The organism is Ammonicoccus luteus (assembly GCF_050880385.1).
Taxonomy (GTDB): Bacteria; Actinomycetota; Actinomycetes; order Propionibacteriales; family Propionibacteriaceae; genus Enemella.
Genome location: NZ_JBNZCI010000010.1, coordinates 1 through 55,374, shown reverse-complemented (window position 1 = coordinate 55,374; position 55,374 = coordinate 1). Strand labels below are relative to the sequence as shown.

53 protein-coding genes, 2 tRNA genes and 1 pseudogene (1 of these 56 only partly in view) are annotated in these 55,374 nt (G+C 68.9%); 22 read left to right on the top strand and 34 right to left on the bottom strand.

The features are described 5' to 3' along the window. A protein-coding gene (locus tag ACQ260_RS16860; protein WP_432560632.1) for a DNA polymerase beta superfamily protein crosses the window boundary here: on the top strand, nucleotides 1–752 show its 3' portion. Its footprint begins 127 nt before the window's first position; 752 of the gene's 879 nt are visible here — the last part of the coding sequence; the start codon falls outside the window, past its left edge; it ends in the stop codon at nucleotides 750–752. Nucleotides 753–844: 92 nt separating this feature from the next. Here ACQ260_RS16860 and ACQ260_RS16855 read toward each other — a convergent pair whose 3' ends face one another. Continuing rightward, a complete protein-coding gene (locus ACQ260_RS16855; protein WP_432560631.1) occupies nucleotides 845–1,723 on the bottom strand; it encodes a sigma-70 family RNA polymerase sigma factor in 879 nt (292 codons plus the stop codon). Then, on the bottom strand, nucleotides 1,720–2,799 hold the full coding sequence (locus tag ACQ260_RS16850; protein WP_432560630.1) for an NAD(P)/FAD-dependent oxidoreductase: 1,080 nt from the start codon (nucleotides 2,797–2,799) through the stop codon (nucleotides 1,720–1,722). Before ACQ260_RS16850 ends, ACQ260_RS16855 begins: the two co-directional genes overlap by 4 nt. Nucleotides 2,800–2,910: 111 nt before the next feature. Between ACQ260_RS16850 and ACQ260_RS16845 the strand changes: the two genes are divergently transcribed. Beyond that, entirely contained in the window at nucleotides 2,911–3,513 is a 603-nt protein-coding gene (locus ACQ260_RS16845; protein WP_432560629.1) for a phosphoribosylanthranilate isomerase, read from the top strand. A 12-nt stretch (nucleotides 3,514–3,525) separates the two neighbouring features. Here ACQ260_RS16845 and ACQ260_RS16840 read toward each other — a convergent pair whose 3' ends face one another. Both ACQ260_RS16840 and ACQ260_RS16835 read right to left on the bottom strand, forming a co-directional pair. Continuing rightward, entirely contained in the window at nucleotides 3,526–4,194 is a 669-nt protein-coding gene (locus ACQ260_RS16840; protein WP_432560628.1) for a maleylpyruvate isomerase family mycothiol-dependent enzyme, read from the bottom strand. 114 nt (nucleotides 4,195–4,308) lie between these two features. Beyond that, nucleotides 4,309–5,319 (bottom strand): alpha/beta fold hydrolase, encoded by a 1,011-nt coding sequence (locus ACQ260_RS16835; protein WP_432560627.1) that lies wholly within the window; start codon nucleotides 5,317–5,319, stop codon nucleotides 4,309–4,311. A 56-nt stretch (nucleotides 5,320–5,375) separates the two neighbouring features. On the opposite strand from ACQ260_RS16835, the gene ACQ260_RS16830 reads away from it, so the two are divergent. Continuing rightward, entirely contained in the window at nucleotides 5,376–5,954 is a 579-nt protein-coding gene (locus ACQ260_RS16830) for a TetR/AcrR family transcriptional regulator (protein ID WP_432560626.1), read from the top strand. A 9-nt stretch (nucleotides 5,955–5,963) separates the two neighbouring features. Here ACQ260_RS16830 and ACQ260_RS16825 read toward each other — a convergent pair whose 3' ends face one another. Both ACQ260_RS16825 and ACQ260_RS16820 read right to left on the bottom strand, forming a co-directional pair. Continuing rightward, a complete protein-coding gene (locus tag ACQ260_RS16825) occupies nucleotides 5,964–6,266 on the bottom strand; it encodes a DUF4342 domain-containing protein (RefSeq protein WP_432560625.1) in 303 nt (100 codons plus the stop codon). Nucleotides 6,267–6,309: 43 nt separating this feature from the next. Next, nucleotides 6,310–6,888 carry a histidine phosphatase family protein gene (locus tag ACQ260_RS16820; RefSeq protein WP_432560624.1) on the bottom strand — a complete coding sequence of 193 codons (579 nt, stop codon included), beginning with the start codon at nucleotides 6,886–6,888 and terminating at the stop codon, nucleotides 6,310–6,312. 66 nt (nucleotides 6,889–6,954) lie between these two features. On the opposite strand from ACQ260_RS16820, the gene ACQ260_RS16815 reads away from it, so the two are divergent. Continuing rightward, nucleotides 6,955–7,380 (top strand): VOC family protein, encoded by a 426-nt coding sequence (locus ACQ260_RS16815; RefSeq protein ID WP_432560623.1) that lies wholly within the window; start codon nucleotides 6,955–6,957, stop codon nucleotides 7,378–7,380. Nucleotides 7,381–7,387: 7 nt separating this feature from the next. Here the strand turns inward: ACQ260_RS16815 and ACQ260_RS16810 are convergent, their stop codons facing one another. The 5 genes from ACQ260_RS16810 to ACQ260_RS16790 form a co-directional block, all read right to left on the bottom strand. After that, complete coding sequence (locus tag ACQ260_RS16810; protein WP_432560622.1) at nucleotides 7,388–7,933, bottom strand: YceI family protein; 546 nt, start codon at nucleotides 7,931–7,933, stop codon at nucleotides 7,388–7,390. A gap of 105 nt (nucleotides 7,934–8,038) precedes the next feature. After that, entirely contained in the window at nucleotides 8,039–8,698 is a 660-nt protein-coding gene (locus ACQ260_RS16805) for a response regulator (protein ID WP_432560621.1), read from the bottom strand. After that, entirely contained in the window at nucleotides 8,695–9,672 is a 978-nt protein-coding gene (locus ACQ260_RS16800; protein ID WP_432560620.1) for a sensor histidine kinase, read from the bottom strand. The genes ACQ260_RS16805 and ACQ260_RS16800 overlap by 4 nt, the downstream gene beginning before the upstream one ends. A gap of 39 nt (nucleotides 9,673–9,711) precedes the next feature. After that, entirely contained in the window at nucleotides 9,712–12,402 is a 2,691-nt protein-coding gene (locus ACQ260_RS16795; RefSeq protein WP_432560619.1) for an HAD-IC family P-type ATPase, read from the bottom strand. A 178-nt stretch (nucleotides 12,403–12,580) separates the two neighbouring features. After that, nucleotides 12,581–13,474, bottom strand: coding sequence for a universal stress protein (locus ACQ260_RS16790; protein ID WP_432560618.1), 894 nt, complete (start codon nucleotides 13,472–13,474; stop codon nucleotides 12,581–12,583). Between the two features lie 210 nt (nucleotides 13,475–13,684). On the opposite strand from ACQ260_RS16790, the gene ACQ260_RS16785 reads away from it, so the two are divergent. The 4 genes from ACQ260_RS16785 (at nucleotide 13,685) to ACQ260_RS16770 (ending at nucleotide 18,495) form a co-directional block, all read left to right on the top strand. Then, nucleotides 13,685–14,764, top strand: a complete 1,080-nt coding sequence (locus ACQ260_RS16785) for a baeRF3 domain-containing protein (protein WP_432560617.1) — start codon at nucleotides 13,685–13,687, stop codon at nucleotides 14,762–14,764. Between the two features lie 168 nt (nucleotides 14,765–14,932). Then, nucleotides 14,933–15,529, top strand: a complete 597-nt coding sequence (locus ACQ260_RS16780; protein ID WP_432560616.1) for an ArsR/SmtB family transcription factor — start codon at nucleotides 14,933–14,935, stop codon at nucleotides 15,527–15,529. A 221-nt stretch (nucleotides 15,530–15,750) separates the two neighbouring features. After that, the gene (locus ACQ260_RS16775; RefSeq protein WP_432560615.1) at nucleotides 15,751–17,232 is read left to right on the top strand and encodes a serine hydrolase domain-containing protein; all 1,482 of its coding nucleotides are present in this window, start codon (nucleotides 15,751–15,753) and stop codon (nucleotides 17,230–17,232) included. A 222-nt stretch (nucleotides 17,233–17,454) separates the two neighbouring features. Beyond that, entirely contained in the window at nucleotides 17,455–18,495 is a 1,041-nt protein-coding gene (locus ACQ260_RS16770) for an HNH endonuclease family protein (RefSeq protein ID WP_432560614.1), read from the top strand. 39 nt (nucleotides 18,496–18,534) lie between these two features. Here ACQ260_RS16770 and ACQ260_RS16765 read toward each other — a convergent pair whose 3' ends face one another. The 5 genes from ACQ260_RS16765 to ACQ260_RS16745 form a co-directional block, all read right to left on the bottom strand. Continuing rightward, entirely contained in the window at nucleotides 18,535–20,079 is a 1,545-nt protein-coding gene (locus ACQ260_RS16765) for a gluconokinase (protein WP_432560613.1), read from the bottom strand. Further along, a complete protein-coding gene (locus ACQ260_RS16760; RefSeq protein WP_432560612.1) occupies nucleotides 20,079–21,440 on the bottom strand; it encodes a mannitol dehydrogenase family protein in 1,362 nt (453 codons plus the stop codon). Before ACQ260_RS16760 ends, ACQ260_RS16765 begins: the two co-directional genes overlap by 1 nt. Further along, a complete protein-coding gene (gene uxaC / locus ACQ260_RS16755; protein WP_432560611.1) occupies nucleotides 21,437–22,873 on the bottom strand; it encodes a glucuronate isomerase in 1,437 nt (478 codons plus the stop codon). The genes ACQ260_RS16760 and uxaC overlap by 4 nt, the downstream gene beginning before the upstream one ends. 89 nt (nucleotides 22,874–22,962) lie before the next feature. Beyond that, nucleotides 22,963–24,252 (bottom strand): lactate racemase domain-containing protein, encoded by a 1,290-nt coding sequence (locus ACQ260_RS16750; RefSeq protein ID WP_432560610.1) that lies wholly within the window; start codon nucleotides 24,250–24,252, stop codon nucleotides 22,963–22,965. A 108-nt stretch (nucleotides 24,253–24,360) separates the two neighbouring features. Beyond that, nucleotides 24,361–25,386 carry a LacI family DNA-binding transcriptional regulator gene (locus ACQ260_RS16745; RefSeq protein WP_432560609.1) on the bottom strand — a complete coding sequence of 342 codons (1,026 nt, stop codon included), beginning with the start codon at nucleotides 25,384–25,386 and terminating at the stop codon, nucleotides 24,361–24,363. Nucleotides 25,387–25,511: 125 nt separating this feature from the next. Here ACQ260_RS16745 and larE point away from each other — a divergent pair, with 125 nt between their 5' ends. Genes larE through ACQ260_RS16730 form a run of 3 tightly spaced genes read left to right on the top strand, consistent with a single transcriptional unit; the run spans nucleotide 25,512 to nucleotide 28,711 of the window. Beyond that, nucleotides 25,512–26,360 (top strand): ATP-dependent sacrificial sulfur transferase LarE, encoded by an 849-nt coding sequence (gene larE / locus ACQ260_RS16740; protein WP_432560608.1) that lies wholly within the window; start codon nucleotides 25,512–25,514, stop codon nucleotides 26,358–26,360. Further along, nucleotides 26,353–27,060 (top strand): nickel pincer cofactor biosynthesis protein LarB, encoded by a 708-nt coding sequence (gene larB / locus ACQ260_RS16735; RefSeq protein WP_432560607.1) that lies wholly within the window; start codon nucleotides 26,353–26,355, stop codon nucleotides 27,058–27,060. The genes larE and larB overlap by 8 nt, the downstream gene beginning before the upstream one ends. Continuing rightward, on the top strand, nucleotides 27,011–28,711 hold the full coding sequence (locus ACQ260_RS16730) for a dihydroxyacetone kinase family protein (RefSeq protein ID WP_432560606.1): 1,701 nt from the start codon (nucleotides 27,011–27,013) through the stop codon (nucleotides 28,709–28,711). Before larB ends, ACQ260_RS16730 begins: the two co-directional genes overlap by 50 nt. A gap of 310 nt (nucleotides 28,712–29,021) precedes the next feature. On the opposite strand, the gene ACQ260_RS16725 is transcribed toward ACQ260_RS16730, so the two are convergent. The 7 genes from ACQ260_RS16725 to ACQ260_RS16695 all read right to left on the bottom strand — a co-directional run bounded on the left by ACQ260_RS16725 (nucleotide 29,022) and on the right by ACQ260_RS16695 (nucleotide 33,285). Then, a complete protein-coding gene (locus tag ACQ260_RS16725; RefSeq protein WP_432560605.1) occupies nucleotides 29,022–29,318 on the bottom strand; it encodes a hypothetical protein in 297 nt (98 codons plus the stop codon). Nucleotides 29,319–29,746: 428 nt separating this feature from the next. Continuing rightward, on the bottom strand, nucleotides 29,747–29,899 hold the full coding sequence (locus tag ACQ260_RS16720; protein WP_432560604.1) for a hypothetical protein: 153 nt from the start codon (nucleotides 29,897–29,899) through the stop codon (nucleotides 29,747–29,749). Nucleotides 29,900–29,979: 80 nt separating this feature from the next. Continuing rightward, nucleotides 29,980–31,254, bottom strand: a complete 1,275-nt coding sequence (gene larC, locus ACQ260_RS16715; RefSeq protein WP_432560603.1) for a nickel pincer cofactor biosynthesis protein LarC — start codon at nucleotides 31,252–31,254, stop codon at nucleotides 29,980–29,982. A gap of 44 nt (nucleotides 31,255–31,298) precedes the next feature. Then, a complete protein-coding gene (locus tag ACQ260_RS16710) occupies nucleotides 31,299–31,700 on the bottom strand; it encodes a VOC family protein (protein WP_432560602.1) in 402 nt (133 codons plus the stop codon). Nucleotides 31,701–31,724: 24 nt separating this feature from the next. Beyond that, nucleotides 31,725–32,057 (bottom strand): GNAT family N-acetyltransferase, encoded by a 333-nt coding sequence (locus tag ACQ260_RS16705; protein WP_432560601.1) that lies wholly within the window; start codon nucleotides 32,055–32,057, stop codon nucleotides 31,725–31,727. Continuing rightward, entirely contained in the window at nucleotides 32,054–32,518 is a 465-nt protein-coding gene (locus ACQ260_RS16700) for a carboxymuconolactone decarboxylase family protein (RefSeq protein ID WP_432560600.1), read from the bottom strand. Before ACQ260_RS16700 ends, ACQ260_RS16705 begins: the two co-directional genes overlap by 4 nt. Then, nucleotides 32,515–33,285: a pirin family protein gene (locus ACQ260_RS16695; protein WP_432560599.1), complete on the bottom strand. Its 771-nt coding sequence runs from the start codon at nucleotides 33,283–33,285 to the stop codon at nucleotides 32,515–32,517. Before ACQ260_RS16695 ends, ACQ260_RS16700 begins: the two co-directional genes overlap by 4 nt. A gap of 81 nt (nucleotides 33,286–33,366) precedes the next feature. On the opposite strand from ACQ260_RS16695, the gene ACQ260_RS16690 reads away from it, so the two are divergent. From ACQ260_RS16690 to ACQ260_RS16680, 3 genes are all read left to right on the top strand, one after another. Then, on the top strand, nucleotides 33,367–33,837 hold the full coding sequence (locus ACQ260_RS16690) for a MarR family winged helix-turn-helix transcriptional regulator (RefSeq protein WP_432560598.1): 471 nt from the start codon (nucleotides 33,367–33,369) through the stop codon (nucleotides 33,835–33,837). Between the two features lie 202 nt (nucleotides 33,838–34,039). Then, entirely contained in the window at nucleotides 34,040–35,263 is a 1,224-nt protein-coding gene (locus ACQ260_RS16685) for an amidohydrolase (protein ID WP_432560597.1), read from the top strand. Between the two features lie 3 nt (nucleotides 35,264–35,266). After that, nucleotides 35,267–36,883 carry an MFS transporter gene (locus ACQ260_RS16680; RefSeq protein ID WP_432560596.1) on the top strand — a complete coding sequence of 539 codons (1,617 nt, stop codon included), beginning with the start codon at nucleotides 35,267–35,269 and terminating at the stop codon, nucleotides 36,881–36,883. Between the two features lie 309 nt (nucleotides 36,884–37,192). Here ACQ260_RS16680 and ACQ260_RS16675 read toward each other — a convergent pair whose 3' ends face one another. Continuing rightward, nucleotides 37,193–38,089: a LysR family transcriptional regulator gene (locus ACQ260_RS16675; RefSeq protein ID WP_432560595.1), complete on the bottom strand. Its 897-nt coding sequence runs from the start codon at nucleotides 38,087–38,089 to the stop codon at nucleotides 37,193–37,195. Nucleotides 38,090–38,263: 174 nt separating this feature from the next. Between ACQ260_RS16675 and ACQ260_RS16670 the strand changes: the two genes are divergently transcribed. From ACQ260_RS16670 to ACQ260_RS16655, 4 genes are all read left to right on the top strand, one after another. Beyond that, on the top strand, nucleotides 38,264–39,535 hold the full coding sequence (locus tag ACQ260_RS16670) for an aromatic ring-hydroxylating dioxygenase subunit alpha (RefSeq protein WP_432560594.1): 1,272 nt from the start codon (nucleotides 38,264–38,266) through the stop codon (nucleotides 39,533–39,535). Nucleotides 39,536–39,538: 3 nt separating this feature from the next. After that, nucleotides 39,539–40,054, top strand: a complete 516-nt coding sequence (andAd, locus tag ACQ260_RS16665) for an anthranilate 1,2-dioxygenase small subunit AndAd (RefSeq protein WP_432560593.1) — start codon at nucleotides 39,539–39,541, stop codon at nucleotides 40,052–40,054. Nucleotides 40,055–40,062: 8 nt separating this feature from the next. Further along, nucleotides 40,063–40,377 carry a non-heme iron oxygenase ferredoxin subunit gene (locus tag ACQ260_RS16660; RefSeq protein WP_432560592.1) on the top strand — a complete coding sequence of 105 codons (315 nt, stop codon included), beginning with the start codon at nucleotides 40,063–40,065 and terminating at the stop codon, nucleotides 40,375–40,377. A gap of 96 nt (nucleotides 40,378–40,473) precedes the next feature. After that, a complete protein-coding gene (locus ACQ260_RS16655) occupies nucleotides 40,474–41,685 on the top strand; it encodes an NAD(P)/FAD-dependent oxidoreductase (RefSeq protein WP_432560591.1) in 1,212 nt (403 codons plus the stop codon). Between the two features lie 20 nt (nucleotides 41,686–41,705). On the opposite strand, the gene ACQ260_RS16650 is transcribed toward ACQ260_RS16655, so the two are convergent. From ACQ260_RS16650 to ACQ260_RS16625, 6 genes are all read right to left on the bottom strand, one after another. Beyond that, nucleotides 41,706–42,734 carry a patatin-like phospholipase family protein gene (locus ACQ260_RS16650; protein WP_432560590.1) on the bottom strand — a complete coding sequence of 343 codons (1,029 nt, stop codon included), beginning with the start codon at nucleotides 42,732–42,734 and terminating at the stop codon, nucleotides 41,706–41,708. Nucleotides 42,735–42,934: 200 nt separating this feature from the next. Then, the gene (locus ACQ260_RS16645; protein ID WP_432560589.1) at nucleotides 42,935–43,987 is read right to left on the bottom strand and encodes a phosphotransferase family protein; all 1,053 of its coding nucleotides are present in this window, start codon (nucleotides 43,985–43,987) and stop codon (nucleotides 42,935–42,937) included. Beyond that, nucleotides 43,984–45,012, bottom strand: coding sequence for a protein kinase family protein (locus tag ACQ260_RS16640; RefSeq protein WP_432560588.1), 1,029 nt, complete (start codon nucleotides 45,010–45,012; stop codon nucleotides 43,984–43,986). The genes ACQ260_RS16645 and ACQ260_RS16640 overlap by 4 nt, the downstream gene beginning before the upstream one ends. Continuing rightward, on the bottom strand, nucleotides 45,009–46,772 hold the full coding sequence (locus tag ACQ260_RS16635) for an ABC transporter ATP-binding protein (RefSeq protein WP_432560587.1): 1,764 nt from the start codon (nucleotides 46,770–46,772) through the stop codon (nucleotides 45,009–45,011). The genes ACQ260_RS16640 and ACQ260_RS16635 overlap by 4 nt, the downstream gene beginning before the upstream one ends. Beyond that, entirely contained in the window at nucleotides 46,769–49,210 is a 2,442-nt protein-coding gene (locus ACQ260_RS16630) for a glycosyltransferase family 4 protein (protein ID WP_432560586.1), read from the bottom strand. The genes ACQ260_RS16635 and ACQ260_RS16630 overlap by 4 nt, the downstream gene beginning before the upstream one ends. After that, complete coding sequence (locus tag ACQ260_RS16625) at nucleotides 49,200–50,444, bottom strand: glycosyltransferase family protein (protein ID WP_432560585.1); 1,245 nt, start codon at nucleotides 50,442–50,444, stop codon at nucleotides 49,200–49,202. The genes ACQ260_RS16630 and ACQ260_RS16625 overlap by 11 nt, the downstream gene beginning before the upstream one ends. A 161-nt stretch (nucleotides 50,445–50,605) precedes the next feature. Between ACQ260_RS16625 and ACQ260_RS16620 the strand changes: the two genes are divergently transcribed. Continuing rightward, a tRNA-Lys gene (locus tag ACQ260_RS16620) sits at nucleotides 50,606–50,682 on the top strand. Between the two features lie 104 nt (nucleotides 50,683–50,786). Here the strand turns inward: ACQ260_RS16620 and ACQ260_RS16615 are convergent. Then, nucleotides 50,787–51,560: pseudogene (locus ACQ260_RS16615) on the bottom strand (lysylphosphatidylglycerol synthase transmembrane domain-containing protein); the annotation flags it as partial. 43 nt (nucleotides 51,561–51,603) lie between these two features. Further along, complete coding sequence (locus tag ACQ260_RS16610) at nucleotides 51,604–51,969, bottom strand: VOC family protein (RefSeq protein ID WP_432560584.1); 366 nt, start codon at nucleotides 51,967–51,969, stop codon at nucleotides 51,604–51,606. A 48-nt stretch (nucleotides 51,970–52,017) separates the two neighbouring features. Here ACQ260_RS16610 and ACQ260_RS16605 point away from each other — a divergent pair, with 48 nt between their 5' ends. Next, complete coding sequence (locus ACQ260_RS16605) at nucleotides 52,018–52,674, top strand: SAM-dependent methyltransferase (RefSeq protein WP_432560583.1); 657 nt, start codon at nucleotides 52,018–52,020, stop codon at nucleotides 52,672–52,674. A gap of 83 nt (nucleotides 52,675–52,757) precedes the next feature. Here ACQ260_RS16605 and ACQ260_RS16600 read toward each other — a convergent pair whose 3' ends face one another. After that, a complete protein-coding gene (locus ACQ260_RS16600) occupies nucleotides 52,758–53,111 on the bottom strand; it encodes a metallopeptidase family protein (RefSeq protein ID WP_432560582.1) in 354 nt (117 codons plus the stop codon). A 416-nt stretch (nucleotides 53,112–53,527) separates the two neighbouring features. On the opposite strand from ACQ260_RS16600, the gene ACQ260_RS16595 reads away from it, so the two are divergent. Then, entirely contained in the window at nucleotides 53,528–54,838 is a 1,311-nt protein-coding gene (locus ACQ260_RS16595; protein WP_432560581.1) for an SH3 domain-containing protein, read from the top strand. Nucleotides 54,839–54,955: 117 nt separating this feature from the next. Beyond that, a tRNA-Glu gene (locus ACQ260_RS16590) sits at nucleotides 54,956–55,031 on the top strand. 54 nt (nucleotides 55,032–55,085) lie between these two features. On the opposite strand, the gene ACQ260_RS16585 is transcribed toward ACQ260_RS16590, so the two are convergent. Then, the gene (locus tag ACQ260_RS16585; RefSeq protein ID WP_432560580.1) at nucleotides 55,086–55,325 is read right to left on the bottom strand and encodes a site-specific integrase; all 240 of its coding nucleotides are present in this window, start codon (nucleotides 55,323–55,325) and stop codon (nucleotides 55,086–55,088) included. Nucleotides 55,326–55,374 lie beyond the last annotated feature (49 nt).

Below are 55,374 nucleotides of genomic sequence, written 5' to 3'. Positions count from 1 at the left end.
ACGGGACAGCCATCGGTGGCCAGGACGACCGCGACGAAATGGGGCTGTGCCTGGAACCGCGCGAGTTCGTGACCGGGTTGGCGACCGTGCCGAACGGCGTCGACGGCGAGCACGGGCGGATCGAGTTCGAGCAGTACCAACGGCACACCGCCTGGGACCGGCCCGGCGGGCTGGCCAACCGTTCGGGTGCCGGCGATCTCGACGTGGTGATCTATTCCGCGCGGAAGTGGTGCCGGCTGGCACTCGCGGGCAACCCGACGGTGCTGCTCGCGCTGTTCGTCCCGGACGAGGAGGTGGTGTTCCGCAACGCTGCGGGCGCCGAGCTCGTGGACAACGCGCATCGGTTCGTGTCGGGGCTGGCGGCGGAACGATTCCTGGGCTATCTGCGGTCACAGAAGTCGGCGATGACCAGCGAGTCCGGCAAGCACACGAACCGGCCGGAATTGGTGGCGCTCCATGGATATGACACCAAGTTCGCAATGCATGCGCTGCGGCTCGGGATCCAAGGCATCGAACTGCTGACGACCGGGCGAATCACCCTGCCCATTGCCGAGCCGCAGCTCTCGCACCTGCGCGCTATCCGGCGCGGGGACGTTCCGCTCGCCGACGCGCTCGGGGCGATCGATGAGGTCGAGGCCGACCTCATCGCGCTCAACGAACGGTCCAAAGTGCCCCCGCAGCCCGATCGAGCCTGGGTGGATGACTGGCTGCATCGGCATCATGTGGCGTACTGGGCACAGCTCGGCACGTGACACGCTCTCGTCCATGCTGGGACGTCATCGGCGCGCTGACCTGTCCGGGGGTGTGGGTGTGGGTGTGGGTCTGATCATGTACGCCCCGCGCGTCACCGCCGGTTGAGACGGGCGAGTTTGTCCGGGTTCCGCACGATGTGGATGGACTCGATCCGCCCGTCGACCACGCCGAGCCAGCCGACCTGGTCCACGCGGCCGGCGTCGCGGATGATCCAGGCGAGGTGGTGGTTGAGCTCGGCGAACTCGACGGTCGTCCCGTCCGTCGCCTGTGCCGCGACGCCCAGCACGAACCGGGCCACCTTGTCGGCGCCGAGGATGGGGCGGATGGCCGCCGAGGCCTTGCCGCCACCGTCGGCCACGAGCACCACGTCGTCGGCGAGGACCGCCATCAGCGCCGCGAAGTCGCCACCGAGCGCCGCGTCCCGGAAGGCCGTCGCGACCCGTTCGAGCTCGACGGGATCGACGTCGAACCGCGGCCGGCGGGCCTGCACGTGCGAGCGGCCGCGATGCACCAGCTGTCGCACGGCGGCGGGTGCCCGCCCGAGGATCTCCGCGATCTCCGGGTGGCTGAAACCGAATGCCTCGTGCAGCACGAAGGCCGCGCGTTCGAGTGGCGACATCGACTGCAGGACGAGAGCGAGCGCGAGCTGGATCTCCTCGGCGGCGAGGTGCTCGGCCTCGGTGCCGGTGCCGGTGGGGACGGGTTCGGGCAGGTATTCCCCCGGGTAGTCCTTCCGCCGTCGCACCCAGTCGAGTGCCAGGTTGGTGGCGATGCGCGCGAGATAGGCCCGCGGATCGAGGATGCCGCCCCGCGCCGCGGCACGCTCCCAGCGAATCCACGTCTCCTGGGCGATGTCCTCCGCGTCGCCCCAGGACCCGGTGACGTCATAGGCGAGCCCGACGATGAGCCCGCGGTGACGCAAATAGGTCGCAGAGAAGGACTCATCGTCCGCCGCATCCGGCCGGCTCACGCCGGGGCCCCGATCGCAGCCGGGCGCCCGGGTCGGCGCTTGGGTGCGCCCAACCAGACATATCCCTGGGCGAAGCGGGCGGGGAACACGACCGCTGCCGTCGACACCAGCTCCTTGAACCACGCGCCGGCCCGCCCGGTGAGCCGGGCCGTGGTGGGGCGGTCGTCGCGGTGCACGAACACGATCATCGCATCGTCCCGGCCGAGGCTGACGCACTGGAGGCCGAACCCGAAGTTGAAGGGGCGCACGGGCTGACCTGCCGCGTACCTCCCGATCCCGTCCGCCACGTGGCCGCCCATCGGCTCGGCGACCGCGCACGCCATCCGCAGCGGACGGGAGGCCATCACCGCGGCGTCGCCGACGCCCCACAGGTTGTCGTGGCCGCGGACCGCGAGAGTGTCGTCGAGCAGAACCCGGCCATGGGCGTCGACGGGGAGGCCCGATTCGGCTGCGAGGGCGGGGACGCGGAAGCCGGTGCAGTCGATCGTGAGGTCGGCCTCTGCCTGCTGGTCGGTGAGGTCGACTCCCAGCCGCGGGAGTCGTTGCCGCAACCAGTCGCGATTGCGGAGGCTGGAGGTGGGGAGGGGTCCGGCGGGGTCGTGGAGGAGTACGCGAAGGGCGGGGTGCGCGGTCGCGATCTCGGTCGCGGTCTCGATGCCGGTGAGGCCGGCGCCGTTGATGAGTACGCGGGCGCCGGCGGGCAGCGCGTGGAGTTGCCGGCGCAGCGCGGTCGCGCCGTCGAGTCCGGCCGGGCCGAGGCCTGCGCCGCTGCCGACGGCAAGGACGAGGTGGTCGGCGGCGTGGGTGCTGCCGTCGCTGAGGGTGGCGGCCGGGGTCCGCCCGGGATGGATCCGAGTCGCACGACCCTGCACGAACCGGACGGCGTGGTGCAGCATCGTGGCGAGCGGGCGGGTGGCATGGTCGCGCGTCCCGGCGACATATTCGTGCAACCGGATGCGGTCCACGAACTCGGCACGTTCGTTGACGAGCGTGACGCGGTGGCCGCGTGCGGCGAGGCGGTTGGCGGTGAGGAGGCCGCCGTAGCCGGCGCCGATGACAAGTGCTGATGACTTCATGCCCACCAGACGCGGGTGGCTGGCCGAGTGTGACATCGCTCCCGGGGCACGGGCCCGGTGGCGTACTCTCCACTCGACCACAGCGCGCGGCAGGCCCCGAGGAGGAACACAGTGTTCGTGAAGGTGTGCGGGCTGGATTCGGTGGCGAACGCCCGGGTGGCGCTCGAGTCCGGGGCGGACGCGGTCGGTGTGGTGATGAGCCCGCGGAGCCCGCGGCACCTCGAGTTCGCCGCGGCGGCCGAGATCGTTGCTGCTGTCGGGCAGCGGGCCGAGACCGTGCTCGTGGTGCGCGAGATGGACGCGGCTGAAGCGGCAACAACGGCGGAGCGCCTCGGGGCGGACGTGCTGCAGCTCCATGGCAGGCGCTATGCGCGCGAAGACTTCGCCCGCGCTCTCGCGGTGTTCCCCCGGCTCTGGCGGGCGACCTCGCTGACGGAGGACCCGGACCTCGAGGTCGGCGCCTGGGGCGAGGAGCGACTTCTGCTCGACGCCCCGCAGGCCGGATCGGGCGAGCGTTGGGACCTTTCGGCCCTGACCGCTCGTCGGCCCGGCGGCGAGTGGCTGCTGGCGGGCGGGCTCACTCCGGATAACGTCGCCGACGCCATCGTGATCGCGCGGCCGTGGGGCGTCGATGTGTCCAGCGGCGTCGAGTCAGGCCCAGGCGTCAAGGATCCAGAGTTGATCCGGGCCTTCGTCGCAGCCGCTCGCGGATAGCGCTCGGCGCCCTCAGCCAAGCAGCGACCGCGCGTCGGCCACGGGCCCCTCGAGGTGATCGAGCGCGATCTCTCGCCCCATCAGGGCGAGCAGGATCGCGCCCATCGGGCCTTCGATCAACGGCCCGTCACCACGATCCCAGGCGATGTCGGTCGCTCGCCAGCGGAATCGAGCAAGGCGTTGCGTGACGGGGAGGGTGAATCCCTTGGGCTGGCTCCAGGCCCGGTCGGCTGCCTCGGCGGCCGCAGCCGGATCCATCTCGAGTCGATGCCCGAGCGGCAGGGCCATGTCCTGGTGATGGACCAGGACATCAATGAGCACCTCGTGGTCGGTGCCGCCGGGAAGATGTCGGTGTTTCCCGACCAGCGCCCGCAGCTCACCGACGATCTGGGCAGGCGTTCGGACGGCAGCGTGCCGAACGGCCGACGCGCCGATGGCGGCGAACATGTCCCCCCGGGTGCGGATCAACGCAGCGACCATGGCGGGAATGGCCCGGCCACTGATCACCGCGCCCTGCCACGCGAGGTGGGCGGCGACCTGTTTCACGGTCCACTCCGAACACAGGGACTGCCGCGACCACGCCGCTTCCGGCAGCGCGGTGAGCAGGTCGAGGGTCTGTCGGCGCTGTGCGTCGACCGCTTGCCAGAGCTCGCCGTTGGTCAAAGTCGTGGCTGCTTTCATGCTGGGACCTTTCGTGCGGACCGCGCGTCAGCGCAAGACGGGAGCCTTATGGGGCAATATCGGGACACACGATAAAACTACATCCGTAGTGACTGGATTGAGAAGCCCCGCGCATCAAGAATTCGTCTGCCAGAACTCCAGCAATGCCGGACCGATGGCCGCACGCTCCTGCATGGGGAGCGAATGGGTCGCCGCGGGCCACAGCGTCACGGCGGCATCGGGCCGCAACCGGCGCAGGCGATCGACGGCATCCTGGCCGCCGGCCAGGGACTGGGCGCCGGCGATGTCGACACGCAGGGGCATGTCCAGCCCGCGCCACTCCGCATCGGTGATTTCCCGGGGCAACGGCATCTCCGTCGAATAGCCGGACGCAGCGGCGTCGATCATGACGGACATCGGCGTACGCTCCTGCACCTCCGCGACGGTCGTCCCCCCAATCTCGGCGAGCGCCCGGTCCTGCAGCGACTGGGGCACGGGCAGTTGCGTGACCGTCCCCCAGAACAAGGCCGAGGCGGGCAGCGGACGGAGGACGATCACCGGCTCCAGGAGCGCAAGGCTTGCGACCTGCTCCGGATGTCGCACAGCGAAGGCCGCCGCCGTAGCACTGCCGAAGCTGTGGCCCACGACGTGCGCGCGGTCCACCCCCAGGCCGGCGAGCGCCTGGCTGATCCATTCGGCCTGCTCATCGAACCCCCGCAGTGGGCGCCGCTGCGCGGAAAAGCCCGCGTCCGCCAGCGGATCGAAGGCATAGACGGTCCGCTTCCCGATCCACGCCGGCAGGTTCTCCGACCACATGGGAGCTCCCGAGCTGTGGCCGGGCACCAGGAGCACCGGCGGCCCGGCCTCCTCGCCGACCCACTCCAGCACATGAATCGAACCGTGGCCCGTCTGCACGTCCAGCACGCGCGTGGGCGCCGGCAGGTCGGCCATGACCTCGCGATAGGCGATCGAGTACGCCTCCTGCGCCTCCGCCGAGCGCCAGTGCCCCACCCGCGGCTCGGGCGCGACGATCGATGCCGCCTTGTCGATCACCAACCAGGCGATGACGAGCGCGGCGAGGGCCTTCAGCAGCCAGCGGCCTCGGCGGGGGCGTCGAGCGTCACGCACGGAACGGGCGAGCATCATGCCTCCAATACAGTCGTACTGTATTTACGATACGACTGTATTGATACCGTGGCAATGTGACTTCCAGTACTCGACCCGAACGGGGTCAGAAGACCGTGGCCATCCTCGCCGCCGTCTGGCGCGTCGTGGCCGCCCAGGGGCTGGGCGCGGTCTCGTTCCGGTCGGTGGCCCGAGAAGCCGGCGTCTCACCCGGCAGGGTGCAGCACTATTTCGCCTCCAAGGAGGAGTTGGTCAGGGCCAGCGTGGACCTGATGCTCGGCAGCGCCGAGGCGCTTCACCGGGACGCCACGGCGACGGCCGATCCGGCCGATGAACTCTGGCAACTGCTCACGCACGCGATCCCGCGGGCAGCGGAATCCCCCGTCGGCACCGGCGTCTTCTATTCGTTCGTGGCCGCGAGCGTCGCGGATCCGCAGATCGCGCGAGCACTCGCGGAGGCCAAGCAGGGTGCCCGGCGCGAGATCGCCGCGCTGCTGCACGAGCTCCGGGCCCGCAGCGACGACGCCTCGGCGAGCGCGCAGGAACTCCTGGCGATGTCGGATGGGGTGACCCTCGGCGTACTCATCGGAAGCCTCACCCCCGACCAGGCCCGCGCCACACTGCGCGGCGCCCTCGATCGGTTGCTCGGATCGTGAGCGCAGGGGTCAGATGTCGGCAGTGGGGTCGTGGTCGGCCGGCGGCTCGCCGGTCCGCTCGATCTCGACGGTGAGGCGGGCCATCATGCCCCCGAGCGCGGCGGCGGCAGCGATCAGCGGGACGAACATGACACCGGCGGTGGCCCCGGCGAGGCCCCAGGTCAACGGGATCGTCAGGAGCTCCCGGCCTTCCTTGGAGCGGACGGTCACGCGCTTCGCGCTCGTATCACGCAGGGCGGCCTTGACCGTGTCCACGAGTTGCTCGCCGGCCACTTCGATGCGTTCGGTGAAAGTCTTGTCGTTCTGGCTCATGCGAGGACGCTATCGCTCCGGGTCATATCAGCGGGAGGCAGTCTCACCGGCCCTGCGGGGGCATGTTCCAGCGCAGGATCGCGGGGGTCTCCTTCTCCGTCCCGAGCACGGACACGGTCCCCGTTTCGAGGGGAAAGTGCCCGCCCTGGCGGACGTCGAGGCCGAGCCAGGCGAGCGTGAGTACGCGAAGTGAGTGCCCGTGGGCGAAGCAGAGCGCGCGCGGCACTCCGCTCCCCCGGACCCGGCGCACCACTGCCTGCAGGCGGGACATCACCTGCGGGCCCGATTCCCCACCCGGGACCGCGCCGGTCCAGATGCGCCAGTCCGGCACCTGCTGCCGGATCTCCGCGCTGGTCCGGCCCTCGTAGTCCCCGTAGTTCCACTCGGCCAGATTCGCGTCGACCGCATAACGCCCGGTGAAGCCGGCGAGATCGGCCGTCCGGCGGGCACGCAGGCGGGGACTGCTCAGCACCATGCCGAACTGGAGGCCGCGAAGGGCGCCGGCCACAGCGCGCGCCTGGCGTACGCCCTCCTCCGTGAGGTCCAACTCCGTCGTCGAGGTGTGCTGTCCGTTGCGAGACCATTCGGTCTCCCCGTGGCGCACCAGATAGAGCTCAGTCATGCCTTCAGTCTCTGTCAGACGGTCCGATTAGGCTGATTCCAGACCACCCACCGAGAGGACCTGCAGATGCCCATCATCAGCACCACCAGCGTCTATGTCGATGATCAGGACAAGGCACTGGCGTTCTATACGGAGAAGTTGGGGTTCGTGGCGAAGACGGACGTGACAGCGGGTGAATACCGGTGGCTAACCGTGGTGAGCGACGTGTTTCCCGATGGCGTCGAGCTCGTGCTCGAACCCGACGCCCACCCAGCGGCCAAGACGTTCAAGGAGGCGCTCGTTGCGGACGGCATCCCGTTCAACAGCTTCGTCGTGCCGGATGTGGACGCGCTCCACCAAGCGCTGACCTCGCAGGGCGTCGAGTTCACCCAGCCGCCGACCGACATGGGGCCCGTGCGCGTCGCCGTGCTCGACGACACCTGCGGCAACCTGATCCAGCTGACGGAGTTCAAGGTCGAGGACGACGAGGGGCAACCGACCGAGTCGATCTGAGAGTCCCCTAGGACTGCGGCAGGCGCACCGTGACCTCGATCAGGGCAGCGTCGGCCAGCCGGAGCGCGCCGACCATGGCGCTGTAGGGCTTGATGCCATAACGGCTCTGCTTGAGCTCGCCACCCAGCCGATAGTCACCGTTGAGCGCGACCACCTGGAAGCACTCCTCGTGGGTGCGACCGTTGAGCGTGAGGTCGCCCGTGATCTCGCCCTCATGCCAGGACCCTGTGATGCCGGTCGACACGAACCGAAGCACGGGGTGCTTCGCGACGTGGAGCGACTTCGCGGCGTTGCGTTCGATGTCGCGGCGGTCGGAGTCGGACATTGCTTTCGCACCACCACGGCTGTCGCGCACCGCGAGGGAGTCGAGTCCGGCTGTCACGTCGAGGCGACAGTCCGCCGGCTGATCACCGATGTCGATTGTCGCTTCCCAACGCTGGACGATCAGCGTGAGGTCGTGGCCGAGGCGCGCGGCCGGCCCCTCGCAGGTGGTGTGAATGAGCAGATCGCCGTCCGCTTGCGTCAGCGCATGCCGGCCCGATGTCACAGTCATGGGTCAAGTCTGCGACCTCTGCTGCGTCTGCGGGCACAGGGGTCGCAGATCGGTTCCGACCGTCGGGTGCGCGCATCAGTGCGCGACCGGTCGGGCTCCGATCCGTCAGGGTTCGATGAGACCGACGCGGATGGCATAACGCGTCAGTTCGACCCGATCTTTCATCCCGAGCTTCTCGAGCATGTTCGCCCGGTGCCGCTCCACCGTCTTGGGCGAGATGACCAGCATGTCGGCGATCTCCTTGGTCGCGTACCCCTCCGCCACCAACTTCAGGATCTCCTCCTCGCGCGGCGTCAGCACGGTGAGTTCGGCCTCGGTCGGCTTGTCGAGGTATTCGCGGATCAGCGTCGCGATCGCCCCGGGGTAGAGGAAGGGCTCCCCGCGCAGCGCGGCTCTGCAGGCCCGCAGCAGATCGCGGTCGGCAACGGACTTGTGCACATAGCCGGCGGCGCCGCAGCGGAGGGCTTCGAAGAGATACTGCTCGTTCTCGTGCATGCTCAGGATCAGCATCTGCACATCGAGCCCGTCGCGCTGCACCGCGCGGGCGACCTGGAGGCCGGTCATCAGGGGCATCGACACATCGAGCACCGCGAGGTCGATCCCGCCGGCCTGGAGCAGTCTGAGCGCTTCCTGGCCGTCCGCGGCCTCGGCGACGACGGTGAGGTCGGGCGCCCGGTCGATCATCAGGCGTACGCCTTGGCGAACAAGCGTGTGATCGTCCGCGAGCAGCACGCGCGCGGGCTCCTGCGGTGTCAGAGTGGTCATCGCGTCCCCTCCAGCGGCCGATCGGCGTGCGCCGCGTGCGGCAGTCTCGCCGGAATCGTCAACGTCACCTCGGTGCCCCCTTCGTTTCGGTCGCGCACGCCCAAAGTCCCGTCCACCAACAAAGCCCGTTCCTCCATGCCTTCGATGCCCGAGCCCCCCTCGCCGCGAAACCCGATGCCGTCGTCGACGACCCGGAGGACGATCTCGTCACTGGTCCTGAAGAAGGACACCCACGCCGTGGTGGCCCGTGCATGCCGCACGACATTGGTGAGTGCCTCCTGACACACGCGGAACACCACGAGCTCCTGGTCCTCGGTGAGCCCGTCGACCCCTTTGAAGTCGCGCTCGACGCGCAGGCCGGCCTCGTGCTCGACACGGTTGAGCAGGTCCTCCAAGGCTGCACGGAGGCCAAGATCCTCCAGCACTCCGGGTCGCAGGGCGCCCGCGACCTTGCGCACCTGCTCCAGAGCCGCCCGCACGCTCTCCCGCGGCTGCTCCAACTCGCTTTCCCACTCAGGGTGATCGGCGACGACATTGGCGAGACCGATGAGCGAGAACGTGAGAGTCTGGCCGATCTCGTCGTGCAGTTCGCGGGCGATGCGCCGCCGTTCGGCCTCTTGGGCATCGAGAGAGACCCGGGTGCGCAGCTTCTGTTCGGTGGAGATGCGGTCGACGAGGTCGTTGTATGCCTCCGCCACCGCCTGCACCTCCGGCGCCGCCACCACCCGCAGCCGGTGCGATTCATCGAGCTTGCGAACCCGACGGATGTCGGCGGACAACGACGCGAGCGGCATGAGCGAGCGGCGGATGCCCCATGACGTGACGGCCAGAAGCACGACGAGCACGATCCCGAGCACGACCATCTCGAGCGGGTTCGGTGGAAACGTCAACGGGATCGGGGAGAACAGCAGCACGAGAAACGCCCCGGTGATGACCAGGGAGTTGATGACGATCGTGCGTCTGAGCAGCGACATCCGTTCCCCTCCGCGTGCACCACAGTCTGTGCCCAGACCCTATCGCCGGGGGGCGAACCGGCGGGTGATCGTCTTCTCGATCTCGACGACGGCAAACAGCGCCGCACCGGCGGCGAGCGCGACGAGCCAGTGCCGCAGCTCGAGCGGCGCGGCGTCGAAGGGCTCCCGCATGAACGGCGCATAGACGAACATCAGCTGCAGTCCGGCGAGCACGACCATGCTGATCCATGCAACGGGGTTGGTGGTCAGCAACTGGGGTCGCAGGCTGCGGGTGCCGATGAACCGCACGTTCAACAGATAGAAGGCCTGGGCCACGATCAGTGTGGTCAGAGCGGTTGTCCGTGCCACCTCCAGCGGTGAGCCGCCGGCGCTCTCCAGGGAAAAGACCGCCATCGTCGCGACGCCGATCAGCACCGACACATAACCGATTCGCGCGAGCATCAACGGGTCGAGCAGCGATCCCTTCGGGTCACGCGGCGGACGGTTCATCACACCGGGTTCCGACGGCTCGAACGCCAACGCCAGACCCAGGGTCACCGAGACCACCATGTTGACCCACAGGACCTGCAACGGTGTCAACGGCAGCACCATCCCGGCGAGGATCGCCGTGAAGATCACCAAGCCTTGGGCGCCGTTGGTGGGCAGAAGGAATTCGATCGATTTCCTGAGGTTGTCATAAATCGTGCGGCCTTCTTTGACCGCGTCGGTGATGGAGACGAAGTTGTCGTCGGCCAGGACGACGTCGGCGGCCTCCTTGGTGACCTCCGTGCCCTTCATCCCCATCGCGACACCGACGTCGGCGCGTTTGAGCGACGGCGCGTCGTTCACGCCGTCGCCGGTCATCGACACCACTTCGCCGCGGTCCTGCAGTGCGGCAACGATGCGCAGCTTGTGCTGCGGCGAGGTCCTGGCGAACACGTCGCTCGTGCACACGAGTTCGCGCAGTTCGTCGTCGTCCGCGTCCTCGATCTCGGCCCCGGTGATCACGGAATCGGCGTCGATGCCCATCTCGCGGCCGATGGCCTGAGCCGTGCCGGCGTGATCACCCGTGATCATCACGACCCGGATCCCGGCTTCCCGGCAGTGCTCGATCGCCTCGACGGCCTCGGGTCGCGGCGGATCGAGGATGCCGAACAGGCCCAGGAACACGAAACCGCCGTCGTCCACGTCCCCCAGCTCGAGAGAGTCGGTCCCGTCGTCAGCCTCGCGCACGGCGGCGGCCAACACCCGGAGACCCTCATCGCTGAGTTCCTCGATCAGACCCTCCCAGCGGTCCCGGTCGAGCTCCTCCGTCCGAGCCAGCCCCGGTCCTTGGCGGTCGCACCGTTCCAGGAGCGGCCCGGGGGCGCCCTTGAGGTGAATCCGCAGTCCGGCATCCGACTCGTCGAGCGACGCCATGAACTTGTTGTCCGAGTCGAACGGCAGCTCGGCCACCCGCTCAGCGATGTCATCCGAGAGTTCCGCCTTGAGCGCGAATGCCCGCAGCGCACCATCGGTCGGTTCGCCCAGCAATACCCATTCGCCGTCCCGCTCCCGGATCTCGGCGTCGTTGGCCAGACCCGCGACGATGGCCATCGAACGCAGGTCGTGCTGGGCGCAGGGGTCGATCTCCTCGTCGGCGCGGGTGATGGTGCCCTCTGGCGCGTACCCCACTCCCTCCACCGCATAGTCCCCGTCCAACGTCACGACGCGCTGGACGGTCATCTCGTTCTTGGTGAGGGTGCCGGTCTTGTCCGAGCAGATCACGGTGACCGAACCGAGAGTCTCGACAGCGTTGAGCCGTCGGGTGATTGCATGCCGCTTGGCCATGAGCTGGACGCCACGGGCCAGCGTGATCGTCATGATGGCCGGCAGACCTTCGGGAATGGCGGCGACCGCGAAACCGACCGAGGCGATTATGAGCTCACCCAAGGCATAGTCGTGGAACACGAAGCCGACCCCGAACAGCACGATCGCGAGCACGATGATGACCAGTGTCAGCCACTTCCCGAAGGAGTTCATCTGGCGGGTCAACGGCGTCGACAGGGTCTCGACGCCGGACAGCATCTCGTTGATGCGCCCGATCTCGGTCTCGGTCCCGGTGGCGACGACGAGCCCGGTGCCGGAACCGGAGGTGACCATGGTGGAGGAATACGCCATCGATTCGCGATCCCCAAGGTCGGCGTCGTCGTCGACCGCGTCAGCGGTCTTGCGCGCCGGCTCGGATTCCCCCGTCAGCGCGGCTTCCTCGACGGCCAAGTTGTTCGCTTCGAGGACGCGGACGTCCGCGGGCACCCGGTCTCCCGCCCGGAGCCGGACCACGTCCCCTGGGACCAGCTCATCGGCGTCCACGTCCTGCCACTCGCCGTCACGCCGGGTGCGGGCCCGGGCGGACAACATGTCGCGGAGACCCTCGAGGGCTTTGTCCGCTTGGCCCTCCTGGACGTGTCCGATCGTGGCATTCAGAAGGACGACCACCATGATGACTGCCGTGTCGACCCAATGTCCGAGCAGCGCGGTGACGGCTGCAGCGACAAGGAGGACATAGATCAGCGGGTCGTGGAAGTGCCGCAGAAAGCGGATAACCGGGTGGTCCTTCTCGGCATCGGGCAGCCGGTTGGGACCGACATCCTCCAGGCGCCTCTCCGCCTCGTCACTCGAAAGCCCCTCGCGATCGGTCGCGAGCTCCGACAGGAGTTCGTCGAGCTCGGCGGCGTAGGGGCTTTCGGGGGCAGAGAAGGCAACGGTCACACCTTGACGCTATTCACGCCTGCGCACGAACCCCAGCGCGATGAGGCGAACTGCATGGCCGCGTCTGCCAAGGTGAGTGCTCGCCCCCATGTGCCCGACGAGCGTTCATGGTGTCCGTCTGCGTGCTTTCGGCATGCCCGGGTGCGTGCTGTCGGCGCGCGGCGGAACCGGCGGCGGCTCAATCGGCGAAAGTGTGCTCCGGCACGACAACGGCGGGAGTCTCGGTCTCGCGGAGAACCGTCCGACTGACGGAACCGAACAGCAGACCCAGCAATTCGCTCCGCCCGCGCGTACCCACCACCAACAACTCCGCCTCCGACCCCAGCGCCACGAGCGACCGGGCGGTGAGTCCGGGCACAACCGTGACCTCGCACTCGACGTCCGGGAACTCAACTCGCAGGTCGGCCAGCGCCTTCTCCACCTGCTGCCTGCGGAGTGCGAGGTCGTGGCTGGGCAGCAACGAAACCGGCTGCACCGGAGCGATCAGCTCGAGCGGACGCACGGGATCCTCGACGGTGGCGACGACCAACTTCCGGCCCGACTCCTGAGCGGCCGCGAAGGCGAACCGGGCCGCTTCCAGGGGCGGCGCTGCCAGATCGAAGCCGATCATGATCGGGCCGGGCGCGGCCTGATAACCCGGCGGCACGACCACGATGGGGCCCTCCGCCCGGGCCACTGCGGCGTCGGCGACGCTGCCGAGAACCTTGCCGGTGATGCCGCCGAGGCGACGGGTGCCGATCACGACCATGAGCGCGTCACGGCTGGCGCGGACGAGCGCGTCGACCGGGTCGGCCGTCAGCACCAGCCGATCGATCTGCAAGTCCGGATGGCGCTCCTTGAGATGCTCGATCTGCTGATCGAGCACGACCTCGACCTGCTGCTTGCGGCCGGCCGCGTCGGGCCAGTGCCACGCCGAATCAGTAGCTCGCCGCTCGGAGGCGACCGTCCCGTGGACCGCGAGCAGGATCAATGGCCGGTCACGATCAGCAGCCCAGTCAGCGGCCCACTCGGCGGCCGTTCGAGCAGGGTCCGAACCATCCATGCCGACAACGACCGTATTGGTCAGCTTCATTGCCAATCCTTCCTCGCTGGTTCGCCGGCCAGTCGGATCTTCCCCGAGCCGCGTGCTTATGTCTCCACCCAACCCTCTCTGCGCGTTGTTCACCAGCCCCAGCAGGAAAACTGGTGGAGTAGCGGGTCGGAGATGGGGACTGGCACGGATGGTTTTCCGGCGATCGGTGAAGCAGCCTGGACAGGACAGTTCCCGAATGAAGGACGCCCCATGCTCATCGTTGACGATCTAGACGTCCAGGACTTCCTCTCGGCCGGTCAGGGCGACGAGCGCTCCGGGTCCCCCGAGGTCTGGGTGTCATTGCTGATGCCCACCCACCGCAGCGGCCCCGAAACCACGAGCGGTGCGATCATGTTGAAGAACCTGCTGCGCTCTGCTGCCCAGCAGACGGACGAGGCGGATCGCGATTGGCTTGACCAGGCGGTCGAACCGCTGATCGCCGACCACCAGTTCTGGCAGTTCCAGGGGGACGGGCTTGCGGTTTTCGTCTCCCCGAACACCACCCGCATCCAGCGGCTGTCGATTCCGTTGGCCCCGGAGGCCCGGGTCGCCGACACGCCCCACCTGGTTCCGCTGGCGCCGATCCTGGCGCGGCAGCGCGAGGCCTCGATCCTGCAGCTCAGCCTCGGTCAGGTGCGGCTGTTCAAGGTCACCGGTGAGATCATCGAAGAGGCCGAACTCGGCCCGATCCCCGCGTCGATCGACGAGCTGACGACCGACCGCGACCACCAGGCGCAACTCCAGTTCACGGGCCAGGGCAAGGGCGGAGTCAGCTTTCACGGCCACGGGGGTGATGGGTCGATCGATGAGGCCCGGCGGGACCGTTTCCTGCGTCACGTCGCCCGCGGGCTCGAGGAGCGAGAGGCTGCCCAGCGTGCACACGGTCCGCTCTTCCTTGCCGCGACCCAGGACACCGCCGATCTGTTCGCACGGCTGAGCGGGCGACCCGAGTTGATCCGGCGACTGATCTCGGGTTCGGCGGATGGGGTACGCCCGGCCGACCTGCTCGAACGCGCCCGGCCAGTGCTGGATGCCTTTGCCGAGCGCCGACAAGCCGAACATCGCGAACACCTCGGGCAGCGTCGCTCGCAGGGCCGCGTCCTGGAGGCTGCGTCGGCAGTGGTCGAAGCGGCGACCCACGGTCGCGTCGAGGTGCTCTATGTCGGACCCGTGGACGACGAGGACATTGATCGGACCAACCGGGCGATCATCGAGACCCTCCGCAACTCCGGAGAGGTGCTCGCTTCGCCCGAAACGGGAGACGGGGTCGTCGCCACGCTCCGTTTCTGAGCCACCCCATCGTGGGAGCTGGGGCCTGCCTGCCCAGGAGCGCCCGCACGTTCGAACACGGCACGTGCTGCTAGTGCCCACGTGCTGTCAGCGGCGTGCTGCCAGCGCCCAGCCTCAGTTGATTTCTGTCGGTTCATCGTTCCGTCGGTTCTCCGTAGAATCGTGCTCATGACCGATCGTCTCGACGATCTCGAACGCCGTGTCGCAGCGCTCGAGAAGTCCGCTGGCCAAGCCCGTTCACGGGAAGCCGCCCGGCCTCGCGGCGCACAAGTGCCACCGCCGGCCACCGCAACGAGGTTCTGGGCCCTCGACGAATTGCATCGGCAAACCGAGGGAACGACCGGCGCAATCCTGTTCACCGGGACCTGGCAGCCCACGGCCGGAGTGGCCGAGGCTGCCGATGTGGCAGAGGCGGCCGAGACTGCCGAGGCGCCTGCCCAGGAGTCGGCGCGAGCGGGGGTGGATTGGCAGTACGCACGTTCGGTCGATGACCTGATGGACCACGACTGGTCCGTGGCGGCGAGCCCGTTGGCCGCATTGGGACATCCGGTGCGCCTGGAACTCCTGAAGCGGGTCCTTTCCGGGACCACTGCCACCCGGGACCTCGCCGAGAGCGAGGGCTTGGGCACATCCGGGCAATTGCATCACCACCTGCGGGCATTGGTCGCTGCGGGTTGGCTGCGCCAGCGCCAGCGCGGGGACTACGAGGTTCCGGGCGAGCGGATCATTCCCCTGATGACGGTTCTGGTCGCCGCTCTGGGGTGAGCCGCGATGCAGGCGCCGCGGAGCGCGTCCGACCCCTGAGATGTACCCACCACAGACACACCATCCCCAGGGGGCCGATGCTGGCGCCCCCATGGGTACATCTCAGGGACTGACACGTCACAGGCACGCGGAGCACCCTGCCCGTCGACCAAGCCCGCCGACCAAGCTGCCGAGAAAGCGCCCCCTTTGATCGCTAGAACGGTTTTACGTACTATCGATGCATGAACCGATTCCGCACCCCCTGGATCGTCATCGCTTTCATCGCCGCCTTGGCCCTCATCGTCATCGCGGTGGCCACTCCGAGACCCGCGACGCTTTCCGAACACACCGCCGGAGACCCAGCGCTCGCCACCCAACTGCGCGAGCTCACCCCCGACCGCGGACACCAGTCCGTCGCCGCCGTCGTGATCACCAGGGACGGCATGACCCATGCCGCGATCGGCGAGTCCGCCCCGAACACGGGCCGCCCGATCGGCCCCGGTGACACGATCGAGCTCGGCTCGATCACCAAGACCTTCAACGGGTTTCTGCTCGCCGACGCCGTGACCCGTGGCGAGGTGCGCCTCGACGATCCCGTCGGGCAACACCTCCGCGCCCTGTCCGGCACCCCGATCGGCGACGTCACCCTCGAGGAGTTGGCGACGCACCACGGCGGCGTACCCCCGCTGCCACCCAGCGTCCTCCTCCGTGGCCTGCCCACCAACCTCACGGGCGGAAATCCCTATGCGTCGGCCACCAGGGACAGCGTCCTCACCGAGGTCGCCGGGCTCGAGCCGATGAACACTCGAGGCAGCGAGGCCTATTCCAACCTGGGCGCGACCCTCCTCGGCTGGGCTCTGGCGGACGCCGCAGGCGCACCCGACTGGGAGACCCATGTCCACGCCCGGCTGCTGGAACCGCTCGGCGTCGAGCCGACCTTCGCTGCCACGCAGGCCGACGTGCCGAATGACACCGTCCCCGGCTTCACCGCCAATGGCTTCGGCGCCCCCCACTGGACCAGCCCGGCGTTCCGGCCGGCGGGCGCGGGGACGTATGTGGCGGTGGCGGAGGTAGGGGCGTACGCGCAGGCGATCCTCGACAACCGCGCGCCCGGACTTGAGGCGATGGATCCGCGCTTCGAGGGCGAGGGCTCCGTCGGCGTCGGTCTCGGCTGGTTCGTCGACCAGCCCGAGGGGGCGCCGCCCATCACCTGGCACAACGGCGGCACGGCCGGTTATCGGACGATGCTGGGGATCGACCGAGAGGCCGGCCGGGCCGTGTTCGTGGTCGGCAACACCGATCGCCCGGTCGACGCCATCGCCCCCGCGCTGCTCAGTCTGGAACAGCCGGGAAGTCCCGACCAGCCCGAAGCCGCGCAGCCCGGCCTCTCCTGGGTCGACCTGGTGGTGCCAGGGATCGCGCTCTTTCTGGTGGCGAGCGCCTTCGTGTCGGCCCTGCGTGGCCGCAGCCGCTCTGAGCTGATGGGCAGCGTCGCAGGCGCGGTCTTCGCGCTGGCGCTGGCCCGCTTGCTCGGCTCCTGGGTCGTGCTCGGGGGCTGGGTCTGGGCCGTTCTCGTGCTGGCGACGGCTGTGGCGGCGGGGTTGGGGGTACGCCGCTGGTCCGGTCTGCCGTGGCACCCGCGGCGCTTCCGTGTGTGGGGGTGGATCAACACCGGTCTGAGTGTGGCGCTCGCGGTCGCGGCGCTCGTCCTGGCGCGGCGGTGACGCAGGCGGCCGTCTCGCCGAGCACGGCCTTGTCGGTCCCGCCGCCCAGGCTCACCGCCCTGTCGGTCCCGCCGCCCAGGCTCACTGCCTTGTCTGTCCCGTCGCCCAGGCTCACCGCCTTGTCTGTCCCGTCGCCCAGGCTCACCGCCCTGTCGGTCCCGTCGCCTAGGCTCCTGGGCACGTTCCACACAAGGGGGTCCCCTGTCCGCCCAGCCACCGCTGTTGCACACCCGTCCACCGCGCCGCCGGCGGTGGTTGTGGGTGCTCGTCGTCCTGCTCGTGCTGGCAGTCGTGGCGGGCGGGCTGCTGTGGGGACCCCGCCTGCTCGGTTGGTCATCGTCGGATTCCGCGAGCACGCCGAGCCCAATCGCGGCTCCGACGTCAGCCGACGACCAGGCGCATCCCACCACCGCCCAGCAGGCACTGGCGCTGATCGAGGTGCGCGAACACACAGCGACACCCGGCTATGACCGTCGCTCCTTCGACTTCAACGGCTTCGACTTCGATCGCAACGGTTGCGACACCCGCAACGACATCCTGCGCCGCGACCTCGGTGATGCGGTCATCAAGCCCGGCTCGAACGGGTGCCGCGTCGAGGCGGGTGTGCTCGTTGACCGATATTCGGGCGAAGACCTCCACGTGACCCGGGACCACGTGGACATCGACCACGTCGTCTCCCTCGGCAACGCCTGGGTCTCCGGCGCCGTGGGCTGGCCGGTCGAGAAACGTCAGGAGTTCGCGAACGATCCGCTCAACCTCGTTGCGACCCAGAGCCGCTTCAACCGCACGAAAGCCGAGCACGACGTCACCGGCTGGCTGCCGCCGCATGTGCCCGCGCAGTGCCCCTATGTCGCCCGGCAACTCGCCGTCAAATGGCGCTACGACCTGGCTGTCTCTCCTGCCGAGCACGACGTGATGGCCGAGGTGCTCGCCGACTGCGCGGCCGTCCCGCTGCCGAACGGCACCGAAGCCCCGCTCGACCCGCACGTGGGTGAACCGGTCATGCCGCGTCCGGTGCCCCCGCCTGCGCCGCACCCGGGCCAGCGGCTGCCGTCCAGCGAGCCGGGACCGGGCGAAAGGGGTACGCCAACCGCGCCGCCCCCTACCCCCGGCGAGGACCCGGACGATTACCCGACGGCCACCGGGGTCTCCCCGGGCGCGTTCTGTTCACCGGAGGGAGCGCCCGGCCTCAGCCGCACCGGTGCCCCGATGAGGTGCACCCAGCTGGCCAGTGAAACCCGGCCGCGGTGGCGGGCCGCCTGAACGACTGCGCTCCCACCCCAGGACAATGGTCCGGGCGGGCTAACACCCCCTGACCCGCCGGCCGGCGGGCTCGAACATCTTCGCAATTCTGGCCTGCTCCGCCACGAGCTCACCGATGCTCGCGCGCACTCCCTGATAGGTCTGGACATCCCGCAGGTCGACAGGCACCGGCTCGTCCGAATCCATCGCATGGGGATCCAGCAACAGCAGCGCCTCTTTCAGCGACCCCGCCTTGCCGAGCCCGAGCACGCCCAGCGCGGCGGCCCCGAGCGCCGAACCGCCCGCACCGGAAATGACGTGGAGCGGGATGTTGAGCACCGCCGCGAGCACTTGACCCCATAACGCACTGCGGAACACTCCCCCGGTTGCCCGGATGCTCGACAGCGGACCGAACTCGTTGAGCGAATCCGCGATCGCCGACATCTGCAGCGCCACGCCTTCGATGGCGGCCCGCGCGAGATGCGGCCGGCCGTGGAACCGTCGGAGCCCGAGCAACGACCCGTGCAGGCTCGGATCCCACAGCGGCGCCCGCTCGGCGAGCAGCATCGGGATCATCACCAGTCCCTCGGCCCCGGCAGGCACCCGCTCGGCCAGGTTCGCGAGCTCCGCATCGTCCCGGAACCCGACAAGATCCAGGATCCAGCGCCCGATGATGCCGCCATTGCTGATCGCACCCCCGACGACCCAGGCGTCATCGGTCAGCGCATAACAGAACAGCCGGCCCTCCGCGTCGACGTCGGGTTCGTCCACGACTGTGCGGAGTGCGCCGGACGTCCCCAGCGACAAACCCCCCACGCCCGGATCGAGGGCCCCGGTCCCGAGGTTGCCGAGCGGGCCGTCACCGGCCCCGGCGATGACGGGCAGTCCGGTGGGCAGCCCGATGGCGCGTGCCGGCACCGGCCCCAGCGGCAGGACCGCGGTGGTCGGCACGATCGGCGGCAACTGCTCGAGGGTCACTCCCGCGAGGTCCAGGCTCGCCGGTCGCCAGGTTCTCGTCGACAGATCCAGCAGACCGGTGCCTGACGCGCAGGAGAGGTCGGTGGCGATCTGCCCGGTGAGGTTCCACAGCAACCAGCCCTTGAGGTCGAGCCACCACCGCACCTTCCGGCACAGCTCGGGCTCCTGCTCCGCGAACCACATCAGCTTCACCAGCGGCGACATGGGATGCACTGGCGTGCCGGACCGCCGGTGCAGGTTCCTCGCGGCACCGGACTCGATCAGGCTCCGGGCTTGGTCGGTCGCGCGCGAGTCCGCCCAGGTGATGAGCTCGGTGAGGGGGCGTTCGTCCGCGTCGAGGCCGATGAGCCCGTGCATCGCCGTCGAGCACGCGAGAGCGGCGACATTCTCCGAGCCGACCTCCGCGATGACCCGGCGCATCGCCCCCTGGGCAGCGCCGATGATGGTCTCCGGGTCCTGGATCTGCCGGTCGGGCAGCGGCTGTTGCAGCGCGTACTCATGCGCCGCCAACGCCACCGCTCCGCCGAGACCGCCCATGCGATAGGCCGTCGCCTTGGCCGCGGTGGTGCCGAGGTCGACGCCGAGGACGATGTCCCCGTCGCGGTGCACCAGCGGCACCGCCGTCATCACGCACCCGCCAATTCCGCCACCAGTGAATCGACCAGCGCGACCACGTCGGCATCCTCGCCGAGCTCGGGATCCAGCAGTTCAAGAACTCGGCGTACGCCCTCGGCGCCCTCCATCTGCACCACCGTCACGAACCGGCCGCCCGCTGCATCGGTGACCGGGGCCCCGGCCCCGCGCAGATGGCGGATCCACGCCGCCACCACGCGCGCCGCCCCGCGCCCGGACCGGCCGGCCGCCCGCTCCGCCTTCAAGGTCGGCAAGATCCGCACCGGGACCTTCTGCGACCCATCGGCCGCGATCTGGGCCAACAGGTGCCGGATGTTCGGATTCGCGAACCGCGCCACCAGCGCTGCGCGATAACTCGCCAGGTGGTCCGCCGGCAGCGTCAGGTGACGGACGGCCTCGTCCCACCATTCCTCGACCCATTCCCGCACGACCGGGTCACCGATCGCATCCGAGACGGCCTCGTGACCCCGCGCGGACGCCGCGTACGCCATCAACGAATGCGACCCGTTCAACAACCACAGCTTCCGCTGCTCGAACGGCTCCACCTCGTCGACGAACGTCACGCCCTGCCAGTCCGGCCGACCCGCCGGGAAGTCACCCGCGACCACCCACTCGACGAATGGCTCGGTGACCACCGGCGCCCGATCGTCGCGATCGGTCAGCGACGCGACCGCCGCAAGCTCTTCATCGGTCGCGCGCGGCGTGATCCGGTCGACCATCGACGTGACCCAGGCATGCGGTTCCACCGCCGCGACCGCGTCCGGTCCGAGCGCCTCGGCCAAGTCCCCCACGACCCGCTGCGCAACCAGCCCGTTGTCCGGCAGGTTGTCGCACGAGAACACCGCGACCGGCCCACCGCCGGCCTCGGCCCGCGCCAGGATCCCGGCGAGCAAGCGTGCCGGGGCGGTCCCGACGAGCGCTCGCCGATCCGTGCGCAGTGCCTCCAGGTCGGCGAGGACTCCCGGATCCGCGAGGTCGAGGCCGCCGTCCTCGCCGCGGCAATATCCGGCCTCGGTCACCGTGATCGTGATGACCGCCAGCTCCGGCGCGGCCCAATAGCCCAACCAGGCCTCGTGATCGGTCGCCTGATGCACGGCGCTGATCACCCCGATCACCTCGGCCTGGTCGCCGTCGGCGCCGCGGACCAGCAACGTGTACGCACCGCCCTGATCGTTCAGGTCGTCGACGAGCGCGGAATCCCGGCCCGCGAACTCCGCGTACCCCCACTCGTCCGCATCCGGCGCGTGCTCGGTGAACCAGGCTTGGTGGGCCCGGTGAAAGTTCCCCAGCCCGAGGTGCAGCATGCGCACGGGTGCGGCCGGGCGGGTGTCTGCGCGGCTGAGCCGGGCGGTCATCGGGACTCCTTGTCGGTGGGTCGATCGAGGCGGAAGACCTCGCGCGGGCTGACCGCGACGAGGTGGTGCAAGGTCTCCGCGGCCTCGTCGATCCCGAGCCGGTGCTCGGCGACCAGCTCCGACAGCGCGGCGGCGTCGAGACGGCGGGACATGTCGTGGCGCGCGGGAATCGAGCAGAACGCCCGGGTGTCGTCGATGAACCCGGACGAGCGGGTGAACCCGGCCATCTCGGTCGACTTGCGGAACCGCTTGATGGCGTCCGGGGAGTCGAGGAACCACCAAGGCACCCCGAGGTACACCGACGGATAGAACCCGGCCAGCGGCGCGAGTTCACGGCTGAACGTGGTCTCGTCCATCGTGAAAAGGACGACCTTGAAGTTGGGATGGGTGCCGTACGCCGACAGCATCGGCTGCAGCGCCCGCGTCGCCTCGACCGAGATCGGGATGTCCGCCCCGACATCGGCACCGAACCGGCGGAAGGTTTCCGCGTGATGATTCCGATAGACCGCCGGGTGGAGGGTCATCGTGAGCCCGTCGTCACAGGCCATCCGCGCCATCTCCGTGACCAGGGCCCGCCGCAGGACCGCGCACTCGTCCGGGCTCAGCTTGTCGTCACGAGCATCGGCATAGAGCCGCTCGGCCTCCGCCTTGGGGAGCACGATCGTGCCCAGATCGGCGTGGGAGTGGTCGGTGGAGACCGCGCCGCGCTCCTTGAAGTACGCGCGGCGGTTCTCGAGCGCGGCGAGGAAGCCGGCGTACGAATCCACATCGATGCCGGTGAGCTCACCGAGCTCGTCGACCAACTCGTTCCAGTCCGGCCGGGCGGGCTCCAGGAACCGGTCGGGCCGGAACGTGGGAACGACCGGTCGGGGGTAGTTCTCGGCGCGGAGCGCGCTGTGGTGTCGCAGGTCGTCCAGCGGGTCGTCCGTGGTGGCGAGCACCGCGATGTCGAACTGCTCCATGAGCGCGCGCGGGCGCGCGGCCGGGGAGTCGATCCAGGCCTGGATGGTGTCGTAGATCTGATCGGCGGTCTCCGCGGACGGACGGACCTTGACCCCGAAGATGTTCACGGCCTGAGCCTCGAACCAGAAGCGCATCGGCGTTCCCCGGAAAACCGGCCAGTTGGCGCAGAACAGCCGGAAGGCCTCCCGCGCCTCGGCCTCGGGCAGCGGAGTGTCGCGACCGCGCCCGAACGCGGCCAGATCGAGGCCGTTCGCATGCAACAGCCGCAGAACATAGTGATCCGGTGTCAGCAGCAGCGACGTCGGGTCGGTGAACGGGATGTCTTCCGCGATCCACTCCGGCGGCACGTGGCTGTGCGGGGAAATGATGGGAAGGTCGGCGACGGCCGCATACAGCTCACGGGCGATCGCCCGCGTCGACGGCTCGGCGGGGAACAGGCGGTCGGGGTGCAGCTCCAGTGGCGCGCTCATGGGCTCACCTTGCCCCTGTTTCGGATTTGGTGCCACCGGTTGCCGCAGGTTTCCGATCAGCCCGAGCCCTGAGGAGGCCCAACCCCTCGTCAGCGGACGCGATAAAGAATCTCCCCGGCGTTGGGGATCACCACCGTGCCGGGCTCCTGCGCCAAGGCCTCCAGATCGACCTCGGCCGGGTCGAGATAGCCCAGGTTGATCGACTCGCACACCTCGCGCGGAATCTGCGTCGCGAGCGTCACTCGCAGCCGCAGCCGCTCTTCGCCGGTGTCGGCGTCATAGGTGCCCTGGCCCCGCAGATGCGTCGAGTGCGCGAGAACGCCCCAGTGGATGTCGGAGAACCGCTCCCACTGCTTCACGAAATAGTCGCGGCAGTGATAGCCGATGTCATAGATCTCGTGATGGGTTTCGGACACCTCGGTCACGTGCGGGGCATAGATCACGACCTCGCCGCCGTCGGCCACGGCCGGCTCGAGTTTGTAGAACCCCTTGGCGGCTGTCCAGATGTCCTCATAGCGCGTGGGCATGCACGAGATCACCCGCTGGAACGGCTCGTCCACATAGTTCACGTGGGTCTCCGCCGCGATCTCGGCCGAGGCGGCCCAAGCGTCCTCGGCGGTCCCGAAAGCCGCCGCCTCGATCTCGCCCGAGCCCGACTGAACGACCAGGCACAACGCCAACCGGGTCGTCGGGATCAGCGCCGCGCCCTCGTTGATCATCGCCCGCACGGGGGTGATCCCGGTGGTGCCGATGATCGAATAGCTCGTGATCAGGGCCCCGACCCAGTGGGTCATGTCGATGAACTCCTGGGAGGCGACGCCCGGGATGAAGTACTTGTTCCCACCCGAGATCCCCACCACCTCGTGCGGGAACACCGGGCCGACGACGATCGCATAATCCGACTCGACGACGTGGCGGTTGATCACGATGGGCGCATCCTGTTCGAGGCGCCCCTCGGACAGCTCGGCGATGCGGGTCGCGGGAATCGTGCCGACGTGGACCAACATGTCCGGGTCGGCCCACTCGTGGTTCACGATCCGCATCCCCGGATAGGCCGCCTTGACCTGCGCCTCCGGGTCGAGCCCGTCGCCCGCACTGCCGGCGCCGACCATGCGGGCGATCTCGTCGGGCTCCATATAGGAATGCGTGCCGAGCGCGATCACCGCGGTCAGCTCCCCGACGCGGTCGATCAGGTGCCGGTGCATCGTGCGCAGCAGCAGCGGCAGCGGGCAGCTCCTCGTCCCGTCCGGGATGACCAGCACGACCTTCTTGCCGTCGAGCGGCACCTCACCGAGTTTCCGCGCGACGAGCGAGTCCAGTTCCTCCTCGCCGACCTGCTGATGGGGTCCGCCGATGGTCTCGCAGACGATGCCGCTCATCGCTCCTCCTTGAGATGACGCCGCAGTCCCTCCAGCGTAGACCCGGCGATGATTGAGCTGAACCGACGATCGCTGAGGGGCAGCTCCCCAACCGTTCGAGACGGCACGTCAGGGCCGCGGCAGCGGTCCCGTCGAGTCGCGGACAACCAAGCGCATCGGCACGGTGATCGGGCCGTCGTGCTGCCATCGCGCGCCCGCGGCGAGCGCGATGACGTTGCTCGCCGCGATGCCGCCGAGTTGCAGCATGGGCGCGCCGACCGTGGTCAGAGCCGGCGTCACGAGCCCGGCCGCCATCGTGTTGTCGAACCCGACGACGCTCAGGCGATCGGGCACGCGGATCCCCGCGGCGCCATAGGCGTGCATGAGCCCGATGGCCATGAGGTCGTTGAACGCGATCACCGCCGTGGCCCGGCTGTTCAGCACATCTTCCGACGCCGCCTGCCCCCCGGAGACCGTGGGCGCACGGGACGCGACCCGGACCACGGTCAGCTCCAGTTCCAGCGCGGCCTCGCGCATGGCACGCCAGCGGATCCCGTCGGTCCAGGAGTCCTCCGGGCCTGCGAGATAGGCAATGCAGGTGTGCCCGAAGGACGCCAGATGCTCGACGGCCCGGCGTACTCCCCTCCCGTTGTCCGGCACCACCCCCGCCAAACCGATGGCTGCGCGGTTGATCAGGACGAGCGGCACCTGCTTGGCCAGCATCCGCAACTGCTGGTCCGACACCCGGGGACTCGCCAGCACGACTCCGCCGAGCGAGGGCAGCAGCTGGGTCAGTTGTTCCTTTTCGAGCTCCGCCGATTCCTGCGTGTCGAGCAGGATCAGCGCATGGCCGCGCTCGGCGGCGGCGGCTTGGACGCCGCGGATGATGCCGGAGTACGCCGGATTCGTGATGTCCGACACCGCCAGCGCGATGAGGTGGCTGTCCCGCCGCAACGCCGGCATCGGCAGCTCCGCGTGATATCCGAGCCGCTCGGCCACCTCGCGCACGTGCTGCGCCATCCGTGCGCTCACCCGGCCCGGCCGCGAGAAGACTCGGCTGACCGTCGAGGCGCTCACCCCCGCCACCTCGGCGACGTCATAGATCGTCACCGAGCGAGGGATCGGCCCCGGTCGTGCAGGGGCGTCGTCGGTCACGCACCCATCCAACACCATTGCCGATGGAACTGTGGGCAACAGGTCACCGCCTGCTGATCGAGCCGGTGGGCCCGAGGGTCGCCGGCGACCGTGTTGCCACCGGCACGCGTGCCAGACTGGAAGACATGGATCTGGATCTGAGCGGGCCGGCTGCGGCACTGGCCGACCGGGTCCGCGCCCACCTGCCGGCGGCGGGCCGGCTGGGCGTCGCCTATTCGGGCGGGGTCGATTCCGCCACGCTGCTGGCTGTTGCCGTGCGTACGCTCGGGGCCGGGCGCGTGGTCGCGTTGCTGGGCGTCTCCCCGTCCCTCGCGGCGACCGAGCGGGCCGTGGCCCATCGAGTGGCGCAGGACATTGGCGTACGCGTGGTCGAGATCGCGACCCACGAGGGCGACAACCCGGCCTATGTGGCCAACGGACCGGACCGGTGCTTCCACTGCAAGGACGAGTTGTTCACACGGATCGACGGTTCCGTCGTGAGCGAGCTGGGTCTCGCTGCGGTGGCATACGGCGAGAACGCCGACGACGCCGTGCGGCCTGATCGGCCCGGCGCGCGGGCTGCCACTGAGCACCGGGTGTTGCGGCCGCTCGCGGACGCAGGGCTCGGCAAGGCGGAGGTGCGGGAGCTGGCCCGCGCTTTCGGGCTCGAGGTCGCGGACAAACCGGCAGCCCCGTGCCTGGCGTCGAGGATCCCGCACCGGTCCGAGGTGACCCCGGAGAAGCTCGCCCAGGTGGAGCGGGCCGAGGCCGCGGTGCGCGCGGCGGGCCTGAGCGACTGTCGCGTCCGGCACCACGGAGAGGTGGCCCGCGTCGAGGTGCCGGTCGACGAGCTGAGCCTGGTGATCGAACGTCGCGAGGAGATTCTGTCCGCCGTGCGGGCAGCGGGGTTCCGGTTCGTCGCGCTGGATCTCGCGGGGATCCAGTCGGGGGCGTTCACGCTGCCGCTCGTGCAGCTCGGGGAGCGTCGTGGCTGAGCCGACCGCTGAGTTCCACCTCGACTTCGAACGCCAGGCTCGCCGGGGCTATCCGGAAGCGGTGTTCTGTGACGGCAAGACCGTCGATCAGGTGCGGCTCATTGCCCGGGAGTGGGGCCTGCGGGGTGTTGAACAGCAGGCGTTGTTCACCCGGTGCTCGCCGGAGCAGGCGGCGGCGGTGGCAGGGGAACTGGACGGCGCGGCGTACGACCCGATTGCCCGGCTGGCCGCTTGGCCCGCGGAGGCACCGGAGCCGACCGGAGGGCTCGTCGTGGTGGTCGCGGCCGGAACATCGGACCTGCCCGTGGCGCGGGAGGCGGTGCTGACCGCCGAGCGGCTGGGACGGCGGTGCGAGCTGGTCGTCGACGTCGGCGTGGCGGGATTGCACCGGGTCCTCGGGCGGATGGAGTTGCTGCGGTCGGCCGCCTGCGTGGTTGTCGTCGCGGGGATGGACGGCGCGCTGCCCAGCGTGGTCGCCGGGCTGGTGGCGTGCCCGGTGGTCGCGTGTCCGACGTCGGTCGGGTACGGCGCGGCGTTCGAGGGGCTCGCGGCGTTGCTCGCGATGCTCAACGCGTGCGCGCCGGGGGTGGGTGTGGTGAACATCGACAATGGGTACGGCGCAGGGCACCTCGCCGCCCAGATCGCCGCCCATGGTCGAATGGATCATGGGCAACCGTCAGTTCCTGACCAGTTCCAGTGAGGCGATCGAGCTCGGGATCGCGGGGTACGCCGCCGCCCACCCCGGCGCGGTGCACCTTCATCCCGATCCCCGGTTCCTGATGCGCAGACACCCGAAGGAGGAAGGCAAGGTCGCCCTCCTGTCCGGTGGCGGCAGCGGCCACGAACCGCTCCACGGGGGCTTCGTCGGGCCGGGCCTGCTCGACGCGGCGGTGCCCGGTGAGGTGTTTTCGAGCCCCTCCTCGACCCAGGTCGTCGCGGCGACGCTGACTGTCGATCGGGGCGCGGGGGTGCTGCACATCGTGAAGAACTACACCGGCGATGTCATCAACTTCGGGCTCGCGGCCGAACAGTGCCGCGACGAGGGCGTCGAGGTGGCCACGGTGCTCGTCGACGACGACGTGCCGAGCGCCGAACGCGGCACGAAGCCGGGCCGCCGCGGCACCGTGGCGACGCTGGTGGTCGAAAAGATCTGCGGCGCCGCGGCAGAGGAGGGGATGGCCCTGGCCGACCTCAAGGTGCTCGGCGACCGCGTCGTGGATCATGCCCGCAGCGTGGGCGCAGCGGTGCAGGCGGGCAGCGCGTTCGGCGATGACAAGGACGCCTTCGAGCTTGCGGGCGACGAGATCGAGTTCGGCGTCGGCATCCACGGCGAGCGCGGCACCGACCAGCTCACCGATCTCGACCTGGAGGGCCTGGTCCACCGCATGGTCGACGAGATCGCGAATGATCTCGACGGCTTCCCCGAGTTGCCGCATCTGGTGATCGTCAACGGGCTGGGGGCGACGACGCCGTTGGAGCTCTACGCCGCGTACGGCCTGCTGGCCGAGCGACTCGAGCGCGAAGGCGTCGCGGTCCACGACGTCGTGGTCGGTGACCTGGTGACGTCGCTGGACATGCGCGGCCTGTCGGTGACGCTGGTGGCGCTGGACGAGGAGATGGCCCGCCTGTGGGACGCCCCGGCGCAGGCGCCCGGCTGGCCGACGACGGGGTGGCCGGCAGCGAGCCGGGGCCCGGAGGGCGCCGACACCGACCCGCCGCTGCCCGTCGTGGAGCCGGACCCGGAGGGCCACGATGCGTCGTTGGGCGACGATGCCCACGCGTTCCTGGCGGCCTGGGTCGACCGGTTCGCCACGGAGGGACAGGAGCGGGCCGAGGAGTTGGGCGAGTTGGATCGTGCAGCCGGTGACGGCGACTTCGGGACCAACCTGGCGACCGCGCTCTCCCGGGCAGCCGGTGCGGCTGATCGAGGCAATCCGTTGCTCGGCCTGTCGGATGCGTTCGCGAGCATCGGGGGCACCTCGGGTGCTTTGTTCGCGTTGTGGTTCCGGGCGCTCGGGCGGGCGTACGCGGAGCAGCCGGATGCCGACGGAATCGCCAAGGGCCTGCGGGACGGGGTCGACGCGGTGATGCGGCTCGGGAGCGCCGAACCCGGGCAGGCCACGATGGTGGACGCCATGGCGCCCGCAGCCGACGCGGCGCCCGGCGACGACCTGGGCGCGCACCTCCGATCAGCCGCCGACGCCGCTCAGGCGGGCGCGGACAGCACGGTGGGGATGATCGCGAGCCGGGGCCGCGCCAGCTATGTCGGCGAGCGCGGCCGGGACATCAGCGATCCGGGCGCGCTTGCCGTCGCTCTCTTCCTGCGGTGTGGCGCAGAGGCAGCCGGGTGACGATGCCCTCGGCACGCGATCTCCGCGCGCACCGCCCGGTTGCTGTCCGGTCCCTGGAATGTCCCCGCAGGACGGACGGCATTCCCTCAGGGGACTTCGCACCCCGTGGGGTGGTACATCTCAGGGAGCGGACCGCCGCAGGATCAGCGGCCCGGCAGATCAGTGGTGGAGCGTCCATTCAGTCAACCGGCCCAGCGCCCGCCACGGGTGATCCATGCGCCGAAAGCATGCACGGAGGGACTGACAGGAACGCCCTGGGCCGCAGCCCCCACCCCACAGTGCGGATGTCGGCCCTCTCGGCCGCCCAGTGTCAACGGGTCGACTCGGCTGCGATAACGATCGTCCCGCCCAACTTCTCCCTCAGTGGCTCGAGATGGGCCGGCCGAACGTTGATGATCCAGTTCGGCCCAGTCAGCAGGTGCACGCCGGCGCCGAGCGCCTTGAGGTTTTGCACGGACGTCGACACGTCCTGCTGGGTCAGGTAGACCGAGAACACGTCTTGGTCGCTGCATCGCCCGGACCCGGCCGCCAGCTTCACCACGTTCGTCTCGGCCCACTCGGGACAGTCGTACCCGGCGGCTACTGCCGCATCGCGCAGTTCAACCACCGACGAGTAAGTGCGCGGCTCCGGCGGCCCTGTCGGCGTGGGCGTGGGCGTGGCGAATGGTGACCCTCCACCCGAGCATGCCGTGAGCGCGAACGCCGCTGCGACTATGAGTGCCTTCTTCATTCCTCATCTCCCGATCGGTCTTTGTCGTACTGCTCGTCCCCGGGCCGCTGTTCGCTTGCGGCCTGGGGGCTCGTGGCAGTCTTCCAGCGCGATCACTGCCCCCGGCCCCGCGCCCGGATCGGTTCTCTTCTCCGCCGATGTCCCATCACCGGATCCTCCTTCGCGCACCCTGCGCTCGACCTCGTCGAGCAGTTCCCGGTCAAAGACGGACCGCCAGTCGAATACGGCTGGGATGTCGTCGCCGGGGAGCGCTCGCGCCGCATGGCCATCCCCCATCCGAGCCCTCGGTCCAGTTGCGACAGGATTCACGGCCGCACGTTGCCCGAGCCGGACAGGACCTTCGTCAAGGTCGTTGACGACGGACCTCCGTTGCTTGTGATGACCGGCTGGGTCAGGTGCGGATGCTCAGCGATCCGCGCCTTCACCGCCTGCGCCAGCCGGTCGTTCAACTCGGGCATATCTCCACCTTCGCAAGATCTTTGGCAAACCTTGCCCAAATCTGGCAAACGCCAAGCGCGTGATTCCCCCTGTCAGGGAACTACACATTGTGCAACGCTGCCTGGGCGCGACGGAGCACCTCGAGTTCACTGAGTCCGAGCGCGTTCGCGGCGGCGACCACATCGGCGTGCTCCGGCTGAGTCCCCACCACCCGGCCGCTGCGGATGCCCCGCTTCACGCGCACGGTCTCCCCCAGCACGTCCACCTCGACCCAGTCACGGTGCAGTGCATCCCGGTGGATCTCCCAGGACCGGATCCCCAGAGTGGTCGTGTGCTGATAGATCACCTCGCGGAGGCTTTCCGCGAGCTCCGGCCTGGCCAGCACCTCGAGCACGTGGCCGGGCCTGCCCTTGCGCATGACGACGGGCAGCAGCCAAGCGTCGTCGGCGCCGGCGGCGACGAGGCGGTCGAGCACGCCCGGCCAGAGCCTCGGGTCGAGATCGTCGACAGTGCAGGCAAGCATCGTGCGGGCACCATGCTCCGGGACCAGCGGGTCGACCGAGGACGACTGCCCGACGGGCGGACCAACGGCATCGGCCGGTTCGCCGATCACGACCCGGGTGATGTTGGCGTGCCGTGGCAGGTCTTTGGTGCCCGCGCCGGTACCCACCGCGCTGACCACCATCGGCGGCATCGGCCCCGGGTCCCCGATCCGCAGGAGTGCCATGCCCGTCGGGGTGGCGAGTTCGCCCGCGCCGTCGGGACCCGGCAGGACGGGCCAACCGCGAGCCAGATCGGAAACGGCCGGTCCGGGAACCGCCAGCTCGCCATGGGCCATGCGCACCATGCCGTTGCCCAGCGCCACCGGACTGCCGACCACCTGCTCCACGCCGAGCGCGACCAGCCCGGCGCACACGCCCACGATGTCAGCGATGGAGTCCCAGGCACCCACCTCGTGGAAGTGGACGTCCTCGACGGAGATGCCGTGGGCGCGCGACTCGACCTCGGCGATCCGGCGGAAGGTCGACCGCGCCCATTCGGAGGCAGTGGGCGGGAGTGGCGCAGCGCCCGCAGCGCCTTCGTCATCCCGCCCGCGCCCTCCGGCAGCATCCGCGATCAGCCGGTCGATCGTCGACCAGCCGCGGTGGTGCTGGTCCTCCGCCAACAGCTCGGCACGCACGTGGAGCGCTCGCATCCCGCCTCGGGTGACCTCGTCCGCCACCAGGCGCACGGTTCCCGGAATCACCGCATCGACGGCAGCCTGCAGCGTGGCGAGCTCGACCCCGGCATCCAGCAGCGCCCCCAACAGCATGTCGCCGGCCACGCCGTGCGTCGCATCGATCCAGGCGATCCGGCGGAGCGGCTCATTCGTCACAGGCCGAGCCTAACCACGCTCGTCACGGAGTGGCCGGCAGGCGCTCAGCGGTCGTACGCCACCGCGTGCCGCGGCTCATAGAGCAGCATGTCGTCGGCGCCCGGGACCTTGAGGTTCACCCCGACGCCGAAACCCATGTCGGCCGGTTCCCCCGCGAATTCGGCGCCGCGCTCACGAAGCTCGGCCATCGTCGCGTCAAGGTCGTCACACATGAGTGAGATCTGGTGATGACGCTCGGAGCGGTATTCCTGTCCACCATGCACCGACACCGTCGGGTGAACGCCGAGTTCGCTCGGGCCGGTCGAGAAGATCAGCCAGTCGGCGGCATCGGGCTCTCCGGAATCCCCGGAATCCGCCACGGACGGCCACCGCAGAACGTCCCTGAGGAACGCCCGCGTGGCCGTCGCGTCGTCGGAATAGATGAGGTTGTGGATCGCTGTGATCATGACCGGCACGCTATCGGCCCGGCCTCAGGAGGGGAGGTCGAACTCCTCGCGATCAGTGAGCCGGACGAGGTCGAGATAGCCGTGCTCGGTGTCCTCGGCAATGGTCTTCCGGACGAGCGGACACACCGGGCGCACCGACAGGCCGCGGCTGCGAACCTGCTCGAGAGCGCCGGCCACGAGCTTCTTCGCGAGTCCCCGACCGGAATAGGCCCCGTCGATCTCGGTGTGGGTGAGGCTGATCACCTCGGGCTCGAGCTCATAGTCGACGAAACCGGCCACGGCACCGTCGACCAAGATCTCGATGCGGGACTTCTGCTCGTTGTCCTGCACGTCGATGTTGTCCTGCACGTCAGTCATGCTTGTTCCTTTCGAGGACGAACCGGGTGGTGACTGGTGATCGACACCCGGTTGAACGAGTTGATCGCAACCGCGACCCAGCTCACCACCGCGAGCTGGTCGTCGTTGAAGACGGCGGCCGCCATCGCATAGGCCGCGTCCTGGGTCTCGGTGTCGGGCAGGTGGGTGATCGCCTCGGCCAGGCCGAGCGCCGCCCGTTCCTCCTCCGAGTACAGATCGACATGCCGCCAGGCAGGCAGCACGGCGATCCGCCGCTCGGTCTCGCCGGCCTCGATGGCCTTGCGATGATGAGTGTCCAGGCAGATGCCGCAGCCGTTGAGCTGGGACACCCGCAGGTTCACGAGCTCGACGAGTTTCCGGTCCAGGCCGACGGCATCGGCCGAGGCCGTGATCGCAGCGGCCCACGAGTTGTGGGCCCGCATGATCCGGGGCTGCTGCTGATCGATGAACAGCCGGCTCATCCGAACTGCACCCCGGCATGCATCTCCCACACCAGCACCTCGGCAGGCTCCGCAGCGGTCACGCGCTGGCCACCCGTGGCGGTGAAGCGGACAGCGTCCCCCTCGGCCAGCGCGCCTGCGCCCTCGAGGTCCACCGAGCCGCGCGCCACGAACAGGTGCAGGAAGGGCGCCTCCGGCAGCACGACCGACTCCCCCGGGGAGAGCCGAGCGGCGCGCAACGCCGCGTACTCGTTCTTGATCCGGATCGCCGCTTCATCCGCGTATTTCGGCATCCCTGTCGCCACCGTCGCGAACTGACCCGACAACTCGGCGGGCGCGATCTCCAGCTGCTCATATCCGGGCTTGATCCCGGGCTCGTCCGGGAACACCCACATCTGGATGAAGCGCACCGGGTCGGTGTGCTGCGTCGCATCGGGATCGATCCGCCACGAGTCGTTCTTCTCCGAGTGCAGGATCCCGGTGCCCGCGCTCATCCGCTGCGCGAGGCCCGGATAGATGACGCCTGAATGCCCCTCGCTGTCCTGGTGCACCAGCGACCCCTCGAGGACCCAGGTGACGATCTCCATGTCACGATGGGGGTGCGTGTCGAAGCCCGTGCCGGGCGCGACGATGTCGTCGTTGTTGACCAGCAGCAGCCCGTGATGGGTGTTCGCCGGGTCCTGGTGATAGCTGAAGCTGAAGGAGTGCTTCGAGTCCAGCCAGTCGATCTTGGTGTGGAAACGATCAGCGGCCCGACGGATGTCGATCCCGGATTCGATGGTGGCCATGAGCATCCTTTCGATGACGTGTCATTTACTAGTGTACGCAAAGTATGTGACATGTCAAGCAGAGTGCTAGGGTCGCGTTCTATGACGGACGACATCTGGCTCACCGAGACCCAACAGCGCGTGTGGCGTGACTGGCTCAATGTCCAGGCGCGACTGCTGGCAGCCCTGAACCGTCAGCTCCAGAACGACCACGACATGTCGCTCCAGGACTTCGAGGTGCTGGTGCAGCTCAGTGAGGCGCCCGAGGAGAAGCTCCGTCTCACCGCGCTTGCCGAGGCCCTGCGCTGGGAACAGAGCCGGCTCTCCCACCACCTCACCCGCATGACGAAACGGGACCTCGTGGTCCGGGAGCCGTGCCCCGAAGATGCACGCGGTTCGTTCGCGTGCCTCACCGCCACCGGTCGCGCACGACTCGAAGCAGCGGCGCCCAGCCACGCCGCCACGGTCAGAGCTCTGCTGTTCGACCCGCTCGGCACTGCCGACCTCCAACGGATCAGCACTGCCACCCAAGCAATCCTGACCGCACTCGAGCGCGCCGAGGCGACCGACTGAGCACTTCCCGAGGCCCGCCTCCGTGTCCCCGAGCGCCTCAGCCCAACAACGCCCCGCACCCGGTCGAGAACTGCCGCAAATGCCGCTGAGCAGGCGGATTCACGCGCAACTGCGTGGGCGCTGAAAACATTCGGAAAAGTCGCAATCGAGCCATAGACCGCCCTTATGGTGAGGGCAAGCTTCGCACCACATAGGAGTGGCAATGTCACCAGCCAGCGCAGTCCTGCAATCCCTCGACACGACCAATGCCTGGCAGGAGGAGCTCTATATCCACCTGCACCAGAATCCCGAACTCTCCATGCAGGAGACGGAGACCGCGGCCGAGATCACTCGCCGTCTCGAGTCCTTCGGCTATGCCGTCCAACAGATCGGCGGCGGGGTCGTCGGCGTCATGGAGAACGGCGACGGCCCGACCGTGCTGTTCCGCGCTGACATCGACGCGCTCCCCGTCGAGGAAACGACCGGTCTTCCCTATGCCTCGACCAAGACCGGCGTCGACGCCGCCGGCAACACCGTGCCGATCATGCACGCCTGCGGGCACGACATGCATGTCGCCGCCGGTCTCGGCGCCGCCGAACTGTTGAGCCAGAACAAGGACAAGTGGTCGGGCACTTATATCGCGCTGTTCCAGCCCGGCGAAGAGACCGCCGAGGGCGCCCAGGCGATGGTGGACGACGGCTTGGTCGACAAGGTTCCCACCCCAGATGTCGCTCTCGGCCAGCACGTCCTCACCGTGCCCGAGGCCGGCAAGGTCGGCACCACCGCGGGCCCGATGCTGTCCACCGGTGCCTGCATCCGCGTGAAGGTCTGGGGCAAGGGCTCCCACGGTTCGATGCCCCATCTCGGCATCGACCCCGTCCTGCTGTCGGCCGCCATCGTCCAGCGCCTCCAGGGCATCGTCGCCCGGGAGATCGCGCCGAGCCAGTTCGGCGTCGTCACCGTCGGCAGCCTCCAGGCCGGATTCAAGGCGAACATCATCCCGGATTCGGCAACGCTGCTGCTCAATATCCGTGCCTATGACATGGAGGTCCGGAAGATCCTGATCGCCGCCATCGAGCGCATCGTCAAGGCCGAGTGCGAAGCCTCGAACTCACCGAAGCCCCCGGAGATCGAGCTCTATGAATCGTTCCCGCTGACCGACAACGATGAGATCGTCAGCGATCGGATCACCGACGCGTTCCGTGCCCACTTCGGCGAGGACCGGGTCGAGAAGCTGTCCCCCATCCCGGCATCGGAGGACTTCTCGAATATCCCGAGTGCGTGGGGCATTCCCTACACCTATTGGGGCTTCGGCGGCTTCACCCCCGGCATGACCGTGCTGCCGAACCACAACCCCGGCTTCGCCCCCGCGATTCAGCCGAGCCTCCGCACCGGCACCGAGGCGGCAGTCGTCGCGATCCTGGCTTACCTCGGCAAAGCGGCGTAAGCAATGTCGGCTGTCACTGCACCTGAGCCGACCAAGGCTTATCAAGGCACCGAGAAGCTCCTTTGGGGCATCGTTCTCGCTGTCGTCACCTTCTGGCTCTTCGCGGGCACCGTTGGCACGGTCGCCCCCGAGATCATGAAGGACATCAACGGGGCGGGCGGAAATCTCGACGCCGCATCCCTCAACCTCGCGGTGTCGATCACCGGCCTGTTCTCCGGTTTGTTCATGGTGTTCGCGGGCGGCCTGGCCGACCGGCTCGGCCGCGTGAAGATCACTCTCCTCGGCATCATCCTGAACATCGTCGGCTCGCTGCTGCTGGTCTTCGCCTCCGGATCTCTCGCCCTTCCGCTCCTGCTCACGGGCCGCGTGATCCAGGGCCTCGCCGCGGCGTGCATCATGCCGGCGTCGATGGCGCTGGTGAAGGCGTACTGGGATGGCAAGGGCCGCCAGCGCGCGGTCTCCATGTGGTCGATCGGCTCCTGGGGTGGCTCGGGCCTCGCGGCGATCTTCGGCGGCGCGGTCATCGAGCAGATCGGTTGGCGCGGCATCTTCATCGCGTCGATCGTCATCTCGGTCGTTGCATTCCTGATGATCCTCGGCACCCCGGAGAACAAGGTTCACAACGCACGGAAGGGCTTCGACGTCCCCGGTCTCGTGCTGTTCATCATCGGCACGCTGGGCCTGATGATCGTCCTGCTCTATGGCCGTCAGCTCGGCTGGGTCAGCCCGATCGTGCTGGCGCTGGCGGTCGTGGCCGTCGTCGCCTATACCGCGTTCTATTTCGTCGAACGCGGCAAGGCCGGGCCGTTCATCGATTTCAAGCTCTTCCGGAACACCACGTTCACGGGTGCGACGATCTCGAACTTCCTGCTGAACGGCACCATCGGCATGCTGATCGTCAGCCAGCAGGTGATCCAGTTGGCGGGCAGCAAGGCCGATGGCACCCCTTATTCGGCATGGGATGCGGGCCTGCTGACCCTCGGCTATGGCGTGTTCATCATCGCCTTCATCCGTGTGGGCGAGAAGCTTCTCCAGAAGTTCGGACCCCGCAAGCCGATGATCTGGGGCTCGCTCATCGTGATCGTCGCCTGCCTGATGCTGATGACGACGCACTTGCTCATCGGGCAGTACGTCATCCTCGCCATCATCGCCTATTGCCTCTTTGGCCTCGGCTTGGCCTTCTATGCGACCCCGTCCACGGACGCGGCGCTGGCCAATCTCCCGGCCGACCAGGCGGGTTCGGGCGCCGGCATCTACAAGATGGCCAGCTCCCTCGGCGGGGCGATCGGCACGGCGATCTCGCTGGCCGTGTTCACCGGGCTCGCGGGGACGGAGAGCTCGATCATCGGCAACGTCATCGAGATGCAGGGCCGCACCGACAACGTCGCGCTGCGCCTCGCCGCGATGATCGCGCTCGGAGTGAACCTCGTCTTCCTGCTCCTGGCCATCGTGTCCATCACGGTCACGGTTCCCAAGCAGAGCGGTCGCATCACCCCGGCTCCCCAGCCCACTCCGGACGCCGTCAGGGCAGCAGGCTTCGTCACCTGTCCCACCTGTCACGGAGAAGGCGTGATCCACCAGGAGCACACCGCGGGCTCAGGCGGGTCGACCAAGGCCTGATGCTGAAGAGTGGGGCCGGGATGGACCCGACCGTGTACTGCACGGCTTGGTGATCCGGCCTGCCCAAAACCCGAGCCGGGACCGTCACCTCTCAGTGGCGGTCCCGGTTTCTTTTCGACCTCGCAGCATGGCGCTGCACTCTGCATCCTGACTGCGACTTAGTGACACGCATGCGCGTCGGAGAGTGGACTTGGTGATGCAGGGTGAATGCCCATGTTGCGAGGTGGAGGATGGCGTCGGCAAGACGGGACCGCGGCCGTGCTGCGGGACTTGATTTGGCCACCTCGGCGAGATCAGTGCCGAGGAGCCTCAGGCTCGGTCCAGGATTTCGGCGATCAGCGCCCTGGCAGCCGGCGAGGTCGGCGCGGGCCGCCGGTGCACCAGTGCCACCGGATGCTTCAGCTCGGCGTCCGTCACCCGCAGCACGGCCACCGGGTGGCGCACCTGGGAGCTCTCGACGGTCGACGTCGGCACGAAGGCGAACCCCATGCCCAGGGCGGCATAGCGGATCTGCTCATCGGTGGTGGCGACCTCGAACGCCACCCGCCGCGTGACCCCCAGTCGCTCGAAGGCACCGTCGACATAGTGCCGGAGGCCGCTGGCGGCCCGCAGTTCCACGGCCGGCCCGTGCTCGGCCAGCTCGGCCATGGTGACCGCTCGATGCTGCGCCAGGGGGTGGCGCTGATGGACGACCGCCACGAGCTCGTGCTCGCAGATCAAGTGGTGCACGAGCTCGCCGGGGACCTCGTGCGCATAGAACCCGATGACCCCGACATCCAACTCCCCCGCCCGCAGTCCGGCCACGATGCCGAACGACCCCGGGTCATGGATGCGGATCTCGACGGCCGGGTGCTTCTCGTGGAAGGCGGCGAGCGCCTCGTCGACCTGGGGCGCGGACTGCCCGACGACATTGATCACCCCGACCCGCAGCACACCCGTCAACGACCCGCGCAACGACACCATCTCGGCGATTGCCTCATCGACTTCCGCGAGAATCCGCCGCGCCCGCGCGAGCAGCCTCTCCCCCGCCGGAGTCAGGCGTACGCCCCGATTCGACCGCTCCAACAGCTGAGTCCGATGCTCCCGCTCCAGCTTGGCCACCTGCGTGCTCAGCGCCGACTGGACCACCTGGCAACGCTGCGCGGCCCGCGTGAAACTGCGCTCTTCGCACACGGCAACGAAATAGCGGAGTTGGGCGATATCCATACCTGACCCTATATCACGAAAAGAGATCGCGCCTATCTCAATCGTCTGATCGACAGATAGCAAGAGCGGGTCCATAGTGGATATGTGCCTCGACGTGGAGGCACCGAGGCTCCGAGGAAGCGGCTTCACTCGCCGCCCTCAGCCTCGGGTGAATCACAGCGAGAGGGTTGCGCGATGACGCAGATGGCAAGTCGAGAGGCGGAGCGGGAGGTCCACTTCCCTCAGCCGGATGGATCCCGAGTGCCCTACAAGGTGTTCAGCTCCCAAGAGGTCTATGACCGCGAACAGGAACGGATCTATCGCGGACCGCACTGGTCGTTCGTGGCGCTGGCCGCGGAGATTCCGAATGTCAACGATTTCAAGTCGACGTTTGTGGGTGACACCCCGGTCGTGATCACGCGCACCGAGGACGGTTTCGCCTGCTGGGTGAACCGCTGCGCGCACCGCGGCGCGATCGTGTGCCGGGAGAAGTTCGGCAACCGCGCGGATCACACGTGCGTTTATCACCAGTGGAACTACAACGCCAAGGGCGACCTGCAGGGTGTGCCGTTCCGCCGCGGCATCAAGGCCGAGGGCAAGCGCCTGACGGGCATGGCGAAGGAGTTCAAGCCGGAGAACTACGGGCTGCAGAAGCTGCGGGTCGCCGACTTCCACGGTGTCCTGTTCGCGACGTTCTCCGATGAGACCCCGGACATCGAGGACTATCTGGGTCCGGAGATGAAGCCGTGGGCCGAGCGGATCTTCAAGGACCGGGAGATCGAATATCTGGGCTGCACGCGGCAGGTCGGGTTCTCGAACTGGAAGCTCTACTACGAGAACGTGAAGGACCCCTATCACGCCTCGCTGCTCCACCTGTTCCACACGACCTTCAACATCTTCCGCGTGGGCATGAAGGCCCGTTCGATCCCGGACTCGCGCCACGGGCTGCACTCGATCATCACCGTGACCAAGCCGGAGGAGGACACCGACACCTCCGAGGCATACACGAAGCAGTCCATCCGCTCCATGGACACCGGCTTCGCACTGGAGGATCCCTATCTGCTGGGGCAGATCTCGGAATACGACGAGGACTGCACCAACCACATCCAGACGATCTTCCCGCAGCTGGTGATCCAGCAGATCCACAACACCTTGGTCTGCCGGCAGGTGCTGCCGAAGTCCCCGGGTGAGTTCGAGTTGATCTTCCACTTCTTCGGGTACGCCGACGACACCCCCGAGATGCGCGAACTCCGCCTGCTCCAGGCGAACCTGGTCGGCCCGGCCGGCTACATCTCGATGGAGGACACCGAGGTCACCCAGCTCGTGCAGAACGGCACCGTCCGCGACGGCGAGGCCACCTCCTTCCTCGGCATGGCGCTCGACGCGCCGGAGGAACAGGAGACCAACATCACCGAGAGCCTGATCCGCAACTTCTGGTCGGGCTATCAGAAAGTCATGGGGTACTGAGAAATGACCGACACGCTCCAACCGACCGAAGTCGACATCAAGCCGACCCAGGATCTGACGCTGTGGCTGGAGATCTTCGAGACCCAGTCGCGCTATTCCCACGCGATCGATGCCGACGACATCGAGACCTGGCCGTCGTTCTTCACCGAGGACGGCGTCTACACGATCGTGTCGCGGGAGAACTACGACCGTGGCCTGCCGGCGCCGATCCTCCACTGCCGCAACCAGGCGATGATGCGCGACCGCGTCGTCGCACTGCGCAACGCGAACATCTATGAGGAACACCGCTATCGCCACAGCACCCCCGGACCGGTGATCACCAGCCGCGACGGGGACACCGTCACCACCGAGATGAGCTACATCGTGGTCCGCACCGGCCAGGCCGGCAACGCCGAGATCTATTCGGCCGGCAGCTATCACGACACGCTCGTCAAGACCGACCAGGGATGGCGCTACAAGGAGCGGAAGGTCGTCTATGACACCTCCCGCGTCCTGACCCTGCTCGCCACCCCGATCTGAGGAACTCCATGACGACCTGGCATGAAGTGATCGCCCTCGACGAGCTCGAGGACGAAGAGCCCACACCGGTGCACGTGGGCGACACCCCGATCGCGCTCGTCCGCGTGGATGATGACGTCTTTGCCCTCCACGACGTCTGCACTCACGAGGTCGCGCCGCTGTCGGATGGGTTCGTCGAGGACGGCTGCTTGGAGTGCCCACTCCATCAGGGCCTGTTCGACCTCGCGACCGGCAAGGCGGTCAAAGAACCGTGCACGGTCGATGTGCGCACCTATCCGACCCGCGTTGTCGATGGCAACGTGGAGATCGGGATCGAGGACTGAGGGGACGACCCCGAGGTTCCCTTGGGATGCTGGGGCCGGCGATTCGCGTCGGCCCCAGCTGCATCCCCTGGGGATCACGCGCACAAGAGGAGTGAAATGACGGACACCATCATCATTGTCGGCGCCGGCCAGGCGGGCGGTTGGGCGGCGGCGACGCTGCGCAAGGAGGGGTACGCCGGTCGCGTCGTCCTCATCGGCGACGAACCCCACGTGCCCTACGAGCGGCCCCCGCTGTCCAAGGCGGTCCTCAAGGGCGAGGCCGAGCCGCAGCACACGCACCTGATGCCGGCGGACAAGTTCGCCGAGCTCGACCTGGATTTCCGCTCCGGCGTTCGGGTCACGGCGATCGATCCGACCCACCACGAGGTGGAGGTCGCCGGTGGGGAACGGATCGCCTACGACAAACTGATCCTCGCCATGGGCGGCGCGGCCCGGAGCCTGCCGATTCCGGGCGGTGATCTCGACGGCGTGCTCACTCTGCGTACGCTCGCCGACGCCCAGCTTCTCAAGGATCGCCTGACCGAGCACGCGAAGATCGTCGTCGTCGGTGGCGGCTGGATCGGCCTCGAGGTCGCTGCGACGGCTCGTCAGGCCGGCGCGGATGTGGTCGTGGTCGAGGCGATGCCGCGACTCTGCCAGCGTTCGGTGCCGGAGGTGATTTCCGACTATCTGAAGCGGTTGCACGAGGGCCATGGCGTGGAGGTACGCCTCGGGTCCGGCGTCCAGCAGATCGAGCGTTCCGGCGATGGCCTGCGGGTGGAACTGAACGACGGCACGTGGCTGGAGGCGGACACCGTGGTCGCCGGCATCGGCCTGACGCCCCACTTGGAGCTGGCCGAGGCAGCCGGGCTGGAACTCGACGGCGGCATAGTCGTCGGCCCGGACACGCGCACCAGCGATCCGGACATCTTCGCGGCGGGCGACGTCGCGGTCGCCGACAACCCGTGGGTGGGTGGCCGGATCCGGCTCGAGTCCTGGCAGAACGCCCAGGACCAGGGCATCGCGGCCGCGAAAGCCGCGCTCGGCCAGGACGTCACTCACGAACCGTTGCCGTGGTTCTGGTCGGATCAATACGACGTGAACCTGCAGCTCTATGGCATTGCCAAGCCCGAGCACACCGAGGTAGTGCGCGGCAATCCCGAGAACGGTGACTTCCTGGTGTTCTTCCTCGACGGCGACCGGATGGTGGCGTCGATGGGGCCGAACGGCGGCCGCGATCTGCGGATGACCAAACGCATCATCGAGCGCGGGATCACGGTCGACCCCGCCACACTCGCGGACCCGGAGATCGCCCTCCCGAAGCGCTAGAAGAGCGATCCCCGCCGCGGTCAGGCGTCGATGAGCTGCTGGAACGTCGCGAGGTTCGCCGAGGTGCTGCGGCCGATGACGGCCGCGGTCTCGGCGAGCCAGTCGTCCGCATAGGACCGGCCGGCCTCCAGGAGCGAGTCCAGGAAGGGCCCGTAGGCGATCATCCGGCTCTCCGGATTGAGCTCCCCAGTGACCTCCGCACCGTGGATCACGTGCCAGCGCATCCTGCGCAGACGCTTCTCCAGGCTGCCGACGAACGGCCAGCGGGCCTCATGGGCGCGCTGGGTGGCGGCGGCCAGCATCTCGGTCTCGCGCAGGAACCCCGAGCTGAACGCGAACTCGGACTCGCGCGCCTGGATCTCCGAGCTCGACTCGGGCACGGTTTCGTGTTCCGTGCGCACGATCAGCACGACCAGCACGTCCTCCGGACGCGAGTCCAGCAGGGGCAGAAGGGGCGGGTTCGCGGAATAGCCGCCGTCCCAATAGGGCCGACCGTCGATCATCACTGCCTCCGAAACCCGGGGCAAGCACGCGGAGGCGAGGACGGCGTCGGCGGTCATCTCGTGGCGCGAGAAGATCCGCATCCGGCCGTTCAGCGCATCGGTGGCGGCGAGGTGGATGTCGATCGCCTTCCGGTCGGTCCGCAGACGCTCGAAGTCGATGTGCTCCTCGAGGACGTCCCGCAGGGGGTCGAACTTCCACGGGTTGAGTTGGGACGGGGACAGTCCGGCGGTCATCATCTGGGCGACCTTCGCCACCACGTTCAGCGACGGATCCTCATCGTCACCGGAGAGCAGCGCGCCCGAGAGCCCGCTCCCGCCGACCTCCTTCCAGACGGCCGACAGCGTCTCGCGGGCACCCTCGGGGCCACCGGTCAGGAGACCGTACGCCAACGCCGCCGCATTGACCGCTCCCGCGCTTGTCCCGGTCACGGCCTGCAGGTCGAATCGGCCGTCCTCCAACAGGCGATCGAGGACGCCCCAGGTGAAGGCGCCATGGGCGCCACCGCCCTGGAGTGCGATGCTGAGCGGACGGGGTCTGCGAGCCATGAGCAGGTCTCCTCAAGGAAGTCGGGGGGTGCTTGATATCCCGAACGACCTTAGCTGCCGCCCCTCACCTTTCTGCGCATATCGGACCGCCAGAAGCAACCGTCGGACGAGCCGATTTCCGCTCTGAGAGGCGGAAACGACCATGGCCGCCCCGCAAATTGAGGGCACGTGCGTTCCGTCCTGGCGAACGCTCCGAATGGCTACCCGGGGTCACCCACCGTGGCGGGCCTGAAGGCGTGCACCGCCCTGATCCGCACCGCGCTCGACCGGCGCCACAGAGCGAGCCCTGCAGGGTCCGTGGCGGCCGGATGGTCATGAGTCCCGAGGACCTCAAGCAGCCCGGCGGTGAGCGCCGCCACCCTGTCCGTCGCGACGGGCACCCGTTGCACCAGCAGGTCGAGATGGGCGAGGAGGTTGCCCACATCCAGACAGGGATCCGCCCAGGCGGCCGTGTCCCAGTCCAGCACCGTCAGGTCCCCTGGTGCCACGAGGATCTGGCCATCGTGCAGATCACGGTGAGCCAGCGTCGGGGCCCGTTCACAGCGCAGCAATTCCCCGATCACCGCGTCCGCCTCCGCCCGCAGTCGAGCTGCGACGTCGGGCGTCAGCGGCGCCGACTCGCACGCGGCGGTGACCCAGCGGGCCAGCACCTCAGCCTCGTCGGTCGCGCTGTGCTCCGGCAGACCGCCGCCCGGCGCGACCATCGTCAACCGGCCGAGCAGTTCCCCGATCCGGCGCCCTATCGACCGCGCGTCGGTGACGGTGGTCGCAGGGTCCGTGAGGACCGATCGCAGCGCCAGCCCCGGAGCCGGGGCGAGGTCGATGGTCCCGGCGGCGATGTCGGCGCCCACGCGCGCCGGCGGCCGCGGGACAGGCAGAGCCCCCAGCGCACGATCGACCTCGTCAGCGCGTTCCACCGCACGCCGGGTCGCCTTGGGCGTCGCAAGCTTGCGGAACACCCCCATGCCGTCGCGGCGAAGCACTGCTCGCTTCCCGAACCGGTGGGCCAACACCGTCCAGCCCTCCGCGACGAGACCGGCGAGGGCGGGCAGCGCCGCATCCGGCCCGGTCGAGACCACGCCGTCACGCAGGAGCGCGCCCCGAACGTCACCGTCCTCGGCGACGAGCTCGAGGACATGACCGGCCGTCGGGTCGTCGAAGGCCGCCGGCCAGGCTCGCGCGACCCGCCAGGAAACTCCGTCGGCTCGCACGCCCTCGGCGAGGGCGGCCGCCAGTGCCTCCGCGGCTCTCACGAGACCGCTTGCTCGGCGTGCGCGAGGAGCGCTTCGATCCGTTCCGGCCAGTCGGGATGCCGCCTACGGAACGGCTCCGGCCCGCGCAGGATCGCGGCGGCCACGAGCACTGCGGGCGGGACCTTCACGCCCTCGACCGCACAGGTCCCATCGCCCGGGTGCCAGCCGGCCACGATCAGTCCGGCGGTCCAGGTCGCTGCGTCCCAGCCCTCCGGCCAGTTTCCCGCGCAATCCCAGTCGAGCACCGTGGCACAGTCGCCGTCGACGACGACCTGGTCGGGGGTGAGGTCGCCATGGGCGGGTACGCGGGAAACCGCGCCCAACCGGTCCGCGCTCGCGCTCACGCAGGCAGCAGCCCGGTCGGCCCATGGACCGTGCAGCATCCGCAGCCCGGTGACCGCGCCCGCGAGCAGTCGGGGGAGGTTCGGCGTGAACGAGTTGCGGCCGTCGAGCACGTGCATCAGCGGTGCCGGCAGGACGTCACCGGGCTGCCAGCGTCGGCCCGGTGCCCACGGCAGGGATTCGGCCCGACGATGGCTGTGCAGCCGGAGCACGCGGCGCTCGACCTCGGACTCGGCGAGACCCACCCAGCGCCGGGCGGGATTGTGGGAAAGCGTGCGGACCACGACGTGGTCCGCCGTCGGCACGGGGCTGCCGATGTCCGGGCGCAAGGCCGCCAGACCTCGCAGCCGCCGATCGGAGGCGGCCGACGCGAGCACGAGTCGTGCCGCGGGCAGTTCCCAGGCCGGCAGTCCGGCCTCCTCGGCAGCCAGCAGATCCTTCCCGCGCTTGGTCGCCCAGGGTTCTGCCGTGAACCCGCGGGCCAGCACCCACTGCCCCGATCCGGACACCGGGCGCAGCATCGCGGTCACCGACGCCCGGGGCTTGAGGCGCAGCCGATCCAGCCGCAGATTCCCGCAGCCCAGATCGGCAGTCGCCTCGGCCAACCTCTCAGGGTCGAGCAGCACGCGCAGCGCCGGCAGGTCCGAATGCGCCTTGATCACCGCCGCATCAGTCACGCTCATGCCCTCGCCTCCACGTCGAACCGGTCCGTCGTCCCGGCCCGCTCGACGAACGTGCCGTCGCGCACTTCCAGGACTCGATCGACGTCCGCCAGCAGGTCCTCGTCGTGGGTGACCAGGATCATGGTGCGGCCGGCAGCGAGTCGCCGCAGCGCGGCCACCACCTCTCGGCGGCTCCCCTCATCGAGACCGGTCGTCGGCTCGTCGAGCAACACCAACCGCGGGTCGCGCAGCAGCGCCCGCGCAATCGCGAGCCGCTGCCGCTGGCCGCCGGACAGGGTCGACCCCTTCTCCGCCACGGGCCGGTGGATGCCCGCTTCCGAGTCGTCGATCAGCGAGCCCAGTGCGGCCTCCCGCAGTGCCCATTCGACCTGTTCGTCCGTCGCATCGAGGCGACCCAACCGGACGTTCTCGGCCAGGTCGCCGGCGAAGATCACGGAGTCCTGCAGCACCACGGCCGACGCTTCCCGCACCGAGGCCAGCGTCAGGTCCTGCAGGTCGTGTCCGTCGAGCTCGACGGTTCCTAGCCGCGGCTCGCGGAACCGCAACAGCAGGTTCAGCAGGGTCGACTTGCCCGACCCGCTGGGTCCGACGATCGCCACGCGCTCTCCGGCGCGCACCTGCAAATTGGCCCCGCGCAGAACCGGCGTACCCCCATAACCGAACGTCACCCCCCGCAACCGCACCGCACCGCCAGGGACCCCCGGCCGTCGCATCGGCAGGGGCCGCGCCCACGAGCGGTCCTGCACCGGCAAGGCCTCGTCGAGAGTGTCGGCGATCCGCTCGCCGGACGCGGCGGCCCGGGCAATGCGACCGGTGTGCTTGGCAAGGTCGCGGAGGGGTTTGAAGGTGGTCTTGAGGTACGTGATGAACACCACCAACTCGCCCGGACTGATCGCACCGACCACGACCCGCCAGCCACCGATCGCCAGCACGGCACCGGTGGCGATGCCGACCAGCAGATCGGTGCGACGCTCCAGCGCCGCCGACAGTCGCTTCGCGCGCACCCCGTCCTTGAGGCCCTTCACGTTCGCCTGCGCGAACCGCGCACCAAGGTGCGCACCGAGGTCATAGCTCTGGATGGTCTGCACCGCCGCGAAGGCCTCGCCCGCGTCGCCGGCGAGCTCACCCTCGCGTTTGCGCTGGGCGCGGGACGCCTTGGTGATCCGCGACCCGGCGAAGCGGCCCGAGACCAGGATCAGCGGGAGAACGCCGAGCACGACCAGCGCCAGGATCGGATCGAGGATCACGACCACCACGAGCATGCCGGTGACGGTGAGCACGTTCGCGGCCAGTGGCAGTCCCGCGGTCACACCGGCCTCCTGGACGCGTCCGACATCGGAGACCACACGGGTGACCAGGTCGCCGGAACGCATCCGGTCGTGGAAGGCGAGGTTCGCGCCGAGCAGCCGCTCGTGCACGTGCGCCCGCAGTCGCGTGGTCACCTGGGCGCCGACGTTGGCGAAGGCGAGTGTGGAGAGGTACGCCGCCCCTGCCCGGAGCGCCGCCACGAGCACGACGGCGACGCCGGCACCGATGAGCAGGCGCGGAACGCCACCCGGGATCGGTTGCCCGATCACCGCCGGCAGCACCCCGTCGAGCACCCAGCTGATCGGCCACGGCTCCAGCAGTCGGGCTGCCACCTCGGCCAGGACGGCGAGCACCCCGAGTCCCGCCAATCGCCCGGAGCCCTTGAGGTGGGGGCGGAGGACCGTGATGGTGCGCCGCAGCGGTCCGGCCTCAGGACGTTTCCGGCTGCTCATCCGACCGCGGCCTCCTCCCGAACGGGCTCCAGGGCCGCATCGAGCCGCTCCAGCAGCTGATCCACCACGGCCTGCCAGGTGAAACGGGTCTCGGCCGCGGCGCGGGCCGCGCGCCCGAGTGCTTGCCGCCGAGCTGGGTCGCGGACGAGGTCGGCGAGCGCCTCGGTGAGCGCCTCGACGTCGCCGGGCGGCACGAGGAGCGCTTCCTCGGGCCTGATCAACTCCGGCAGGTCGGCGATCGCCGATGCCACGGTCGGGAGCCCTGCGCCGAGGTACTCGATGCATTTCAGCGGCGAGAAATATGCCTCGCCGGTCGGATAGGGCGCGCAGGCGATATCCGACCGGGCGAGCAGGGCGGGAACGGCGTCGTGCTCGACCAAGCCGGTCGCCTCGACCTCGACCCCGGCAGCCCGGGCGGCTTCGACCGTCGCGGGCAGGCTCGGCCCGTCACCGACGAGCAACAACCGGATGGGCAGCCCCCGCTGCTGCAGCCGCGTCGCGGCGGACACGAGCATCTCCGGCGCATGCCAGGGCCGAAACGTGCCCACGAACACCACCGTCGGCGGTTCCTTGCCGCTGCCGGCCGTGCCCGTGAAGAGGTCCACGTCGACGCCGTTGCCGATCACCTCGACCGGCACGCCCGCGAGATCCTCGGCCCATCGGGCAACGGGACCGCTGACGGCGTACGCGAAATCAGCCGCCCGCAGGGCCCGCTCCGTCAGCGTGACCGCCGCGGACTCGTCGACAAGGACGCGGTGGGTCCGTTGCTCGTCGATCAGGGGCGCGTTGATCTCCAGCACCGTGCGGGCGCCGGCCGCCCGTGCCTGTTCCAGCACCTCGGCGCTCCACAGGCCATAGCGTTGATAGACAAGAGGTTCCGGGGCCTGCGGGTTGGCCGCGCGGGCGGCCGCAACCAGACCGGCGACGATGCCCGCGGCCTGGCGATCCAGGTCCTGCAGCGCTTGTTCTGCCGCCGCGGGCGAGCTCGTCCGGGGCCGGCCCAGCTCGAGGGTGGTTACGCCCTCCAGACCGGACGGAGCCGACCCCCCGAGGCGAGCCGCGACGAGGGTGACCTTGTGCGAGCGCGCGACAAACTGGCGGAGCACCTCCTGCACATGGGCCGAGCCACCCTTGCGCCCGAAGGCGGGGATGCCGGGATCGGTCACCAAATAGATGACCTCGCTGCCGTCGCCCGCCGGCGCGGCCGGCCGGCCCACGTCGTCGGTCAGGGCCCGCAGGTGGCGCGCCTGGTCGTGGATGTCGAAGTGGCGTTCGATGTGGGCGCGGGCGGCGGTGGCGAGGCGTACGCGGAGTTCGGCGTCGGTCAGCAATCGCTGCAGGGATGCGGCCAGCGCATCCGGGTCGTGTTCGCCCACGATGAAGCCGGTCTGGTCGTCGAGGACCGCTTCCGGAATGCCGGCGACGGGGGTGCCGACGACCGGCGTACCCAACGCCATCGACTCCAGCAACACCGTCGGCAGTCCGTCGCGGTCGCCGTCCTCGGCGATCACGCACGGCGCGGCGAACGCGGCGGCCGAGCGGACCATCTCGATCACCTCGTGCTGGGGAATCGGGCCGTGCCACGTGATGGCGTCGTCGAGCCCAAGGGTGGTGGTGAGTCGGTGCAGCTCGGCCTCGAGCGGGCCGGTGCCGGCGATGTCGGCGGTCACGTCGATCCCCTGCGCACGCAGTTGCGCGACGGCTGTCAGGAAGTCCGGCCAGCCCTTCTTGGCCACCAGACGCCCGACACCGACGACGCGCGCCGGGCGCTCGACAGGAGCGGTGAACTGCAGTGTGGCCAGGTCCATGCCGTTGTAGATGCGTTCCACCCGGGCCCTCGGCGCCAGAGTGCGGATCCACTCGGCCGTCATATCGCTGACACCAACGACCGCGTCGGCGTCGGTGAGCACCGCCCGCAGTCGCGCCGGATCGTTGCTGGAGTGGAAGATGTCCTTCGCGTGCGCGGTCAGGGTCCAGGTGAGCCCCGCGAGCTTCGCGGCGATCCGGGTGGTGCGTCCGGAGATCGAGGCGAAGTGCGCGTGCAGGTGCTCGCGGTCGTTCTCCAGGGCCCACGCGGCGAGATGGACGGCCTGGGCGGCGACCGCGGACTCCTCGTCGAACAGGGCGTCGAGGGCGGCGGGCTCGATGGGCCCGCGTCCGGCGTCCGCGCGAAGCTCGCGGAGCCGGCCCAGTGCCTCCCACAACCGTGTCGAGCCGCGGGTTTCCACGGGCATCCAGCTGACCGGCGCCTGGACCCGGGCGAGCAGGGCGTGGAAGCGCTGGTCGGTGGTCGTGCGGAGCGCGGCGATCGTGATGTCATCACCGGCCGCCTCGCGCGCGAGGATCTCGTTGACGATGAAGGTCTCCGAGAACCGCGGATAGCACTTGACGACATAACCGATGCGGCGGGCGGGCTGGGTCGGGAACTCAGGCGACATGGGGGCTCCTCAGGGGCAGAACGGTGGCTGTCGGGGCGACGTCGGGGCGGTGACCGGACGGTGGGCGGATCAGCTCGCGGGCTCTCGCCGTGGTGGCGGCGACACCGCCGCGGTTCATGCCACCGCGCTCGGTGCGTGTGCCGACGGCTGCGAGTGTCCAGTCCTGGAGGCGGGCGGTGGTGAGCTCATCGGGACGCAGGACCGACAGATAGCCGTGCGCCGCGAGCGCCTCTGCCCGGACCAACTGCTCCGCTCGGGGGCTGACGCGGGGCACGATGAGCGCGGGGACGTCGGTGTCGAGGATCTCCGCGACGGTGTTGGCGCCGCCCATCGTGATCACGGCGGCCGCGCCGGTCAGCCAGGCGGCGCCGTGGCGGCTGAACCGCATCACCTGCACGTGCGGGGAGTGCTCGGCCACGCGGCGGACCTCGCGTACCTCCTCCTCGTCCAGCTGGGGCCCGGTCAGCACGATCAGCTCCAGCCCGGGCGGCGGGGTCATCGCGGCGGCCAACCGGGAGAGTTCCGCGCCGTCCTGGCCACCACCGACCATGACGAGGACATAGTCGCGGCCGCCGGTGTCCGGGCGGTGTTGCCGCTCGGCGGAGTCGATGCGGTCGGCGGAGAGATAGCCAAGATGGTGAGTGCACGCGGCGACATCCGGGGCCATGCCCGTGGCCACGGTCAGATCGTGGATGCTGGGGTCGCCATAGACCCAGACCTCGTCATAGAACGCCCGCACGGCCTCGTCGGCAAGATCCTTGCGCCACTGTGCACGCGTCGTCGGCAGGTCGTCGAGGACATCGCGCAGCCCGAGCACGAGACGGGTGCCTGCGGCGCGCAGCGTACGCAGGGTCGTGCGGAGCTCGCCCTGGAAGCCGTAGGGCGTCTTATCCACCACCAGCAGGTCCGGCGGGAACTGGGTGAGCGCGGCCTCGATCATCGTCTTCCGGAACCGGACGACATCGGCGAGCCCGCCCCGCATCTGGCGGGGCGCGTACGCCCCCTGCTCGTCCTTCCGCACGCCCGGCAGCACCAACGCGTCAACCCCGCGCGGCCGCGGAAACATGCCCACCTCACTCGCGCCGGTCAGCAGCAGCACCTCCGCACCCAAGCCGGCCGGGTGGTCGGAGGCGAACGCCGAGGCGAGGACGAGGTTCCGGCGGAGGTGGCCGAGTCCCTGGGTGTCGTGTCCATAGAGGGCGATCCGGGGGCGGCGGTGGGGGGATGGGCTCATGCCCAAATCGTGCTGGGTGAACGTGAGGTTGACGTGAGGTGAATATGAGGAGGGCTTCATCTGACCCGCAACTGCCCGACAAGGACGTGAGGGCAGGTCGCGATCGTGGCCGGCCCCGCTCGTGCGGGGAGGGACGCGCCGTTTTCGGCTAGGCTTGGCGGGCCCCTATAGCTCAGTTGGTTAGAGCAGCGGACTTTTAATCCGCGGGTCGTGGGTTCGAGTCCCACTGGGGGCACCAGGCGCGCTTTCCGCTCCACCGGGGGTCTGCGGTTCGGTCTCTGCAGCCCTCCGCCCAGCCCCGACGCCGCGGGTGATCAGAATCGCCGCACCGGGGAGCACGGAGACGAGGGCGAGGATGCCATAGGTGAACGCCACGGCGACACCGACCTCTGCAGAGGAGCCGAACAAGGGAAAGACAAGCGCGGCGGCCCCTTCTCGCGGCCCCCAGCCACCCCAGTTCAAGGGGATCGACATGCCCGCGAGCGTTACTGCCGCGAGCGCGAGCACGTCGAACACTCCGACCCGTGCGACGAGGCTTCCGGTTGTCCCGGTCGTGGTGCTGATTGTTGCGACGAGGAAGAGCGCGGCGAAGACCAGCCATCCTGCCCCGGCCAGACCGAGCACACCCCATCTCGCGCGGGGCGGGACGTTCCGCAGCGAGGGCCAGGCCACACCGATGATCACGAGAGCGGTCACGCCGACGGCGGCGCCGAGCCACGGCACCCTCGGCATGAGTGCGATCGCAGCCGCCGCGAGCATGACGGCGGTCCCTGCGAGTCGCTCCCCCAGCACCGAACCAATGCCCGCCCGCCAAGTGCCTTGTTCGCTTGTGCGTTGTTCGACCGCACGAATCGCATCACCGGCAAGTCCACCGGGAAGAACAGAGTTGAGAAACGCCGCCTGCCAGCATTTCGCGACCGCGTCCCCTCTGCTCAGAGTCATGTTGAAGCCCCGAGCGACCAGCCTCCAGCGTTCCGCCTGAATGACTGCCGCGACGGCGCCGATCGCGAGCGCTCCGACGACCAAGCCTGCTGACAGCGACTGGATGGCAGCGAAAACAGGAGCGATGCCGACCCGATGCAGCAACCAGCCGATGATGCCGAGCGACACCACCATCTGGGTGACGCCGAGCCATTTCCGTCGTGCGGTCATCGTGCGCTCAGGTGACCGACACCGTCCAGAACGTGATGCGGTTTCCTTCGGGGTCCTCGACCGTGAACTCGTCGGTGCCCCACCGCGTGCGACGCAGGTGGCGCTTTTTCACGACCACATCATGCAGCTCACAGCGCTCATGCAGCAGACCGATGTTCGTCGCCATGATGCGGCAGGCGGTCGACCCGGCCTCTGCCGCCTGACCCAACTCGAGATCGACCCGCGCGGCGGAGATGAGGCGGAGCTTCTCGTTGCCGAGACCGAAGACCCACTCCGGTTCACCGCTCACCAGCCTCATGCCCAGCACGTCAGTGCAGAACTCGGCGGACTGCTCGGGGTCGGTGACGACGAGGACGGGGATGCGCTCGGCCATGGAGCAACGCTAGCAAGCGTGGAGAATAGGGCCGGAGACAGGAGTCGCATGGCGGGTTGGCAGATCGGCTTGGTGGTCATGATGGCGGTCGGTGTCGCCGTCATCCTGTTCGGCGCGCTCTGGGACCGCGAGCGCAACCGCCGCCGCACCGAACAGCTCAGCCGACCACCGGACCGGCCCATCCCGGGCTTCGAGGGAGAAGCGCCTGCGTACGTCAGCACACATCCCCCGCAGTCCGCCGGCCATCGACCGTTGACTGATGAGCAGCGTTCCGAGATCGGGGTACGCGTGAAGTCCCTGCCCGGTTTCGCGGCGCGCCTGGCTGCGGGTGAGCTGGTGAGCGACCCCGTCTCCGACTGGGCCGTCGTCAACGAGGCGCGGGTGCTCGTGTGTGCGGGGCCCGTCCTCGCGTTTCGGGAACTGCTGCCGTTCCTGGACAGGGCAGCAGGGAGCAGGACGCCGGTCGTGATCGCGGCGCCGGCGTTCGATGCCCAGACCTTGGAGACGTTCGTCGTCAACCACCTGCACCGCACGCTTCTGGTTGTCGCCGTCACGGCCGAGCCACCCGTGCTGGCGGACCTCGCAGCGGCAACGGGCAGCACGCCCGTCGCACGGGCAGACCTGCAGTCCGGCTGGGTGCCGGACACCTCGATCGGCAGCGCGGAGACGTGGGTGAGCTCCGTCGACCGCTGCTGGGTTCTGTGATTACCCGCCGTTAACCTCAGGCAGGACTTGAGACTTGTTTTCGCGGCGCACAATGGAGGGCTTGGGCGCTGCGGCGCACCCCCTCAGCCATAGCCCAACTCATGCAAACGCTCATCGTCGATCCCGAAGTGATGAGCGATCTCGTGGATCACTGTGACCCGGATCTCGTGCACCACCTGAGCCCTTGAGCGACACATCCGCAGGATCGGGTTGCGAAAGATGAAGATCCGGTCCGGCAGCGCCATCGAATAGAAGGAATTCCTTTCTGTCAAAGGGATTCCTTCGTAAAGGCCGAGGATCCCCGGCAGCGCCTCCGGCGGGTCCGGCTCGATCAGCACAACGCAATTCTCGATCGTGTCGAGCAGTTCCTCCGGGAGCAGATCGAGGGCCTCGGAGACGTGTTCCTCGAACTCGGCGGGGGTCATTGCGACGGCCATGGAACGAACTTAGTCGAGACGTAAATCACACTGATGTGATCTTTCCCCCGCGCACGGCGTGTCGCGTTGCGGGTGTGACTGAAGTTGCTTCAAGCGATTGCAGTTGCGATTGGGTCACGCTTAGATTCCCGTGAAGCCCGGGGCGGGAGTGCCATCTGTTGGGAAGCGGATGGGGTTCCGGGCGCACGACGCACCCAGCTGTTGGGAAGCTGCTGGGCACGTCACGGGTCACTTGTTGGGAAGCGGGTGACCATCCCCCATCGCCCCGGTCGACAACCGGTCGTGCGCGGCCGGACATCGAGCGGGTGTCGGCCTCGGCCTGTGCCTGCACAAGAGGCGGGCTGCCGCCGAAGGGGAAGACTGTGAAGTTGCTACGCCGTGCGCGTTCGGCGACCGCTTTAGGAGCGGCAGCCATCATGATCACCACGTTCGGCGCTGTCGCCAGCGTGGCCTATAGCGCCTCAGCCACCGCGGACCCGTTCACCGTCCGCGCCAACTCGGGGCTGAACGTCCGCTCGGGACCGGGGCTCGGCCACGCGATCCTGGGCGCGCTGCCGACCGGGGCCCGCGTCGATTCGACCGGCCCCTCCCAGAACGGCTGGATGCCAATCACGTTCCGAGGGCGTCAGGGCTGGGTGTCCGACGCCTATCTGACCGCCGTCGGCGCCGGCAACACGCCCAGTGGGGAGGTCCCCGCCGAGCGCGGCACCGCGTACACCACCGCAGCCCTCAACGTCCGCACCGGCGCGGGTCTGAGCTTCCGGGTCGTGACAGTCCTCGCCCGGGGCACCCGGGTGGAGACGACCGGCGTCGAGACCAACGGCTACTCCCAGATCGCACATGCCGGGTCGCTGCGCTGGGTGTCGACGCGCTATCTGAACCAGTCCGCCCCGTCGACGCCACAGCCTGCTGGACCAGGCCTGCCGGCGATCACGAGCACTGCGACCGCAACCGCGGACCTTCTGGTCCGCACAACCTCCGGAGCGGTTTTCGACGTGATCGAGACCGTCCCTGCGGGCTCGACCCTGCAACTCACCGGTGTGACCGAGAACGGCCGGACCCAGGTCGTCCACGAGGGTCAGGTGGCCTGGGTGAACAGCCTCTATCTCTCCGGCTCCGCGAACGTCCCCAAGCCGCCCACGGCGGCCCTGCCCGACACGATCGGCACCAAGTACGCCACCACCGCCCTCATGCTCCGCAGTTCACCCGATGATCAGTTCACGGCGTACGGCGACGCACCCGCCGGGTCGGCCCTGCAGGTCACCGGGCGGGTCATCAACGGCCGGGCCGAGGTCGTGTGGAACGGAACGGTGCGCTGGGTGACCGCGCAGTACCTGAGGGACACCCCGCCGACGACCAACACCGGCACGTCCGGCCCGTCGAAGTTCAACCTCCCCGGCCTGACCCCGAATGCGCGGAATCTCCTGGCGCAGATCGAGGCGGAGTTCCCGGAGGCGCGCACGATCTACGGCGTACGCCAGGACCCACTCCCGGACCACCCGTCCGGGCGGGCGCTGGACATCATGGTCTACACGAACGCCGATCTCGGCGGTCGCATCGCCAACTGGACCCAGGAGAACGCGCGGTCGCTGAACGTCGAATACGTCATCTGGAACCAGCGCATCTGGTCGGTCGCACGGTCGGGTGAGGGCTGGCGCTACATGGCCGATCGCGGCTCCATCACCGCCAACCACCGCGACCACGTGCACATCACCGTGGTGCGCTGACCGCCGCGCCACCACCAGCCCACCCGCTTGGCGGCCGCACGGGAACCCGGGAGCAGTCCACTTCCGGGTTCCCGTTTGGCCAACAAGCGGGTGGTCCGTTTATAGTTGCCCAGTCTGGTCCCCATCGTCTAGCGGCCTAGGACACCGCCCTTTCAAGGCGGCAGCGCGGGTTCGAATCCCGTTGGGGATACCACTACGAAAGTAGCTCTGACAAGGCATTACGCTGACTCTGAGCCTTTCCATTGCGCTACTCACCTCCGCTCTTGGGAACATTTCGGGAACGCCGGCCGCGGTCGAGCAGGGCGTCCAGCCGATCCACGGCATCATCGGACCCGTCCGGAAACAACCCGCCATAGCGCGTCAGCGTGAACGCAACGCTGTTGTGCCCCGCCCACTCCGACACCTCCCGCACGTTGCAGCCAGCCGCCACCAAGATGGCCACGAAACTGTGCCGCAGACTGAGGTTTCCCCAGAAGCGTGGAGGCATCGACAATAGGGAATGAGATGCCAGAGAAGCGTAAGAAGTACGACCGGGA

What these genes read in the sequence shown, in the direction of transcription:
- ACQ260_RS16850 (WP_432560630.1), bottom strand. Translation starts at nt 2,799, where the DNA reads ATGAAGTCATCAGCACTTGTCATCGGCGCCGGCTACGGCGGCCTCCTC.
- ACQ260_RS16840 (WP_432560628.1), bottom strand. Translation starts at nt 4,194, where the DNA reads ATGAAAGCAGCCACGACTTTGACCAACGGCGAGCTCTGGCAAGCGGTC.
- ACQ260_RS16835 (WP_432560627.1), bottom strand. Translation starts at nt 5,319, where the DNA reads ATGATGCTCGCCCGTTCCGTGCGTGACGCTCGACGCCCCCGCCGAGGC.
- ACQ260_RS16825 (WP_432560625.1), bottom strand. Translation starts at nt 6,266, where the DNA reads ATGAGCCAGAACGACAAGACTTTCACCGAACGCATCGAAGTGGCCGGC.
- ACQ260_RS16820 (WP_432560624.1), bottom strand. Translation starts at nt 6,888, where the DNA reads ATGACTGAGCTCTATCTGGTGCGCCACGGGGAGACCGAATGGTCTCGC.
- ACQ260_RS16815 (WP_432560623.1), top strand. Translation starts at nt 6,955, where the DNA reads ATGCCCATCATCAGCACCACCAGCGTCTATGTCGATGATCAGGACAAG.
- ACQ260_RS16810 (WP_432560622.1), bottom strand. Translation starts at nt 7,933, where the DNA reads ATGACTGTGACATCGGGCCGGCATGCGCTGACGCAAGCGGACGGCGAT.
- ACQ260_RS16805 (WP_432560621.1), bottom strand. Translation starts at nt 8,698, where the DNA reads ATGACCACTCTGACACCGCAGGAGCCCGCGCGCGTGCTGCTCGCGGAC.
- ACQ260_RS16800 (WP_432560620.1), bottom strand. Translation starts at nt 9,672, where the DNA reads ATGTCGCTGCTCAGACGCACGATCGTCATCAACTCCCTGGTCATCACC.
- ACQ260_RS16790 (WP_432560618.1), bottom strand. Translation starts at nt 13,474, where the DNA reads ATGAAGCTGACCAATACGGTCGTTGTCGGCATGGATGGTTCGGACCCT.
- ACQ260_RS16785 (WP_432560617.1), top strand. Translation starts at nt 13,685, where the DNA reads ATGCTCATCGTTGACGATCTAGACGTCCAGGACTTCCTCTCGGCCGGT.
- ACQ260_RS16780 (WP_432560616.1), top strand. Translation starts at nt 14,933, where the DNA reads ATGACCGATCGTCTCGACGATCTCGAACGCCGTGTCGCAGCGCTCGAG.
- ACQ260_RS16775 (WP_432560615.1), top strand. Translation starts at nt 15,751, where the DNA reads ATGAACCGATTCCGCACCCCCTGGATCGTCATCGCTTTCATCGCCGCC.
- ACQ260_RS16765 (WP_432560613.1), bottom strand. Translation starts at nt 20,079, where the DNA reads ATGACGGCGGTGCCGCTGGTGCACCGCGACGGGGACATCGTCCTCGGC.
- ACQ260_RS16760 (WP_432560612.1), bottom strand. Translation starts at nt 21,440, where the DNA reads ATGACCGCCCGGCTCAGCCGCGCAGACACCCGCCCGGCCGCACCCGTG.
- uxaC (WP_432560611.1), bottom strand. Translation starts at nt 22,873, where the DNA reads ATGAGCGCGCCACTGGAGCTGCACCCCGACCGCCTGTTCCCCGCCGAG.
- ACQ260_RS16750 (WP_432560610.1), bottom strand. Translation starts at nt 24,252, where the DNA reads ATGAGCGGCATCGTCTGCGAGACCATCGGCGGACCCCATCAGCAGGTC.
- larE (WP_432560608.1), top strand. Translation starts at nt 25,512, where the DNA reads ATGGATCTGGATCTGAGCGGGCCGGCTGCGGCACTGGCCGACCGGGTC.
- ACQ260_RS16730 (WP_432560606.1), top strand. Translation starts at nt 27,011, where the DNA reads ATGGTCGAATGGATCATGGGCAACCGTCAGTTCCTGACCAGTTCCAGT.
- ACQ260_RS16720 (WP_432560604.1), bottom strand. Translation starts at nt 29,899, where the DNA reads ATGCCCGAGTTGAACGACCGGCTGGCGCAGGCGGTGAAGGCGCGGATC.
- ACQ260_RS16710 (WP_432560602.1), bottom strand. Translation starts at nt 31,700, where the DNA reads ATGATCACAGCGATCCACAACCTCATCTATTCCGACGACGCGACGGCC.
- ACQ260_RS16705 (WP_432560601.1), bottom strand. Translation starts at nt 32,057, where the DNA reads ATGACTGACGTGCAGGACAACATCGACGTGCAGGACAACGAGCAGAAG.
- ACQ260_RS16700 (WP_432560600.1), bottom strand. Translation starts at nt 32,518, where the DNA reads ATGAGCCGGCTGTTCATCGATCAGCAGCAGCCCCGGATCATGCGGGCC.
- ACQ260_RS16695 (WP_432560599.1), bottom strand. Translation starts at nt 33,285, where the DNA reads ATGGCCACCATCGAATCCGGGATCGACATCCGTCGGGCCGCTGATCGT.
- ACQ260_RS16690 (WP_432560598.1), top strand. Translation starts at nt 33,367, where the DNA reads ATGACGGACGACATCTGGCTCACCGAGACCCAACAGCGCGTGTGGCGT.
- ACQ260_RS16685 (WP_432560597.1), top strand. Translation starts at nt 34,040, where the DNA reads ATGTCACCAGCCAGCGCAGTCCTGCAATCCCTCGACACGACCAATGCC.
- ACQ260_RS16680 (WP_432560596.1), top strand. Translation starts at nt 35,267, where the DNA reads ATGTCGGCTGTCACTGCACCTGAGCCGACCAAGGCTTATCAAGGCACC.
- ACQ260_RS16675 (WP_432560595.1), bottom strand. Translation starts at nt 38,089, where the DNA reads ATGGATATCGCCCAACTCCGCTATTTCGTTGCCGTGTGCGAAGAGCGC.
- ACQ260_RS16670 (WP_432560594.1), top strand. Translation starts at nt 38,264, where the DNA reads ATGACGCAGATGGCAAGTCGAGAGGCGGAGCGGGAGGTCCACTTCCCT.
- andAd (WP_432560593.1), top strand. Translation starts at nt 39,539, where the DNA reads ATGACCGACACGCTCCAACCGACCGAAGTCGACATCAAGCCGACCCAG.
- ACQ260_RS16660 (WP_432560592.1), top strand. Translation starts at nt 40,063, where the DNA reads ATGACGACCTGGCATGAAGTGATCGCCCTCGACGAGCTCGAGGACGAA.
- ACQ260_RS16655 (WP_432560591.1), top strand. Translation starts at nt 40,474, where the DNA reads ATGACGGACACCATCATCATTGTCGGCGCCGGCCAGGCGGGCGGTTGG.
- ACQ260_RS16650 (WP_432560590.1), bottom strand. Translation starts at nt 42,734, where the DNA reads ATGGCTCGCAGACCCCGTCCGCTCAGCATCGCACTCCAGGGCGGTGGC.
- ACQ260_RS16640 (WP_432560588.1), bottom strand. Translation starts at nt 45,012, where the DNA reads ATGAGCGTGACTGATGCGGCGGTGATCAAGGCGCATTCGGACCTGCCG.
- ACQ260_RS16635 (WP_432560587.1), bottom strand. Translation starts at nt 46,772, where the DNA reads ATGAGCAGCCGGAAACGTCCTGAGGCCGGACCGCTGCGGCGCACCATC.
- ACQ260_RS16630 (WP_432560586.1), bottom strand. Translation starts at nt 49,210, where the DNA reads ATGTCGCCTGAGTTCCCGACCCAGCCCGCCCGCCGCATCGGTTATGTC.
- ACQ260_RS16625 (WP_432560585.1), bottom strand. Translation starts at nt 50,444, where the DNA reads ATGAGCCCATCCCCCCACCGCCGCCCCCGGATCGCCCTCTATGGACAC.
- ACQ260_RS16610 (WP_432560584.1), bottom strand. Translation starts at nt 51,969, where the DNA reads ATGGCCGAGCGCATCCCCGTCCTCGTCGTCACCGACCCCGAGCAGTCC.
- ACQ260_RS16605 (WP_432560583.1), top strand. Translation starts at nt 52,018, where the DNA reads ATGGCGGGTTGGCAGATCGGCTTGGTGGTCATGATGGCGGTCGGTGTC.
- ACQ260_RS16600 (WP_432560582.1), bottom strand. Translation starts at nt 53,111, where the DNA reads ATGGCCGTCGCAATGACCCCCGCCGAGTTCGAGGAACACGTCTCCGAG.
- ACQ260_RS16595 (WP_432560581.1), top strand. Translation starts at nt 53,528, where the DNA reads ATGATCACCACGTTCGGCGCTGTCGCCAGCGTGGCCTATAGCGCCTCA.
- ACQ260_RS16585 (WP_432560580.1), bottom strand. Translation starts at nt 55,325, where the DNA reads ATGCCTCCACGCTTCTGGGGAAACCTCAGTCTGCGGCACAGTTTCGTG.